The sequence below is a fragment of the Pseudomonas sp. UBA4194 genome (assembly GCF_002379585.1).
Classification (GTDB): Bacteria; Pseudomonadota; Gammaproteobacteria; order Pseudomonadales; family Pseudomonadaceae; genus Aquipseudomonas.
This window is the reverse complement of record NZ_DFUE01000084.1, coordinates 43,501-85,769: the sequence shown is the minus strand read 5'-3', so window position 1 is coordinate 85,769 and position 42,269 is coordinate 43,501. Positions and strand designations below refer to the sequence as shown.

Sequence of the window (42,269 nt, the reverse complement as noted above, 5' to 3'; positions counted from 1 at the left end):
TACCCGCGATGGGAGCACCGCCGGATCAAGCCTGGGCCGCCAGTACTCGGCGTTCCCAAGGGGTGATCTCGTTGTAGAAGCTGGTCAGTTCAAGGGTCTTGGTGGCAACGTAGCCTTCGATGAATTCATGACCGAACAGTTCCCTGGCCAGCTCACTGCGTTTCAGACGCTCCAAGGCCGCGTGCAAGGTACACGGCAACGACAATTCTTCCGGCACCTGAATCTGACCCTGCATCGGCGCCGAGGGCTCCAGCCCTTGCTCGATCCCATGCAACCCCGCCGCCAGGCTGGCGGCAATCGCCAGATAGGGGTTGGCATCGGCACCCGGCAAACGGTTTTCGACCCGTCGCGCGTCAGGCGTACTGGCCGGAATCCGCAACCCGGCGCTACGATTGTCATAGGACCAGCAAGCATTGTTCGGCGACGCGTAAGGATGGCAAAGGCGCTGGTAAGAATTGACGTTGGGCGCGAACAACGCGGTGAAGGGCGCCATGGCGGCCTGCTGCCCGCCAATGAAGTGACGGAACAGATCTGTGGCTTCGCCCCGTTCGTCGCTGAACACGTTACGACCTGTGCCCTGCTCGACCACGCTCTGATGAATATGCATCGAGCTGCCTGCGGCTCTGGCCAGTGGCTTGGCCATGCACACCACGCTCAAGCCATGTTTGAGCGCTACCTCCTTGAGCAAGTGCTTGAACAGCAGCGTCTGGTCGGCCAGCAACAGCGGATCGCCGTGCAGCAGATTGATCTCGAACTGGCTCACGCCCATCTCGTGCATGAAGGTGTCCCGGGGCAGCCCCAGCGCCGCCATGCACCGATACACCTCGGCAAAGAACGGCCGCAGGCCGTTGTTGGAACTGACACTGAAGGCACTGCTGCCATCTTCGCGGCGGCCATCGATCCCCTTCGGCGCCTGGAACGGCTGGCTGGGGTCGGCGTTCGCGGCAAACACATAGAACTCGAGTTCCGTGGCCACCACCGGCGTCCAGCCACGTTCGGCATAGCGAGCCAGCACCGATTTGAGCAGGGCTCGGGTCGACAACGACGAGGGTTCGCCTGTCAGCTCCTGAGCATCGCAGATCGCCAGGGCAGTAGGCTGATCGCTCCAGGGCAGAGGAAAGATCCGCGCGGGATCGGCGATCAGCGCCACGTCACCGTCATCGCTGCCGTAATACTCGCTGGGCGGATAGCCGCCCATGATGCACTGCAGCAACACGCCACGGGCCAGTTGCAGGCGCCGCCCTTCGAGGAATCCTTCGGCCGTCATTACCTTGCCCCGCGGCACGCCGTTGAGGTCCGGGGTGATGCACTCGATCTCGTTGATGCCCGCCAGTCTCTCGGCGACTGGACGCCGGCCTTCGGTCTTCATGACACTGTCCTTGTTGGAGGTTGCCGCACGCGGCTACCTGTACAAAATACTCAACCGTCGTTCGCGATTTCAAGCGCATGATGTGGGACTTCGCCAAACTCCTGCACCCCAGGTGACACTGCCAGGGTGCAGACCCGACGCCTCTGCGTCTGGATCCAACCTGTGCTAGGGTTGGGCAGCGAACCAAAGGATTGTGCACATGGATGTTCCACCCGCACTTCTGCTTGCCCTCGAACCACGCCTGCTGATGCTGTCCAGCGATCCGGATGGCGCGCGCCTCCTGGAACAGTGGCTACAACCCTTGGCACTGCCGGTAGACGCTGGGGCCTTGGCGGACCTGGCCGGACAGCTCGTACCAAGCCATCACAAGGTGATCCTGCTCCAGGCGCCGCGTGCGGCGCGCGAGCAGGTGAGCGACTGGGTACGGCATATTCGCCTCGCCAACAGCTGGTCGAGCGTCATGGTGATGCTGATCGGCAGCATCGACGCCTCCACCCGCCAGCACATCGTGCATGCCGGGGCTGACCACGTGCTGCGTGTGCCCAGCGCCACCGCGGAGCGGGCAACGTTCTATCTGCAGCTGTTCCAGAACCCGGACTACTGGAATCTCGACCCCCCCGTACTGGACCCTGCGCGACTGTGCCTGCAAAACGCCGATCAACGCCTGGATCTGACCTTCGTGCAGGTGCAAACGCTGCTGGCATTGCTGTACGCCCCCGGTCACCTGATGAGCTTCGACGACCTGGCCGTTCCTCTGGGGCTCAACGCGCGCAGCTACGACATGCGGGTCATGGAGAAATTTTTCAGTCGTCTGCGCAACGCGATCCGCAAAGCGTTTGCCATCAATGTGATTCAAAATGTACGCGGCGCAGGCTACCGCCTGACCCGCGGCAGCATCGCGACGGCGCCCATTGCGTTGCGTAGCTGAAAATCCGTTTTCACCAGACGGGCGGACGTTGGCATTTTTACATTCCATTACTAATCTTCAATTCAGCAGGCGATTGGATCCACCCAAGTTGAATTGAAGGAACGCTTCTATGCCCACGGACCTCGGCAGTCGTTATTCGTTTGTGCTTACTCAAGACTTCGTCAACCAGCACACCCCACCCGACACCCACCACGCCCGCGGCGTCTGGTGGTTCAACGACATCGATCGCACCTTGACCCAGAACGGCATTCACGTAGCGCTGACGCGTATGGAATGCACGGTGATCGGGCTTCTGGCGTTCAGCCACGATCGGGTGATGAGCAAGGAAGCCTTGATCGTCGGGCTCGGCAAAGACCCTCAGGGTTATAACGGACTGGAAATGTCCCTCAGCCGTTTGCAGAGCAAGTTTGCCGCCTGCAGTTCGGGGGAAAGGTTGATTCGTTCGGTGAGGAATCGAGGGTATTGCCTGACTCAGGTGGTGCGCTCGGCGTATTGCTGAACGGCTTCAGATGAACGTTTGGGTCATGAGGTCAAGGGCCCCTCACCCCAGCCCTCTCCCCCAAGGGAGAGGGCGCTAAAGGAACACCGCTTACCGCCCCTCTCCTACCTCTCCCGCAATGCCTCCTTGGCCCTGTTCAACGGTTTGATCAGATAATCCAGCACCGTCTTGTGCCCCGTCGTGATATCCACCGTCGCGATCATCCCCGGCACGATGGCGAATTTCTTGCCCGCCTTGTTTTCCAGCGAGTCGGAATCGGTACGGATGAACACCCGGTAGTAAAACACCTCAGGCTTGACCTCATCCTGGATGGTGTCCGGCGAAATCGTCACCACCTTGCCATCCAGCCCACCGTAGATCGAATAGTCGTAGGCAGTGATCTTGACCTTGGCGGCCTGGTCCGGGTGAATGAACGCGATGTCCCGCGGCGAAATCCGCGCCTCGATCAACAACCGATCATCCAGCGGCACGATCTGCATCAACTGGCCGTTGGGCGGCACCACGCCGCCGATGGTGGTCACCTCGATGTCCTTGACGATGCCTCGCACCGGGGAGCGCAAGGTCAGCCGCGACACCGAATCGGACCTTCCCTTGAGCACCGCCACGAGGGTTTCGACATCGGCGTTGGCTTTGGCCAACTCTTCCCGGGCGCGCACCATGTAGTCCGAGCGCGCCCCGGTGAGTTTTAGTTCCAGCTCCGAACGCTGGCGGTTCAGGCGCAGTACCTCGACTCGGCTGGCGGCACCGGTCTTGGCCAGGTTCTCGGTGATCTGCAGCTCGCTGCGCACCAGGCGCAAGGACTCGTTGATGCCTGACAGGGAGTCATCCAGCCCGCGACGCCGTACGTTGTACAGCTCGGTCTCGGCCCTGATCAGCTCCGGGTAGGCCTTGAGTTCGGCCGGGAACGCCAGGGGCTTGAGCCCGACCTCCGACTGCAGGCGCGCGACACTGGCCAGGGTCGCCCGGTACTTGGCCGCGCTCTCGCCGAAATTGGACTCGGTCTTGGTCGGGTCCAGTTGCGCCAGCACCTGATCGCGCTCGACGATCGCCCCTTCGGTCACGTTCATCTGTGCCACGATGCCGCCTTCAAGGGATTGGATCACCTGCTCGCGGGAGCTGGGTACGACTTTGCCGGTGCCCGTCGACACCTCGACCACTTCGAAGAAGAACGCCCACACGAAGAACGCCAACAGCATGATCACCGCCGCCCACACCACGCGGGTGGCACGCACCACCGTGGAGTCGTCGACGCCGTCCTGGTAATGGGACTGCCCCGGCGCGCCGTCTTCGAGCAGCGGAATGCGCTTGAATTCGCTGGCACCCAGCACCTTGATACCTTTGCCTGCGTCCATATCCCTGCCCTCCTTTATTGTGCCTGGCCTTTTGGCCGTGACAGCTTGGCAATGGCGTTATCCTTGGTGTCGTCGATCACCACCTGGCCGTTGTCCACCACGATGATGCGATCCACCATGCTCAGCACGCTGGTGCGGTGGGTAGCGATAATCAGCGTGCGGCCCTGCCCCCAGGCCGCCAGATTCTGGATCAGCTTGCGCTCGGTCACTTCATCCAGCGAGGCGGTCGGCTCGTCCAGCAACAGGATGTGCGGCTGACGAATCAGCAGGCGCGACAGCAGCAGCGACTGGCGCTGACCGCCGGACAGGCCCAGGCCACCCTCCAGAATCAGGTGATCCATGCCCGTAGGGCAGGACCGCACGAAGTCCAGCGCGCCGGTGATACCCAGTGCCTCGATGATTTCCTGGTCCGACGCCTGCCCGGCGCCCATGATCAGGTTCTCCCGCAGGCTGCCATGGAACAGCCGGGAATTCTGGGTCAACAGGCCGACGTCGCGGCGCACGTCCGCCGGGTCGATATGCCCCAGCGCCACGCCATCCAGGCTGATGCTGCCGCTGCTCAGGTCCAGCGAGCCCGCCAGCGCCTGAAGAAAGGTCGACTTGCCCGCGCCGTTACGCCCCAGCACGGCAATGCGCTCGCCCGGCTCGATGGTCAGGTCGTTGACGGTAAGGGCCGGTGTGCGCGCCTCTTCGCTGTACTTGAAGCCGGCACGCTTGAGTTCATAGCGGCCAGTGATGACAGGGAGATGCACGCGCTGGGCGCCTTCGGGGTGGTCAACCGGCATCTTCATCAGCCGGTTGAGACCTTCGAGCGCCACCTTGGCCTGCTGCCAGCGAGTCAGCACGTGGGTGAGTTGCGAGACCGGCGCCATCATCCGCGAAGCCAGGATGGAAGCTGCCACCAGGCTACCGGTGGTCAGGTCACCGGCAATCACCATGGGAGCGCCGAACACGATGACGATGGCGAACACCGCGCTCTGTACATTCTGGGTCCAGGCCACCAGGCCATTGGTCAGCGTGCGCAGGCGCAGGCTGCTGTCGGCCGCCACCGCGTTGTAGTGATTCCACTGTTGCTGAAAGCGCTGTTCGGCCTGCAGGCTCTTGATGTCGTCCATGCCCTGCACGGTTTCAACCAGCATGGCATTGCGCAGTGCCGATTCGCGCATCGATTTATTGGCCAGGCGCGCCAGCTTGCGTTGCGCCATCAGCCCGGGCACCACCATGGCCACCAGCGCGAACAGCGGAATCAGCACCAGAGGGCCACCGATCAGGTAGAACACCACCAGGAAGATCAGGAAGAACGGCAGGTCGGCCAGCGCCGTAGCCGTGCTGGAGGTGATCAGGTCACGCAGCGATTCCAGCTCGCGCAACTGTGAGATGAACGAACCGGTGGACTTGGGCCGTGCCGAGTTACGCAGGCGCAGGGCATGGCCGAAGACCAGGTCGCTGACCCTGAGATCGGCGCGCTTGCCCAGCAGGTCGGTGATCTTCATGCGCATCAGGCGCATGATGAAATCGAAGAAAATCGCCAGCAACACCCCGCCGAACAACACGTACAGGGTGGGCAGCGATTCCGCCGGAATCACCCGGTCGTACACCTGCATGGAGAACAGCACCCCACCCAGCCCCAGGATGTTGGCCACCAGCGAGGCCAGCATCACATGGCCATAAGGCCGCAAGTCGCGCAGCACGATCTTGCGAAACCAGTGCTCGTCGTAGGGCTTGATGTAGTCGTTGGTGCGCACGTCACTGATGGGCCGCGCCGGTCGCAGAATCACCGTGCGCAGAGCGTTTTCCAGCAATTGCTGACGGCTGATGCTGCTCTGCAGGCCCTGATCGCCGCTGTAGGCGATGCCCACCTCGTCCTCTTCGCCCAGGGTCTGGATGACCCCAACCTGACCGTCCTGCATCTGCACCACCAGCGGGGTGCGCCATTGGGTCAGGGTCGTCGGATCGTAGGTGGCGAACTTGATGGTCAGGCCGGCCTGGCGGGCCATCTGCCGCAGCACGTCCTCGACGCTGGAGTCGTTGGCCCGCAACGACGCAATACGTACGTTCTCGGCCGAGCAGTCGAGCCGGTAGTGTCGCGCCACCGACAGGATCGCATCGAGCCAGACGCGGTAGTCCTGACGGGAAAAGGTTTCCTTGGGCTGGACCGATTCAGGGTCCAGCGAGACATTCACGGCATCGGTCATGGCAGTATTTCAACCCCCTGGATCGTGCTGTGGTCGATCTGATAAGCGCTGCGCAAGGTACCGGTGCTGTACAGGCAATCGACTTGCAGGCGGCGCAGGTCGGCCTGGGTATTGGCCAGGTCGAAGCGTGACTGGTGGATTTCCTGCTCGGCGTTGAGCAAGTCGAGCAACGGTCGCGTGCCCAGTTCCAGGTATTGCTGACCGTACAGCTCACGCGCTTCGGTAATGCTGGTCTGGCGAAACTCCAGCGAGCTCAGGCGCCGGTTCAGACTGGCGGTCTGCGCCTGGGCCTCGAACAAGCCTTGGCGAGCCTGCAGGCGCGCGTTGTCTTCCGCCGAATCGGCGGCGGTCAGCGCATAGGTGGCGGCGGCCGTGCGTGCGGTGGTGGCGCCACCCTGGTAGATCGGCACGCTGAGGTTGAGAAAGATCCCGGCCTGGGTGCGGTCGATATTGGGGTTGTTGCTGTTGTAGTTGCTGTCCAGGTACTGGTTCAGCGACGGGTCCAGGGACAGGGTCGGCAGGCCCTCGGCGCGCGCCTGACGAATCGTCGCCTGGGCTTCGACGCGTTGCGCATCCGCCACCAGAATCCCCGGCAAGGCGTTCATGTCCGGTTCGGCCGCTTCGCAGGAGGTCTGCAAGGTCTGCGGAAACTCGTCGTTCACATCGAACGGGGTGGCGCGTCCCACTAGGTTGATCAGGTTGGCCCGCCAGCGGTTGTACAGCGCCTGGTATTGCAGGAGCGTGGCGCGGGCACCGTCTTCCCGGGACTTGGCCTGGACCACGTCGGAACGGGTAGCGGCCCCCATGTCGCTGCGTTGGCGCGCCAGGTCGGAAATACCGGCAATGCCCTTGATCTGCTCGCGAGCCACCGCCAACAGACGCTCGTAACGTTGCACTTCGATATAGGCATAGGAGGTGTCGCGCGCGACCTGATCGATGTTGAGCAGCACCTGGGCCTGGCTGCGCGCGACACGGGCCTTGGCCACGTCCACCGCACTGTCGACCTTGCCGAAATCGTAGAGCATCTGCTTGAGAGAAATGTTCAGGGCCTGACTGCTGCCATTGCCGTCGTAGGCGCTGTCGAAGCCACCTCTGATGCCACCAGTGATCTGCGGATAGTAGCCAGCCCGAGCCACATTGATGCCCTCGCCCTGTTGGTACAGGGTGCCGATGGCTTCGCCGATGCTGGGGTGCCATTCCACGGCCAGGCGCACGGCTTGCATGAGACCCAACTGGCTTTCCGATCGGGGCGGCGGCTCGTCCGGGTTGCCGGTGTCGCGGGCATGGCCCGCGCCGATTGGGTTTGTCGATGAGACGTGGGCCGGGGCCTTGCCCGTCGACCCGCGTGGTGGTTTGTCGGGCCGGGTTTCCAGGCGCGTAGGGCTGATGCTCTTGAGTGCTGGTTCCGGGTTGTCTGCTGCCTGTGCGGGCAGGGTGTACAGCGGGGCAATGGCCAGGGCCAGAGCGGCCGCGGAAAAACGTGTTGCCAACGAGGTGTACTTCAAACCTATCCCCCACTTCCTGTTCTTGACGGCGCGCCCGCGTATCCCTGGCGCGCAACTTCCTGCATCGACGCCGGGCCTGGTGGCCCGGCGCTGGCAAGGGGTATCAAACGACACTGATACCACTCTGGACCCAGAGGTGATGCGATGGGTCCTCTTGGGCAGTGTAGACGTTGTACTGCACGCCGTTGTCTACCTGCACCGGCCCCGCGGCTGCCCAGGTCGCCCCGGTCATGTGCACCGTGTCGTGAGTGTCGCCCTGGATCAGCAGCTTGTCGGTGCTGGCGTCGGTCACCGACAGCAGATCGCTCAAGCTCAAGGTCAGGTTGACCTTGCTGGTGTGGTTCAGGTCGATGATCTCGATGTTGTTGATGCGACTGGCCAGATTGCTCAGGTCGATGTCCGCATCACCACCGGCCCACTTCAGGGTATCGGTGCCCGTGCCACCGTCGACGGAGGCAAACGACTGGTCGTAGATCACGATGGTGTCGTTGCCCTCATGGCCCTGGAAGGTCAGGCCACCGCCTTGTGCGCCGTCCAGGGTGTCGTTGCCGGCCGTGCCATCGAGGGTGTGGTGCTCGGTCCCCGAGGCGGCAGTGTGCACGGCGCTGTCGTCGGTGCTGTCCAGCGACGCGAGGCGGGCGAAGCTGGTGACGCTGGCGCCGTTGTTGAGGTTGATGGTCAGGGTGGCCGTGTCGGTGGCCCCGGTGGGATGGGTGAGTTGATAGGTGAAGACGTCGGTTTGCGGCGTCACCGCAATGGCCTGCCCCACCGCCGGCGTATAGACGTAACTGCCGTCGGCATTGACCAGCAACGAACCGTGCAGCCCGGCGATGGTGACGCCGTTATAGCCAGGCAGCACGAACGCACCGGCACTGAGCACGCTCAGCGAGGTATAGGTGGAGCCCAGTACATCCACCCCGCCGCCGGCGGTATCGGTGAACAGGTTGCCGGTCGCCTGGGTACCGCTGCCGATGACGAAGTTCACGGTGGACGTCGACACCTGTGTCACCGATGGCGTGATCGTGGACAGCACTCCGCCGGAAGTGACACGCATGATGTAATTGCCCGGTCCCTGACCTTGCACCACCGTGCTGATGGTATTGCCCACACCCAGCAGCGTTCCGGCCGGGAAGTTGGCGACCACGGTTTCCACACCACCGACCACTTTGACCAGCGCCAAGCCGACGCCGGAGATCAGGCTCAGGTTGTTCCTCGCAGTGAGGGTGACATCCGTCACCGTGTCGGCGGCGATGCTGAAGGCGAAGTCCTTGGTCGTCGTCACCAGCAACGTGCCGAAAGGCGTAAAGCTGGTGGTGGCCGGCGCCGACTGCGCACCGACCAGGGTAATGGCGCTGGACGCCACGTCGTTGGTGGCGTCCACCAGCGTCGCGTTGGCCGCCAGGTTATTCCCGTTCCACACTTCATCGACATTGGTGCTGTCGATGCGCACGTAGAGGTGGGCAATCGAAGACAAGCCGTTAGGGTGCACCAGTTGGTAGCTGAAGTCCTCCACCTTGCCGACGCTGTTCACCGACCCATTGGGGGTGTAGGTGTACTTGCCCGTGGAGTCGATCACCAACTGGCCGTACAACCCCTGGACCGTGGTCCCGGCTCCCGCCGTGACGTAGACACCGCCTTTGAGCACTTGCAGCACAGCGCCGCCATCGGGGCCGACGCGGTCGGGCAAGCCGTTGACACCCGGATCGGTGATGACGTTGCCCGTGACCGCCACCGGGGTACCGGTGAACTGGGTCAGGCTGGTGGTGGTGAAGTCCAGCTGGGTAGTCAAGGTGTTGAGGATCGCGACCAGCCCCGAGTTCACCACCAGACGGTAGTCCCCGGCCTGCAATACTGGCAGGTCAGCCCTGACGCTGGTCGGACCCAGCGCGAGCAGATCCAGCACGCTGCCATTGCTCCCGCTGGTGTAGTTCACCCACACCCCGGCCGCATTCTTCACCTGAAGGGTGAACGACGCGTTGTTGAGCAAGCCCAGCAAGCTGGTGGTGGTCACGGTCAACACCGGATCGCTGACCGTATTGGCTGCGACGGTGAAGCCGTAGGCCTTGGCCTGACCCAACAGCAAGGTGGTGCCGGAGTCGACATAGCTGCTGTTGACCGATACCGGCGTGATGTTGACCGAGGCCTGCGCCAGGTTGCTGCTGGCAGTCACCGGCTCGTTGACGTCCACGTCCAGCGCTGTGACCGAGGCCGGTGCCGATACATTACCGCGGCCATCGGTCAGCGTGACGCTGAGCACCTCGCCGTTGATCTGCGCACTGTTCAAGGTGACCGTGAAAGTGCCGTTGGCCAGTACCGTGCCGGTGCCCAAGGTCAGACCATTGGCCGCCTTGACCGTGACCAGCGCCCCGGCTTCGCCGCTACCGCTCAGGCTCAGGCCGTTGACCGCCACCGCCAGCCCCGAGGCCAGCGGCGGAGGTGTAAGGTCCGGCGCCGTGGTGGCCACGGCTGGCGAAACATTGTTCGCCGCGTCAGCCTGGGTCACCGTCAGGATCTGATTGTTGATCTGCGCGGCGTTGAGGGAAACGCTGTAGCTGCCATCGGCGGCCACCAGCGCCGTGCCGAGCACGGTGGTACCGCTGCGCACGGTCACCGTTGCACCCGCTTCACCCGTACCCGACACCGCCGTGCCGCTGGCACTGACGGTCGCCGTGGGCGCCGCCGGCGGTGTGGTATCGGCAACGCCGAGTTGGGCCGCTGCCGAAACGTTGTTGGCCGCATCGGTGAGCGTGACCTTCAAGGCACCCCCATTGAGCTGCGGCGACGGTAGCACGACGTTGAACACGCCCAGCGCATTGACCTGCCCGGTAACCAACAGGGCGTTGTTGGCCCCGTACACCTTGACGGTGGTATTGGCCTCACCCAGCCCGGTAAGTGCCAGGCCGCCAGTCAATACCAGCGCGGTAGGCGCGTTGGGCGCAGTCACGTCACGGGCGGTCAAGGCGGTGATCGGCGAGGACAGGTTGGCGGCATCGGTCTGCACCACGCTCAGTTGCTGACCATTGAGCTGCGCAGCACTGAGGTTGACGCTGAAGTTGCCCGCAGCATCGACCGTGCCAGTGCCCAGGGTCACGCCGTTGCCGAGCACTGTCACTCGGGCGCCAGCCTCGCCCTGGCCGGTCACCACGGCACCGCTGGTAGCCAGCGCCACATTGGTGAGTGCTGCCGGTGGCGTGGTATCCAGGGCCACATAAGGCGTGGCAACCGAAACATTGCCGGCCGCATCGGCTAGTTTGATGCTCAGCACCTGACCGTTGACCTGCGCACTGTTCAGGGCCACGGAGAAGGTCCCGTTGGGCAGTACCGTTGCCGTCCCAATGGCCGTACCGACGGCGTTGTACACGGTGGCGACACTGCCCGCCTCGCCGGTACCGCTAAGGGTCAGGCCGTTGCCACTCAGGCTGATGCCCACCGCTGCTGCCGGCGGGGTGATATCCGGCGCAGGAACGGTGGCCGTGCCTGAAGTATTCAGGCTGGCATCGGTCTGCACGGCGGTGATCAGCCCACCATTGGCCTGGGGTACCAGCAGCACCACGGCAAAACTGCCGTTGGCGCCCACTACACCGGTACCGATCGTGACATTGGCCGCGTTGGTGATGGTGACCGTGGCGCCGACTTCACCCTTGCCGGTGACCACTGTCCCGATACCATTGATGGCCAGTTCGGTGATAGGCACTGGCGCAGTGCTGTCCACCGACGTGTAGAAGGTGGCAGCGGACGTCAGGGTGCCATTGCTGGCATGCAGTTCCAGCACCTGACCATTGGTCTGTGGCGGATTGAGCGTGACCGTGAAGGTCGTCCCGGTGGTGACACCGGTGCCCAGCAGCACGCCGCCGACACCGCGCACCGTAACCACGGTGCCAGCCTCTGTGGTACCGGTCAGCGTCACACCATCGCTGGTGAGGGTGCCGACCACCGGGGCTGCGGGCGGCAGCTCGACGGGGATGTTGAGCGTCGCGCCGAGCGATGGGTTACCGGCGGCGTCGGTCTGGATCACGGTCAACAATTGACCGCCCAGCGCTGCGGGCACCAGCGGCACCTGGAAGTTGCCATTGGCATCCACTACGGCGGTGCCCAGCACCACAGGGGTCTGCCCGACCAGTACGGTGACGGCGACCGTTGCACCTGCCTCGCCATGGCCAGTGAGGGCAGTGCCGTTGGCATTGACCGCCAACTGAGTGACCAAGGTAGGCGCCGTGACATCCGGCACCGTCAGGGTTGCCAAGGGCGAGCGGTTACCGGCGGCGTCCTGGGCATACACTTCCAGGCTGCCGCCATTGAGTTGCGCCAGGCTCAGCGGAACGCTGAACTGGCCGTCGCTGCCGACGATGACATTGCCCAGCGCCACCCCTTGGGCAGTGGTCACGAACACCCGCGCGCCCGCTTCGGCCGTACCGGTGAAGACCAGGCCATTGGCGCTCAGACCCAGCCCGGTCGGCAGCGCCGGTGGCGTCAGGTCAGGGGCATTGACGGTGACACCCACCGAGGGGTTGCCGGCGGGGTCACGCTGGGTCAGAACCAAGGCCTCGAAGTTGGTCTGCGGCGTGGTCAGGGTCACGCTGAAGGTGCCATCGGCGGCCACCACGGCGGAGCCCAACGCGGCATTCAGAGGGCCGGTGACGGTGACCGTGGCGCCCACTTCGCCGCGGCCGGTGACCACCTTGCCGTCGCCGCTCACTGCGATGAGGGTCAGCGCCAGAGGCGCCGTTACATCCGGTACCGGGAATGACGTGGGCAATGAAACGTTACCCGCCACATCGGCCTGGGTCACGTTCAATACCTGACCATTGAGCTGCGCCGTGGCCAGGTTGACGGTGAAGACGCCATCGGCACCGGCGGTCGCCGTACCGATCTCCACGCCCAGGCCATTCTTGACCACGATCCGCGCATTCGCCTCGCCAATACCGCCGAGCACAAGGCCATTGGCCGTCAACGTCAGGCCCGACAGCGCGGTAGGCGCCAGGATGTCCCGCGCCAGGACAGTGACTGCAGCCGACGCGTTGCCTGCGGCGTCGAGTTGGACCACGCTGACCACTTCACCATTGATCTGGGGAACCGTCAGCGTGACGCTGTAGGTGCCGTCGGCATTGACCGTACCGGTACCGATGGCTTGCCCCAGATTGTTGGTGATCGCCAGGCGCGCGCCCGCTTCGCCGGTACCGGTGAGGATCACACCGTTGACGTCCAGCGCCAGAATGGTCGCCGGTGCAGGTGGTGTGGTGTCCACCGCCGTCAGGCTGCCTGGGCCTGATACATTGCCTGCCAGGTCAGTGAGGGTGACCACCAGCGACTGGCCATTGAGCTGGGCAGGCACGGTGACCTGAAAGGTGCCGTTGGCATTCACGGTGCCCGTACCCAACTCCACGCCTGCTGCGTTTTTCACCGAGACGCTGGTGTTGGCTTCGCCCACACCGCTGAGCAACGTGCCTGCTGCGTTCAAGCTCAATTGGGTCGGCACGGCTGGAGGGGTAAGGTCCGGCGCGGTGACCGGGGTACTCACACTGACGTTGCCGGCAGCGTCTGCCTGGGCCACGGTCAGGCCTTGCTGGTTGATCTGCGGCGGCGTCAGCGTCACCACGAAGGTGTTGTCCGGCGCGACCACGGCCGTTCCCAGCACGGTCCCGGCGGCGTTCCTGACAGTGACGGTCGCACCCGGCTCGCCCTGACCGGTCAGGGTCGCACCGGTAGTGGCGTTGATCGCCACCCCGGTCAATGCCGCCGGCGGTGTGGTATCTGGCGAATTGATGCTGGCCGTCAGCGAGGTATTACCCGCCGCATCACGCTGGACCAGCGTCAATGGCTCGCCCGTCGCGACCGCTGGCGTCAGGGTCACGCTGAAATTGCCACCGGCGGTTACGGTAGCAGTCCCAAGCACCGTCCCTGCCCCATTGGTGACAGTCACCAGCGCACCCGCTTCACCCTTGCCGGTGACCAGGCTGCTGGTGATGGCGGCGTTGCTGATGGCCAGATCGGTCAAGGCTGCGGGCGCCGTGGTATCCACCGCCGTCACATTGCCCGGTACCGATACATTGCCGGCCGCGTCGGTAAGGGTCACGCCCAGCGCCTGGCCATTGAGTTGCGCAGCGCCGAGGTTGATCTGGAAGGTGCCATCGATCAGCACGGTGCCCGTACCTAACACCACACCTTGAGCGTTGCTCACGGTTACCCGAGCGTTCGCTTCGCCGACTCCGGAGAGCACCGCGCCGTCGGCACTGAGGGTCAGTGCGACAGGTGCATCGGGCGCCGTGCGATCGCCTGCCAGCACGGTGCCAGGGTTGGAGATGTTGCCGGCCACATCGGCCTGCACCACTGTCAGCACCTGACTGTTGATTTGCGCGCTGGACAAGATCACGGTGAAAGCACCGGTAACGCCGACCACGGCAGTCCCCAGTACCACGTTGCCCTGCCCTGTCACGGTTACCGTGGCGCCGGCTTCACCCCGGCCGCTGAGCAGCAGCCCATCGGCACTGACCGCCAGGTTGGCAAGGTCAGCCGGGGGTGTGATGTCGGCGGCAAGATACTGCGCCGGCAACGACACCAGTGTGCCGTCGCTGGCACTGACCTCCAGTGTCTGGCCATTGGTCTGCGGTGCGTTCAGGGTGATCTGGAAGTTATTGCTGCCATCCACCACCCCGCTGCCCAGCACGTTGCCTTGCAGGTCGCGCACGGTGATGGTGTTGCCGGCGTTACCCACACCACTCAGGATCAAACCATCGGCAGTGAGGGTCAGCGCCGTCGGCTGGTCGGGACCATCGATATCGGAGGCGATGACCGTCGCCGCCGCCGAGGTATTGCCGGCCACGTCGGTGAGCGTCACCGACAGCACTTCGTTGTCGCCTACGGTCCGTGTCAGCGTCACCGTGAAGCTGCCGTTGGCAGCGACCGTGCCGGTGCCCACCGATAACCCGGCGGCGTCGCGGACGGTGAAGGTGGCGCCCGCTTCGCCTTTGCCCGCCAGCACGGTGCCACCCAGCCCTACCACGAGGTCGATCGGCGGCGCCGGCGGTGTGATGTCCGCGGCCACGATGATGGTGGTGGTGGATACGTTGCCCGCGGCATCGGTGGACGTCACCAGCAGGGTCTGGCCGTTGATCTGTGGCGAACTCAGGTCAACCTGGAAGGTACCGTTGGCGGCCACGGTCGACGTGCCCAGGACATTGCCCTGAGCATCGCTGACCACCACGCTGACCACGGTCCCAGGTTCGGCCTTGCCGATCACCGCCGAGCCCTGCGGCGTGAGCACCACATCGGTGGGCGCGACCGGCGCGAGCAGGTCTGGCGCGATCAGATTGACGCTGGCCGACAGGTTGCCGGCCACATCGCTCTGCGTCACGGTCAGGGTTTGCAGATTCACTTGTGCAGTGGAGAGCGTGACGCTGAACAAGCCATTGGCATCGACCAGCGCCGTACCCAGCTGCACGTTGGTTGCGCTGAACACCCGCACGGTAGCCCCCGCCTCGCCGCGGCCGGTGACGATAGCACCGTCGGCACTGATCGCGACGCCGGTCATGGCGACAGGTGGGGTAATGTCCGGCGCGGTGACCAGCACCGGCACCGACACGTTGCCCGCCACATCGGTCTGCGCTACATCCAGTGGCTGACCATTGGCCTGCGCCGGAGTCAGCGTCACGCTGAAGGTGCCGTTGGCCGCTACCAGGGCAGTACCCAGCACGGTACCGGCAGCATTGGTCACGGTGACCGTCGCACCCGCTTCACCCGTACCGGTGATCAACGTGCCGTTGGCATTGATGAGCGGATTGAGCACGGCCACAGGTGCTGTGGTGTCCGGCACCGCCAACGCACCGGGCAGCGAGACATTGCCGGCCGCGTCGGTCAGGCTGACTTGCAGCGCACCGCCGTTGGTTTGCGGGGTGGTCAGGGTGACCTGGAAGCTGCCGTTGGCCGCCACCGTACCGGTGCCGACCACCGCGCCCAGTGCATCGCGCACCGTGATGCTGGCACCGGCTTCGCCCTGGCCGGAGAGTACCGTACCCACAGCGTTGAGGGCCAAGGCAACCGGCGCCAGAGGCGCCACCAGATCCGGCGCGGTGATGTTGACCCCCAGCGACACGTTGCCGGCGGCATCCACCTGAGTCGCCGTCAGCACCTGCAAGTTGGTCTGAGGGGTCGTGAGCGTGAGGGTGAACGCGCCGTCGCTGCCTACCAGCGCGGAGCCCAGGGATTGGCCCTGCACATTGCGCACGACCACGGTTGCGCCGGCCTCGCCGGTTCCGGTCACCACCGCGCCATTGGCGCTGAGCACCACATTGGCCAGAAGCGCTGGAGCCGTATCGTCACCGGCTGTGAGTTGCACCGGAATCGACAAGCGACCGTTGCCATCGCTGGCTTGAACGGTGAGCAGTTCACCGTTGTGTTGCGGCGTCTGCAGGATAATGCTGAACACGCCCAGCTGATTGACCGTTCCGCTGCCCAACAGCGTGCCTTGCCCGTTGGTCACTTGAATGGTGCTGCCCACGGTACCGGTACCGGTGAGCACCGCGCCTTCCACACTGAGTACCAGATTGGCCGGCGTGGCCGGACCGGTACCGTCCGGCCCGTTGACCTGGGCCGGCAAGGAGGGGTTGCCGGCCGCATCGGTTTCGATCACCGTCAGCACATCGCTCGGCACGGCCGGACGGGTCAGGGTGATGATGAAAGTACCACCGGCGCCCACCGTGCCTGTACCGATCAGGTCGCCGTTGGCGGCGGTGACACGCAGGCTTGCGCCGGCTTCGCCATTACCGCTCAGGGTCGCGCCGTTGGGGCTGATGACCAGATTGCTGACCGCTACCGGTGGCGTGGTGTCCGCTGCCAGCACACTGGCTGGGGCAGAGACGTTGTTGGCCGCATCGGTAGCGGTTACCCGCAGGGTCTGACCGTTGGCCTGAGGGGCCGACAACTGAATGCTGAACAAGCCATCCGAGCCCACCGTACCAGTGCCCAGCACCGTACCTTGGGCGCCGACGATACGGATGGCTGCGCCGATTTCGCCACTGCCGGTCAGCACCGTACCCGCCAGATTGAGACTGAGGCTGCCGGGCGCGTCAGGCGCAGTGATGTCGGCAGCCGTGACATTGACCACCGGCGACACGTTGTTCGAGGCATCGGCCTGGGTCACGCTCAAACGCTCGCCGTTGAGTTGCGCTGCGCTCAAGGTGGCACTGAAACTGCCATCGGTGCCCACCACTGCGGTGCCCAGGGCAACCCCAGCAGCGCTGCGCACGGTAACTGTGGCGCCCACTTCACCGCGACCGCTGACGGTCAGTCCGTCGTTGCTCAAGCCGACGTTGGTCAAGGCCAGCGGTGCAGTGGTGTCCGGAGCCGTGATCGGTGTCGAAGGTGATGTATTGCCAGCCGCGTCGCTCTGGTTGACCGTCAACGGCTGCCCGGCTGTCTGCGCCGGCAAGGTGACCTCGAAGCGACCATTGGCGCCGACGGTAGCCGTGCCGATTTCCACCCCATTGGCGTTGAGGACATGCACGATGGCCCCGGCCTCGCCCTGGCCGGTCAGCAGCGTGCCGCCGGGATTCAGAACCAAGGCGGTTGGCGCGGCGGGAACTTCGGTGTCCGGCGCCAGCGCACTGACACTCGGCGATTTGTTACCGGCCACATCGCTCTGGCTCAAGGTCAGGGTTTGACCGTTGGTTTGCGCGCTGCTCAAGGTCACGCTGAACGCACCGTTGCTGCCGACCACTGCCGTGCCGAGCGGCTGGCCATCGCTGCCCAGTACGGTCACGGTCGCGCCGGCCTCACCGTTACCGGTCAGGGTCAGGCCGTTGTTGCTGACCAACTGATTGGTGATCGACGCCGGCGCAGTGAGATCCGGCGCGGTGACGGCGGCGGGCGTGGAACTGTTGCCCGCCGGATCGCTCTGGGTCACCTGGAGCAACTGCGCGTTGAGTTGCGGCGTGGTCAGCACCACGGTGAACGCACCGGTGATACCGACCACAACGGTACCGATCGGATTGCCCGCCGCGTCGAGTACGGTCACCCGCGCGCCGGCTTCGCCGGTACCGGTGACCACGGTGCCATCGCTGCTGATGGCAACGTTGGTCAGCGCCGGAGCGGTCGAGTCGATGGCGGTGACGGTACCTGGTATTGAGTTGATGACACCATTGCTGGCCACCACCTCAAGCACCTGACCATTGGTTTGCGCGGCGCTGAGGGTGATCTGGAACGTGCCGTCCGGGCCTACCGTGGCTGTGCCGAGCACAAGCCCCTGGCCACTGCGCACCGTTACCGTATTGCCGATATCGGCGATGCCGGTCAGGGTCAGGCCATCGACACTCAATTGCAGTGCGGTGGGCTGATCCGGCCCGTTGGCATCGGGTGCCACCACGCTGGCGCCTGGCGAAACGTTGCCGGCCGCATCGGTCAGGGTCACGCTCAGCGTGGCGCCCTGAGTCGCGGGTGGGGTCAGGGTCACAATGAAACTGCCATTGGCGCCTACCACAGCGCTGCCGATCGGCGTACCGAGCGGGCCCAGCACAGTCACGGTGGCACCCACCTCACCCTTGCCCGACAGCAAGACACCATCAGGGCTGACGGCCAATTGAACGGCAGGATTGGGTGGTGTGGTGTCGGCGGCGATAACGGTGGTCGTGGTGGACACGTTGCCGGCCGCATCGGTGGAGGTCACCAGCAAGGTCTGACCGTTGGTTTGCGGCGTGCTCAGATTGACCTGGAAGGTACCATTGGCAGCCACGGTCGCGGTGCCCAGCACATTGCCCTGGGCATCGCTGACGATGACAGTGACCGTCGTGCCAGCCTCGGCCTTGCCGATGACCGCCGAGCCTTGCGGGGTCAGCGCCACATCGGTCGGCGCAGCCGGGGCTTGCAGGTCGGGCGCCACCAGGGTCACGTTGGCCGAGGCGTTGCCCGCCGCATCTGTCTGGGTCACGGTCAGCAACTGCAGGTTGATCTGCGGCGAGCTCAAGGGCACCGAGAACTGCCCGTTGGCATCGACCACAGCAGTGCCCAGCACCGCACCGCCGCTGCCCAACACACGCACGGTCGCCCCGGCCTCACCCGAGCCGGTCACCACGCTGCCGTTGGCGCTGATGGCCACACCGGCCAACGCAGTCGGCGCGGTGATGTCGCTGGCGGTGACCGCCACTGGGCTGGAGACATTGCCGGCGACGTCGGCTTGCAGTACATCGAGCAACTGGCCGTTGGCCTGAGCCGGGCTGAGGGTCACGGTAAAGCTGCCATTGGCGCCGACCACCGCCGTGCCCAGTACCGTACCACTGGCATTGACCACGCTCACGGTTGCGCCCACTTCGCCTTTACCGGTCAATGTCGTACCGGCGACGTTGAGCACCAGTGCGGTGACTGGGTCCGGGGCCGTCACATCGAGCACCGGCAATGACCCCGGAACCGACGTATTGCCCGCCGCATCGGTCAATGTCACGAGCAGGGTGGTGCCGGTCAGTTGCCCAGGGCTCAGGGTGACCTGGAAGGTGCCGTCGGCACCCACGGTTCCAGTGCCCACGATTGCCCCTTGGGCATTGCGCACGCTGATGCTGGCTCCTGCTTCGCCCTGGCCGCCCAATAGCGTACCAAGCGCGTTCAGGGTCAGCCCAGAGGGCGCATCGGGAGCGATCAGGTCGGGCGCATTGACGGTGACGCCAGCGGAAATGTTACCGGCCGCATCGGTTTGCGTCGCAGTGAGCACCTGGGCATTGTTCAGCGCCGGGGTGAAGGTGATGCTGAAGGTACCATCGGCGCCGACGGTGCCGGTGCCGACCACCTGGCCGAGCACACGCACATTGACGGTCGCCCCCACTTCCCCGGTGCCGATCAACGTGCTGCCATTGGCGCTGAGCGCCAGGTTGTCCAGGATTGCCGGCGGGGTGTCGTCGCTGGCGGTCAACAGGCTGGGCACCGATACACGGGTGCCATCGCTGGCCTGTACGGTCAGCAGCTCGCCGTTGTGCTGAGCGCTGTTCAAATTGACGGTGAAGGTGCCGGACGCACCCACGACAGCGGTGCCCAGCACGGTGCCCTGAGCGTTGGTCACGGTGACGGTATTGCCGACCACGGCGCTGCCGGTCAGGGTCAGGCCATCGAGGGTGATAGCCAGATTGCTCGGCGAACTGGGCTCGGTGCCATCGGGGCCGTTGACCGCAGTGGGTGTCGACGGATTGCCGGCGGCGTCGGTTTCGATAACGCTGAGCACATCGCTCTGCACGGCCGGACGGGTCAGGGTGATCACGAACGTGCCATTGGCAGTGACGCTGCCGGTACCGATGAGATCGCCGTTGGCGGCGGTCACCCGCACGCTGGCGCCCGCCTCGCCGTTGCCGGACAAGGTCAGGCCGTCCGGACTGATCAGCAGATTGCTGACGGGCCCGGGAGCGGTGGTGTCGTTCGCCACCAAAGTGGTTGCCAGCGAACTGTTGTTGGCTGCGTCCGTAGCGATGGCCTTGAGGGTCTCGCCATTGGTCTGCGCTGCCGACAGGGTGATGCTGAAGGTGCCATTGGCGCCGACCACTGCGCTGCCCAGCGGCGCCCCTTGCGCGTTGGTGATGCGTACCGTGGCACCGGCTTCGCCGGTACCGGTGAGCACCAGCCCGCTCGCATCCAGTACCAGGCCTCCAGGCGCAGCAGGCGCGGTGATGTCGACCGCCGTGATCGCCACCGTGGGGGAAGCATTGTTGGCCGCATCGGCCTGACCCACGGTCAGCCGCTCGCCATTGAGTTGCGCACTGTTCAGGGCCACGCTGAAGCTGCCATCGCTGGCCACTACGGCGGTGCCGAGTGGAAGCCCGTTGGCACTGCGCACAGTGACTGTGGCGCCGGCCTCACCTGACCCGGTAACGGTCAAGCCATCGCGGCTCAGCACGACGCCGGTCGGTGCGGCCGGGGCTGTGGTATCGCCGGCGGTGATGGGGGTAGGCACGGACACATGACCGACGGCATCGGTCTGGGTGACTTCCAGCAGTTGGCCGTTGGTCTGTGCTGGGTTCAGGGTGACCTGGAAGGTGCCGTTGGCTGCTACGGTCGCGGTGCCCAGTGTCGAGCCATCGGCCGCCAGTACCCGCACGGTGGCGCCCGCCTCGCCGATGCCGTTCAACACGGTGCCGGTGGCATTGAGCAACAGGCCCGAAGGCGCGGCCGGAATGTCCGTGTCAGGCGCCGGTGTGGTGACCACCGGGGATCGATTGCCTGCGGCATCAGCCTGCACCAGGCCGAGATTCTGGCCATTGGTCTGCGCGGCAGCCAGGCCGACGCTGAACAGGCCATCGGCGCCAACGGTCGCGGTACCGAGTACCGCACCATTGGGGCCGGTCACGGTGACCGTGGCACCGGCTTCACCCTGGCCTGTCACCGTCAAGCCATCGTTGCTGACACTCACCTGCGTGACAGCTGCAGGTGGGGTCAGGTCGGGCGCAGTGACAGCCGCTGGTGTGGAGATGTTACCGGCCGCATCGGTTTGCGTGACCTGCAACAGCTGCGCATTGGTCTGTGCACTGGTCAAGGTGATGCTGAAGCTGCCATCGGCCGATACCGTGCCGGTGCCGATCACAGTACCGCCCGGTCCGCGCACGGTTACGCTGTCGCCTGCTTCACCATTACCGGTGACCACCGTACCGTTGTTGCTGATGGCGAGGTTGGTCAGCGCATCGGGCGCCGTCGAGTCGGGCGCGGTGATTTCCACCGGCACCGAATTCTCCCCAGCACCATCCGTGGCGATCACGTCCAGCACTTGACCGTCGTTCTGCGCCGGGCTCAACGCAACGGTGAAGCTGCCATTGGCCGCGATGGTGCCGGTACCCAGCAGCGTACCCTGCGCATCATAGACATTGACGGTGTTGCCGGCGGTGCCGGTACCGGTCAGCTGCAAGCCATCGTTACTGACCGCCAGATTGCCCGGAGTGCCTGGGCCATCGGCGTCGGGCGCAGTGATCGTGGCAGGCAGCGATGGGTTGCCGGCCGCGTCGGTCTGTACTGCGCTGAGAACGTCCCCTTCGACCGCGGCGGGGCTCAACGTCACGCTGAAGCTGCCGTTGGCGCCCACGGTCGCGGTGCCGATGACAGCGCCCACCGCATTGGTGATCGCCACCGTGGCGCCCGGCTCGCCTTGCCCGGTAAGGGTCACGCCGTCAGCACTGACCTGAAGATTGCTCACCGCCAGCGGCGCTGTGGTGTCGGCTGCCTGCAAGTTGGCCGAAGCCGAGATATTGCCAGCGGCGTCGGCCGCGCTCACCGTCAGTACCTGACCATTGGCCTGTGCCGAACTCAGACTCACCTGGAAGGTGCCATCGGCCGCTACCACCGCCGTGCCCAGCACGGTACCAGCAGCATCCTTGACGGTTACCGTGGTGCCCGCCTCGCCCACGCCGGAGAGAACGATGCCGCCGCCATCGAGCGTCAGGCCGGAAGGGGTCGCAGGCGCATCAAGGTCGGGCGCGGTGAGGTTGGCAACAGGGGAGGCATTGCCGGCTGCGTCCTGCTGCGACACCGCCAACTGCTGGCCATTGGTTTGTGCGGGAACAAGGGTCAGGTTGAAGCTGCCGTCGCTGTTCACCACGCCGCTGGCCAGCACGGCCCCGCCTGAGCCCCTCACCGTCACGGTATCGCCCGGCTGGCCACGACCGCTGACCACGGTACCGTCGGCACTGATGAGTACATTGCTCAGGTCGGCACCCGGGGTTACATCGGGCGCCTGCGTGTCCACCGGCGGAGAAACGTTCCCGGAGGCGTCGGTTTGCGTCACGCTCAACAGTTGGCCGTCGGCCTGTGCAGGATTGATGGTCACGGCAAAGTTGCCGGCCTGATTGACGGTGGCCGTGCCGATGATATTGCCCTGGGCATCGCGCACGGTGACGGTCGCACCGGGCTCACCCGTGCCTGTCACCGCTGTGCCATTGGCATTCACCGCCACGTTGGCCACCGCGGCAGGAGCGGTACTGTCGGGTGCGGTAAAGGTGATGGGTACTGAAGCTTCGTTGTCGAAGTCCGTGGCAATGACCGTCAGGATTTCGCCATTGGTCTGCGCGGTGTCCAGCACCACGGAGAACGTTCCGTCAGGGTTGACGGTGGCAGTGCCCAACAGGGTGCCCTGGGCGTTGTAGACGCGCACTGTGTCAGCGGCGGTGCCGGTACCTGTCAGGGTGAAGCCGTCGCTGCTCAGCACCAGGTTGTCCGGCGTGCCCGGCCCGACGTCGTCCGGTACCACTGCGGTCACTGTCGCCGACAGGTTGCCGGCGGCGTCGGTCTGGATAGCGATGAGCTCCTCACCGGGCGTCAGGCGCACGGCAAAGCGGATCACGAAGCGGCCGAATGCGTTGACCCGTGCACTGCCCAGCACATCGCCTGCCGCATTGGTGATGGTGACGGTGTTGCCAGGCTCGCCATTGCCGCCGGCAAAGAATCCATCGGCACTGATGATCAGGTCGGTGATCGGTGCCGGCGGGGTCACGTCAGGCACGACCAGTTCAGCGGGCAACGAGGCGTTGCCCACGGCGTCGGTGGCCACCACGTTCAAGGTTTCGCCATTGACCTGGGGGCTGTTCAAGGTGATCTGGAAGCTGCCATCGGCATTGGCGGTGCCGCTGCCGATAATCACCCCGGCAGCGTCACGCACCACCACAGTGGCACCCGCCTCGGTGATGCCGCTCAGCACCAGGCCGGCGGTATCCACCGACAGACTGCTCGGTACAGGTGGCGCTTCGATGTCGGGCGCCGGCACCGTTGCCGGCAGCGAGACGTTTCCTGACGCATCCTCGAGCGTGACGCTGAGGATCTGACCGTTGGCCTGGGCAGGGCTCAGGTCGAGGCGGAAATTGCCGTCGGCATCGACGGTGCCGGTCGCGACCACGACGCCCGCGGCGTTGGTCACGCTGACGATCGCGCCGACCTCACCTTTACCGGTCAGGATCGCGCCGTTGGCGCTGACCAGCAGCGCCGACGGTGCATCTGGTGCAGTGTTGTCAGGGGTCAGATCAGGGGCGGTAACGGTGGCGGCGGGTGAAAGATTGCCAGCCGGGTCAGTCTGGGTGGCGACCAAGTTCTCGCCGTTGATTTGTGCAGGATTCAAGGTGAGGCTGAAGGTGCCGTCCGCGCCGACGACCGCGCTGCCCAGCACGGCCCCTGCGGCATTGGCGATGACCACCGTGGCGCCTGGCTCGCCAGTGCCGGTAAGCGTCGTGCCATCGGCACTGATGCCCAGATTCGCAGGGGCGCCTGGGGCGGTGATATCCGGAGCGGTGATGGCTACCGACGTTGACTCGTTTCCGGCGGCGTCTGTCTGGGTCACGCTCAAGCCTTCACCATTGGCCTGAGGCGGGGCCAGGGTCACGGTGAAGGTACCGTCGGGTGCGACCACGGCCGAGCCGACAGTTGTCCCGGCAGCGTTCTTGATCACCACGGTGGCTCCCGGCTCACCGCTCCCGGTGAGTGTGCTGCCATCCGCGCTCACGACCAGCCCGCCGGGCGCCACAGGTGCGGTGACGTCCGGTGCGGTAACGGTGATAGGCGCTGAAACGTTGCCCGCAGGATCGGTGACCGTTACCTGCAACGTTTCGCCGTTGGCCTGAGGCGCAGGGAAAATGATCTGGAAGTTGCCGTTCGCATCCACGATGCCGGTACCGACGACATTGCCTTGAGCATCGCGCACGGTGACCGTACCGTTGCTTTCGGCACGGCCGGAAACGCTGCTGCCATCGGCGGCGAACTGCAGCCCGGTGGGCGCATCAGGCGCCGTCGTGTCCACTGGAGGCACCGGCGCCGGCGCACCACCGCCACCACCGCCCCCACCGCCACCGCCTGCTGCCGCCGCGCCGGCGCCAATGCCCACCAGGCCCAGCGCTGCCAGCATCCATCCCGGCATTGCGGTCCCCGCTACAGCGCCGGCCAGCAGCAACTCATCGGCCGCCGACAACTCGGTGAAGGTGAAGCCGGTAAAGGGCTCGCCGTAATTGGCCTGCCACAGCATTCCGTTGTCGCCTTCCAGAACCAGTTCGCTCTGGGCTCCGGTGGCGTCGACTACGAAGAAATCACCAATCGTTATCTGCTCGCCAGACTTGAGTGTGACGATCAGGTTATTTCCGGAACGACTGACCGTGGCCACGTCCTCCGGCCGAACCGGCAGCTTGACCAGGCTGGTATCCATCAGCTTGATATTGCCCCAGGCGATTTCTGTAGTGCTTTCCGCCGACTTCGCAGCAACAACGATACTGTCCATACCCACTCCTAGCAGATTTAACGGCACGCGCAACGCACCGTATCAACAACTTTTGCCGGGCACTGATGGCCCAACGCCACACTCTCGAATCTTTGTTATTTAGTGTCCTGTAGTGTCCTGACGTATTGCCTGGGCGAACTAAATCGCTTCACCTGGCGACACTACCCGCCGCGCTTGAATTCTGACGTTTTTAGCTATTCCACACTTGCTCAACTTATAAGTGACCGTTTTCAAAGGCATTTCTTAAAAGCCAAGAGTGACTAACGAAACTATGGCTCTACGCCATAAGTGTCAGGCTAGTACGGGTCATATGCTCAATGGCTGACGATTTATAACAATTGGCGGAAAACCATCGAATGGCAGCAAGTTTGCTCTGCAGCCGGCCCAAGCCGGCGTGTCGGCGTAGCGAAATCCAGATGAACCACCCAGAAAACCCTGGGTCTAGTGCAGGTAACCCCACTGGCAATAACGCAACGGAGGCTCTTGATGAATATTTTCGAAGCACTGCGCGAAAGCCATGAAAGACAACGTACTTACGCCATGGCATTGATCCAGACTCATGGTCAAAGCGAAGCTCGCGCCGAGGCTTATCAACAGCTCAAGGCAGAGCTGCATGCCCACGAGACAGCTGAGGAACGGTTTTTCTACGTACCGTTGATGGAGCACGACAACGGTGTGGATGCGAGCCGTCACGCGATCTCCGAGCACCACGAGATGGACGAGTTGATGGAGACCCTCGATCAGACCGACATGTCCAGCCCGGCGTGGTTGGCCACCGCTCGCAAGCTGTCCGAGAAGGTTCACCATCACCTGAAGGAAGAGGAACACAAGTTCTTCCAGGTGGCCGGCAAGCTGCTCAGTGAGAAGCAGAAGACCAGCCTGGCTGGCGGCTACCAGAAAGAGTATGAGGTACAGCTGGCCGAGGAGTGACCGCCTCGCCCTCGCCCACTGCGCACAGGCCTGCTGCGCGATGCCGGGTGCATCCCGTCAGGCCTGCTGTGCGCAAGCGGTTCGGTGTAAAGTGAATCCCACAAGAAACAGATACAGGACTCCTACCGTGCCTCGCTCCGCTCCCCTGATCACTGCCGATTTCGACAGCGGCAACATCGAAGTCATCGACGCCAGCGACGCCTCCCATGTGCGTCTGGCAATCCGACCCGACACCCAAAGCGCGCATTTCCAGTGGTTCCACTTCCAGGCCCAGAACCTGGAGCCGGGACAGTCCTATGGGTTTCATCTGGGTAACGCCTCACAGTCTTCCTACCCGCGCGCGTGGGACGGTTATCACGCGGTGGCCTCCTACGATCGGCAACACTGGTTCCGAGTGCCGTCACGCTTCGACGGACAGGGGCTGACGTTCAGCCTCACCGTCGAGCAACCCCAGGCCTGGTTCGCCTATTTCGAACCCTACAGTCGTGAGCGCCACGAGGCCCTGGTGATCCGCGGGCTGAACGACGCCGGGTTGCAGTTGGTGGCGGTGGGCAAGAGCTGCGATGGTCGTGAAATCCCACTGTTGCGCAAAGGCGACGGCGCACCGGGCAAGCGCAAGTTGTGGATGATCGCCCAGCAACATCCGGGCGAACACATGGCTGAATGGTTCATGGAGGGCGTGATCGAGCGCTTGCAGGGCAACGATGAGCAAATGCAAGCGTTGCTTGAGCAGGCCGACCTGTATCTGGTACCCAACATGAACCCCGATGGCGCCTTTCGCGGTCATCTGCGCACCAACGCCAAAGGCAAGGATCTCAACCGGGCCTGGCAGGATTCCAGTGCGGAGTACACACCCGAAGTGTTCTTCGTGCAGCAGCAGATGGATAAGTACGGTGTGGATCTGTTCATCGACGTGCACGGTGACGAAGAGATCCCTCACGTGTTTACGGCGGCCTGCGAGGGTAATCCGGGTTATACGCCGCGGATCGCAGACCTGGAGCAGCAGTTCCGCCAGGCGTTGTGCGCGCAGACGCCTGACTTCCAGGCGGTGCATGGCTACCTGCGTGACGAGCCCGGCCAGGCAAACATGACTTTGGCGTGCAACTCGGTGGGCGAGAAATTCGATTGTTTGGCGCTGACGCTGGAGATGCCGTTCAAGGACCACGACGACGCACCTGATCCGCACACGGGTTGGAACGGCAAGCGCTCGGCGCGGCTGGGCAAGGATGTGTTGAGTGTGTTGGCGGGGATGGTTGGCGTATTGCGGTGAAGGGTTTGTGGTGAATGGGTTGGGGATTTGGGGTGAATGGTCCCCTCACCCCAGCCCTCTCCCTGGGGGAGAGGGAGCTAGAGGTGGTGCGCGGTGTTATTGCGATCTACTGCCCCGCAACATGCTTTGCAACACCCCATCCCGACGAATCAGCCCGTGAAACAGTGCCGCCGCCAGATGCACCAACACTGTCAAAAACAACAGATATGCCAGATACCCATGGGCCTTGCGTAAAAACGCGAACGCCTGGGCATTGGCCGGCACGATGGACGGCAGCTGCAGGGAATCGCTGAGCATCACCGGGTCCCCGGCGGCGGAAATCATCGCCCAGCCCAGCAACGGCATGGCCAGCATCAACGCATAGAGCAACCAGTGTGACAGCTTGGCAGCCAGTGCCTGCACGGCGGGCAGGTCTGCCGGCAAGGGTGGCTGTTGCGTGGAGAAGCGTACCACCAGGCGAATCACCACCAGCGCCAGCAAGGCGATACCCAGGGGTTTGTGCAGATCCAGCAACCACTCGTGGCGCTCGGAAACCGACGCCACCATGCCCGCACCGATGAACAGCATGGCGATCAGCAGCACCGCCATCGACCAGTGCAACAAGCGAGCGAGTGGCGCGAAATGAGTCTTCATGGGCGTTTCTCCTGAGCGGTGTCGAGCTGATTCACTTCACTGGTGCGGCGCAGGTACGAGCTGGCGTAGGCGGCCGAGCGCGCGGCCAACAGTGGATCGTCGGACCCTTCAATGCCGGCGGGCAGTATGAGTGGGTCGTAGTTGATGTCGCGGCACTCGCCATCGCTCTGCGGCTGCGTCTTCTCCAATACCAGAGTGCCGGCGTCCAGGGTCTTGCGGCCTTCTGGCCAGGCCTTGCTGGCGTCGTTGGTGGGGTCGCCCGCTTCGGCCAGGGTGATCATCAGCTTCCAGCGCGCCGGCGCGTTGGCCAGTTGCTCGGCGAGGTCTTTTTCGAGGAAATCCTTGGCGTCCGGCGCCGGTTGCGCAGCGTCGTTCTGGTCCACCGGCACCATGCTCCAGCGCACGGGATGGCGCTGCCCCGCCTTGTCCACCAGGTTGAAGGCGTTGACGCTGTTGTAGCTTTGGGTGACGTAGCTGGCCGACGGTTTGGCGGTCTTCACCCAGGCCAGGAACGGCGCGCTTTCAGGATGCCCGGCGAAGAACTGTTGCACCGCACCCGGCACCGGCTTGCCCGTGGCCGGGTCAGGGGTATTGGCCTGTTGCAGCTGAGCGAACGCTTCCACTGTGCCTACGGGGAACAGCGGCATGCTGTTCATGCCGGTGCGCCACTGTTGGCCATCGGCCTGCTTAAAGCGCAGACCCATGCTGCGGATCGGCGCGGCGGTATCCGGCGCGTAGGGGTTGCCTGGGGGAATGGCCAGGCGCCCGACCACTGGCGTGCGCGCCGCGCTGAACACCGTCGCCTTGGAGAACGGCCGGGCCTGGTCGGTGGGTTCGAAATAGCCGACCACACACACGCCCTTGGCATGATTGCGGCGGTAGCCGGGATGCACGCCGTTGTTCTTTTCCAGCCCGTCGACCAACCGATCGGGTGTGATACGGCCAGGGTCCAGCGTACCGTTGACGTAGGCGAAGGCGCCGGCCGCGGCGGCCACCACCAGCGCGATGGCGCCCAGGCGCAGGACTTTCTGGGCGGGGCTCAGTGAAGGGGGTGTCTCAGGCATCAGGTTGCTCCAGGGCACAGGGCCGTTGGCGGTAGGTGCTATGGGACGAACGTAGTGGCGGTTTATTCCCGAACTATTTTTTCCGGCCGTGGAATAATCTCGCCCAGCAAGCGTCTTGCTCATCCAGCCCCCTCATCCACAGGCCGCCATGACCGAACTCGACGATGCACTGCGCGAGCTGCTGCCCAGGCTGCGGCGCTTTGCTGTTTCCCTGACTCGGGAGCCCAGCAGCGCCGACGACCTGGTGCAGAACGCTCTGGAAAAGGCCTTGGCGGGCTGGGGCCAGAAGCGCGAACACGGCGACCTCCGCGCCTGGCTGTTCGCCATCCTCTACCGGCAGTTCGTCGATGGCCACCGGCGGTCACGGCGCTACGCGCGCATGCTCGAGTTCTTCACCGGCCGCGACGACGCCCAGCCCTCCACCGAGCGTAGCGTGCTGGCGCAGTCAGCCCTGCAGGCCTTCGACAAGCTCACCGCCGAGCAGCGTGCGTTGCTGTTCTGGGTGTCCATCGAAGGCCTGAGCTACAAGGAGGTAGCGGCCATCCTGGAGGTGCCGGTGGGTACGGTGATGTCGCGACTCTCGCGAGCCCGCCAAGCCCTGCGTCAGTTCAGCGACGGTGAAATCGTTGCCAGCCCTATCTTGCGGATATTGAAATGATCAGCCTGCCCCCCTCCGAACATGACCTGCACGCCTATGTCGATCATCGGCTGGACGCCCAGGACCGCCTGCGCCTGGAAACCTGGCTGGCCAGCCACCCGGCCGAGTCCGCGCAAGTCAGGGCTTGGCAGCAGGATGCCCAGCATCTGCGCGCGGCTCTGGGCGATGGCCTGCAACGCCGAGCCAACCCGGCGCTGGACCCGACCAGCATTCGTCGCGGCCTGCGTCAGCGCCGCTACAAAGGCTACGCCAGCGCGGCGATGCTGGTGCTCGCGCTGGGCATCGGCGGCATGGGTGGCTGGCAGGTGCGGGAAATGACCCTCGCCCATACCGCCCCCATGACGGACGCCTTGCAGGCCTATCGCATGTTTGCCAGTCAGGATTTCCTGCCCGCCGATTACCGACCGGGGTCCAGCCGTGACCTGCAAGGCTGGCTGGACCGGCGCTTCAGCCGCGCCGAACGCCTGCCCGACCTCAGCAGCGCAGGGTTCACTCCGACCAGCGCGCGGCTGATGAGCACTGAGCAAGGCCCCGCCGCGATGGTGCTCTATCAGGCCGCCGATGGCCGGCGGATGACGTTCTACATTCGCCCGCCGGGAGAAGGCAATCGCCTGCTACCCCGCGGCCAGCGCCGCGATGGTGAGTTGCAAGCGGCGTACTGGTCGGGCCCGGGGTACAACTATGCCGTGGTCAGCGTCGCGGGTGATCCCGCTGCGGGCCTGGTGCAGCAGGCCATTGGTATCTGACGACACTGGCTGGCAGGAGACTTGACCGATCAGTTACATTGGCGCCCGTGAATTCGCCAGCGCAGAGTCTCTGGTCATGAGGAGCTTCAGTTGACTGCCACGCCACCCGGAAAAGCCTGGTTCAAACGCTTGGCCAAACGTGTTCGGCCCGCCCCTGAAAACGGCAGTGCCCGTGCTGTGCAGCAGTGGTTCGACACCCGGGCAGCGCAACTGGGGTACACCCTCAGCGAGGGTCAGCAGCGGGTCATCGCAAGCATGGTCGAGCGCGTCGAACCCTTGCTCGACACGGCCCAGACACCGCGCAGCCTGTACCTGTACGGCGCGGTCGGAAGGGGCAAGAGCTGGCTGCTCGATGGCTTCTTCCAGGCCACGCCGCTGACTGAAAAGCGCCGGCTGCATTTCCACGATTTCTTCGCCCAGCTGCATCAGGGCATGTTTCGCCATCGAGCCGAGCACGACCCGCTGGAGACCACCCTGGACGAGTTGCTCGAAGGCTGTCGCCTACTGTGCTTCGACGAGTTTCATGTGCACGATATTGGCGACGCGATGCTGATCACCCGCCTGTTCAAGGCGTTGTTCGCCAGGGGCATCCTGCTGGTGGTGACCTCCAACTACCCGCCCGAAGGCCTGTTGCCCAACCCGCTGTACCATGAGCGCTTCCTGCCGGTGATCAAGCTGATCACCTCCAGCATGCAGGTGCTGGAGGTGGGCGGCGCCACCGACTATCGCAGCCAGCCGCAAGCCGTCTCGCAACAACGCTTTACCCGCGGCCATTACGTGTGGCCCGGCAGCGCCGAGCAACGCGCGGCCCTGGCACTGCCACCCGCAGGCGGACCGCCATTCGCACTGACCGTAGGCAACCGCCAACTGCGTGCGCGCATGAGCACGGGCGAACGTGTGCATTTTCAGTTCGACGATATCTGCGAGCAGCCCACGGCGGTGATCGACTACCTGGCGCTGTGCCGACGCTTCGATGTATGGATCATCGACCAACTCCCCCTGCTCGACGATTGCTCGACCGCCGTGCAACAGCGGTTCATCAACCTGATCGACGTGCTGTACGACCAGGACAAACAGCTGATCCTGGTGGGCGAGCGCCCATTGAGCGAGAGCCTGGCGGGCGAGGCGATCGATTTGATGCGCACGCGGAGTCGGTTGGGGCAGTTGGGGGAGATGGGGGGGATAGTGCTGTATTTGCGGTGAATGGTCCCCTCACCCCAGCCCTCTCCCTGAGGGAGAGGGAGCCGTACGGAGGTGTTGCGGCGGCACGCGATCCGCTTTTAGCTCCCTCTCCCCAGGGAGAGGGAGCCGTACGGAGGTGTTGCGGCTGAACGCGATCCGCTTTTAGCTCCCTCTCCCCCAGGGAGAGGGAGCCGTACGGAGGCGTTGCGGCTGAACGCGATCCGCTTTTAGCTCCCTCTCCCCCAGGGAGAGGGCTGGGGTGAGGGGACCATTCACCACAAATCCCCCCCCGCCCAAGCCTCCCCAAACAACCCACCCAGCACCTCTACAATCGCGCACGCAACTCCACCAACCGCAACCGCGCCTGCTCCAGGTACCCCGACCTTAGAATATCCAGCAGATGGCCCTGACAGGCTTGATCCAAACAGATATGCGCCGCCATCAGCGCCCGCCAGCGACCCAGGCTGGCTCTTTCAAGCTTCGCCGGGTCCATGAGCGCCGCACCATGGGTAAATCCCTTTCGCCAGTTGAATGCTCGCAATAAGTCCGTGGTTTGCACCGCCTCGTGGAACACTTCCAAGGCCCTATACACCGCCGGGCTATCGTAAGGCTCATGTGCCAGCGAGGTGCAGTCGGGCCACGCGCGCAGAAGAACGTCGAGTGTTTCGGTTGACGGCGCAGCCAAGGTAAAGAAGGTCGAGGTCATTGTGGGTGATCGCAGGCTTGGGAGTCGCTTGGAACTTGCGCAGTAACGGTGCACTGGCAAGTACTTGCTGAAGACCCAGACAAGTGTGCTGAGGTTAATGGGGATGGTCAATTAATCAAGTAAACGGACAGTAATATTCATAGTTGCTGGGGGGTGTAAGTATTTATTCACGGGTGGGTAGTTGATTAGAGGGATTTTGGATGGGTGGTGGATGGTCCCCTCACCCCAGCCCTCTCCCTGAGGGAGAGGGAGCACATCGCATCTAGCCTCAACACCTTGTCATGGCGATCTGGGAGCGTTGGGCGAGGGCGTCATCCATCGCCCCTCTACCCCACCTTGAGCACCTGCGCTATCTCCTCCAATATCAGCGGATCATCGATCGTCGACGGCGCTGCAAACGCCTCACCCGTGGCAATCTTGCGCAACACCCCGCGCAAAATCTTCCCGGACCGGGTCTTGGGCAAACGCTTGACCACCCTCACCCGCTGGAAGCACGCCAGGGCGCCAATCTGTTCACGCACCCGCGCCACCAACTCGGCCTGCAACTGCGCCGCGTCGACGCCGGCGCCGTCCTTGAGCACCACCAATGCCATGGGCACCTGCCCTTTGATCTCATCGTTGACGCCGATTACCGCGCACTCGGCCACCGCTGGGTGCTGCGCCACCAGGTCTTCCATTTCCCCCGTCGACAACCGGTGGCCCGAGACATTGATCACGTCGTCGGTGCGGCCCATGATGTAAACGAAGCCTTGTTCATCCAGGTAGCCCCCGTCGCCGGTGTGGTAATAGCCCGGAAAGGTCGTCAGATAAGCGTGCAGATAGCGCGGGTGATCGCCCCACAAGGTCTGGCTGCAACCGGGCGGCAGGGGCAGGGCAATGACGATGGAGCCCTGCTCCCCCGCCCCGAGCAGACGTCCTGCCTCATCCACGACCTGCACGTTGTAACCGGGCACCGCATGATTGCTGGAGCCGCGCCGCGAGACCGAACCAGGCAAACCTTCACAAGGCGCAGTCACGGGCCAGCCGGTTTCGGTCTGCCACCAATGGTCGTGCACCGGTTTGCCCGTCGTTTCCTCAAGCCATTGGTGTGTGCTGGAGTCGAGTTTCTCGCCGGCCAGAAACAATTGGCGCAGGCTGCTCAAATCGTATTGGCGCAGCAATTCCCCATGGGGATCTTCCTTGCGGATCGCACGCATGGCCGTGGGCGCGCAGAATAAGGCGTTGACCTGGTACTGCTCGACAATGCGCCAATAGCTGCCGGCGTCCGGTGTGCGGATCGGTTTACCTTCGTAGAGCACGCTGGTGCAGCCGCACATCAGTGGCCCATAGACGATCAGCGAATGCCCCACGACCCAGCCGACATCGGAAATTCCCCACCACACATCACCCGCCGCCATGCCGTAGATCTTCTCCAGGGTAAACATCAGCGCAACGGCGTTGCCGCCGTTTTCCCGCACGATGCCCTTGGGTTTGCCCGTGGTGCCGGAGGTGTACATGATGTACAGCGGGTCGCCACTGGCCAGCTCCACCGGTCCCACCTGCTCGGCGCCGTCCAGCTGCTGGTGCCAGTCCAGATCGCGCCCGGGCTGCAGCGAGGCCTGCGCTTGGGGACGCTGCAGCACCAGCACCTGCTCGGGCGGGTAGTGCGCCAGGGCCAAGGCCTTGTCCACCAACGGTTTGTATTCGATGACACGGTCGAACTCCAGCCCGCAGGAGGCGGTAAGCAGCAACACCGGCCGGCAGTCGTCGATGCGCAGCGCCAGCTCGTTGGGCGCGAAGCCACCGAACACCACCGAATGCACGGCACCGATTCGGGCGCAGGCAAGCATGGCCACGGCCGCCTCCGGCACCATGGGCATATAGATGATCACCGCGTCGCCTTTGCTCACACCCAGGCGCTGGAACACCTGCGCCAACTTCGCGACTTCATCGCGCAGCTGGGTGTAGGTGAAGCGTTGCTGTACTCCGGTAACCGGCGAATCGTAGATCAGGGCCGTCTGCTCGCCCAGGCCACGCTCGATCTGCAGGTCCAGGCACAGGTAGCTGGTGTTGAGGCGGCCGTCGGCAAACCACTCGTGGGTGCCATCGGCCTTTTCCTGGAGGATGCTGGTAGGGCTGTGGTACCAGGCCACGGCTTTGGCCTGCTCGGCCCAGAACGCCGCGGGATCGGCTATTGAATGCTCGTACGCTTGCTGGTAGTTCATCGGCATCGGACCCTGGTTTGTTGTTATTGAAGGGCGAGCGTTGAGTATGGTCGGGGTTGGCGACGCCGCCACGCGACCAAGGTCGAAAGTTGCGCGTGGCCACGGGGCTGCGAGCCGTTATCATGGCCGTCGCGATTTCACTGATATGGCTGCTGCTATGGATACCCTCGCCTTGCTCAAAGCTGGCCAACTGGCCGGCGCCACCCGTCTGGACCTGGCCTGCGGCCTGACCGAATTTCCGTCGGAAATCTTCAGCCTGGCGGACACGCTGGAGGTGCTCAATCTGAGCGGCAACGCCCTGACCACCCTGCCCGATGACCTGCACCGTCTGCACAAGCTCAAGGTGCTGTTCTGCTCCGACAATCCGTTCACCGAGTTGCCGGCGTGCATCGGCCAGTGCCAGGCGCTGACCATGGTGGGATTCAAGGCCAACCGTATCGAGCACGTTCCGGCAGCCGCCCTGCCGCCCCATCTGCGCTGGCTGATCCTCACCGACAATCGCATCGAGCAGTTGCCCGATGCGCTGGGCGATTGCCGGGCGATGCAGAAGCTGATGCTGTCGGGCAACCGCTTGCGCGCGCTGCCGGACAGCCTGGCGCGCCTGGAAAACCTGGAGCTGCTGCGGCTGTCCGCCAATCGTCTGGAGCGCCTGCCGGAGGGGTTGCTGCAACTGCCGCGCCTGGCCTGGCTGGCGTATGCCGGCAATCCCATGAGCGAGGCCTTCAGCACCCCTCATACCGACGGCGTGCGCGGTGAAATTGCCTGGGATCGACTGCAACTGAGCCAGCGCCTGGGCGAAGGCGCTTCGGGGGTGATCCAGCAGGCGCTGCTGGACGCCGATCAGCCTGTGGCGGTCAAGCTGTACAAAGGGGCGATGACCAGCGATGGCTCGCCGCTCAATGAAATGAGCGCGTGTATCGCCGCCGGCGAACATGCACAGCTGATAAAGGTGCTGGGACGTCTGAGCGGTCATCCCGTCGGTACCGCTGGGTTGGTGATGGCGTTGATCGACCCTTCGTTCAGCAACCTGGCCGGGCCACCGAGCCTGGCTTCCTGCACCCGCGACGTCTACCCGGCGGACACCCGGTTCAGCACCGAATCGGCCTTGCGCCTGGTGCGCGGCCTGGCCTCGGTAGGTGCTCACTTGCACGAGCGCGGTATCAATCACGGTGACTTCTACGCCCACAACGTATTGTGGCGCGAGAGCGGCGAGTGCCTGTTCGGTGATTTCGGCGGGGCGTCGTTCTATCCGGGCGACGAGGGTGAAGTGTCGCGCGCGCTGCAACGGATCGAAGTGCGGGCGTTCGGTCTGTTGCTCGAAGAGGTGTTGCAACGCTGCGATGGGGTGGATGAAGCGCTGTGGGCGCTGCAACGCGAGTGCGTGCAGCCGGAGGTGCTGGCCCGACCCTCGTTTGTGCAGATCAGTCAGAGATTGATGTAGCCAGGGCCGGCCCCATCGCGGGTAGAACCCGCTCCCACAGGGGGGGCTGTGGGATCAGGGACCCCCTCCAGCATCCAGCAGCCACGCGCACTCCTGTGGGAGCGGGTTCTACCCGCGATGGGGCCCGCATTGACAACCGATCAATCAGCCCGCCAAACCCACATACACGTTCTGCACATCATCGTTCTCGTCGATGGCTTCCAGGAATGCCTCGACCTCAGCCAACTGAGTCTCGTCGCTCAAGGTCACCGGATTCTTCGGCACGTAACCGATCTTCGCCGACACCACGGTAAACCCCTGGGCCGGCAACGCCTTGCAAACGGCATCCAGGTCAGTGATTTCGGTCAGGAACAGAAAGGCACCTTCCTCGCCCTCTTCCACTTCCTGGGCACCGGATTCGATGGCCGCTTCGTCGGCATCGACTTCGGCCGAATCGGGTGTCGCCTCGATCATGCCGTAGTGGTTGAAGTCCCATGACACCGAACCCTCGGCGCCCAGGGTGCCCTTGCGGAACAGTACGCGGATCTGCGAGACGGTGCGATTGACGTTGTCGGTCAGGCACTCGACGATTACCGGCACCTGATGCGGCGCGAAGCCTTCGTACTTGACCAGGGTGTAGTTGACGGCATCACCGCCGATCCCCGCGCCCTTCTTGATTGCGCGCTCCAGGGTTTCGCGGGTCATCGAGGCTTTTTTCGCCTGCTCGATCACCAGGCGCAAGCGCGCGTTGGTGTCCGGATCGGTGCCGGATCGCGCGGCGATCGAGATTTCCTTGGACAGCTTGCCGAAGATACGCCCCTTGGCGTTGGCTGCTGCTTCGCGATGTTTAGCTTTCCACTGTGCGCCCATTTACCCGCTCTCTTGTTCGCTTGCCCATGCACGGGCCGATGGCTGCCCGCGCTTTGCCGGCCAGTTTACCCGCGCGCCGCGCATCGATCGACCAAAATGTCAGGCTGGGGCGCTACACATCCTCGGCCAGATCCATGAACGCGGCGATCAGGCGCAGCTCCCGGCGTCGCTCCAGGCAACCCATCATGTGCTGATTGACCAAGCCCGCACCGACGATCGGCACGGCCACCACCCGCGGATCGTGGCTGAGCTCGACCGAGGAAACGATGCCCAGGCCCAGATCGGCGGCCACGGCCTCGGTGACTGCTTCCCGACTGTCCAGCTCGAGCAGTACCCGTGGCTGGACCGCGGCCACCCGACAGGCCTGATCGAAGGTGCGGCGGGTGATCGACGTGGGCTCGCGCAGCACCATGATCTGCTGATCGAGCTGCTTGAGATCGATACGTTTGCCTGCCAAAGGGTGGCCGGCCGGCACCAGGGCGCAGATCTGCGACGGCGTCATGGCCTGCAAGTGCAGCCCCTTGCGCGGTTCCACCTCGGTCATCACCGCCACATCGGCATGCTCCGAAAGCAGTGCGGCCAGGGTCTCCTGGGCATTGCCCAGTCGTAGATTGACGGTAATGCCAGGGTAGCGGCTGCGCAATCTGGCCAGCATCGGCATGACGCGATGGGGCCCATCGGCGGCGACTTCCAGACGCCCGGTGAGCAACTGCCGGTTGGCCTCCAGCAACGCCCGCGCTTCTTCGGCCAGGCCAAACATCGAGCGCGTGATGGCGGCCAGTCGGCTGCCCTGCTCGGTCAGCTCGACCCGCCGAGCGGTGCGCCGCAACAGTGTGATCTGATAGTGCTCCTCCAACGCCTTGACGTGGCCCGTTACCGCCGGCTGGCTGATGAACAGGCGCTCGGCAGCACGGGTAAAGCTGCCCTCGCGAGCGACGGCATCGAACGCTCGCAACTGAAAAAGATTCATGGGTATCGGCCCGACTTATGGCTGGCATCAGAACAAGCAATTTGAATGATGGTTCGCGCAATTGCAACCTAGGCCCCGTACGTTCAACCCGACGCTGCCAAGGAACCCACCATGAGTAACGCCCCGATCCTGTTGACGCCAGGCCCCCTGACCACATCGTCGCGCACCCGTCAGGCAATGAGAGTGGATTGGGGCTCATGGGATACCGACTTCAACCGGCTCACCGCCAGCGTCTGCGAGCAACTGCTGGCCATCGCCAACGCTGCGCACAGTCATCACTGCATCCCGCTGCAGGGCAGCGGCACCTTCGCCGTGGAAGCGGCCATCGGCACCCTGGTGCCCCGGGACGGCAAGGTGCTGGTACTGATCAACGGCGCCTACGGCCAGCGCCTGGCGAAGATCTGCGAGGTGCTGGGGCGGGATTTCCGTACCTTCGAAACCGCCGAGGACCTGCCTGTCACCGCTGCAGACGTCGAGCGCCTGCTCAACGGCGACCCGCACATCACCCACGTCGCCCTGATCCACTGTGAAACCAGCACCGGCATTCTCAACCCGCTGGCGCAGATCGCCGAGCGTGTGGCGCGTCACGGCAAACGACTGATCATCGATGCCATGAGCTCGTTCGGCGCCTTGCCGATCGACGCCAGCCAACTGCCCTTCGATGCTTTGATCGCAGCGTCGGGCAAATGCCTGGAGGGCGTTCCCGGCATGGGCTTCGTGCTTGCCCGCAAAGCCTCGCTGGCAGCCGCTGAAGGCAGCAGCCACTCCCTGGCCCTGGACCTGCACGATCAATACCGCTACATGGCCCGCACCGGCCAGTGGCGCTTTACCCCACCCACCCATGTGGTCGCCGCCCTGCACGAGGCTCTGGCCCAGTACGCCGAGCAAGGCGGCCTGGCTGCGCGCCAGCAGCGCTACGCCGAAAACTGTCAGAGCCTGCTTCAGGGGATGGCCGCGCTGGGGCTGCGCAGCTTTCTTCCCGAGGCTATCCAGGCGCCCATCATCGTGACCTTCCACGCCCCGGACAGCCCCCACTACCAGTTCCGGGACTTCTACGAACGGGTCAAGCTCAAGGGCTACATCCTCTACCCCGGCAAGCTGACCCAAGTGGAAACCTTCCGCGTGGGCTGCATCGGTTGTGTCGACAGCCAGGCCATGCAGGCGGCAGTGCAGGCCATCGGCACCGCGCTGCGTGACATGCAAGCCCTCTGATTTCTCCCCTCTTACAGGTATCGGTGACATGAACTACAGCAACCCGAACAAGACCCAGGCGGTGATTCTCGATTGGGCAGGCACCGTGGTGGATTTCGGCTCCTTCGCGCCCACGCAGATTTTCGTCGAAGCCTTCGCCGAATTCGACGTCCAGGTGTCAATCGAGGAGGCCCGCGGGCCGATGGGGATGGGCAAATGGGACCATATACGTGCCTTGTGCGATGTCCCGGCCATCAGCGCGCGCTATCGCCAGGCCTTTGGGCGGCTGCCGACCGACGAGGATGTCACCGCCATCTACAACCGCTTCATGCCGTTGCAGATCGACAAGATCGCCACCCACTCAGCGCTGATTCCCGGCGCCCTGGACACCATCAAGCGTCTGCGCGAGCAAGGTCTGAAGATCGGTTCGTGCTCCGGCTACCCCAGTGTGGTGATGCAGAAGGTCGTGCAGTTGGCGGCGCAGAATGGTTACGTGGCTGACCACGTCGTGGCGACCGATGAGGTGCCGAACGGCCGACCCTGGCCAGCACAGGCCCTGGCCAACGTGATCGCTCTGGGCATTGAAGACGTTGCCGCCTGCGTCAAGGTCGACGATACCGTGCCGGGCATACTCGAAGGCCGCCGTGCGGGGATGTGGACGGTGGCGCTGGTGTGTTCGGGCAACGCGCTGGGCTTGACCTACGAAGGCTACCGGGCGCTGGACACCGAGACACTGGCCGGCGAGCGCCAACGCATTCACGCCCTGTTCGAAGGTTCTCGACCCCATTACCTGATCGACACCCTCAACGACTTGCCCCAGGTGATCGCCGACATCGACCGACGGCTGGCGGCCGGGGAGATGCCGCAGGGGGTGTGAAGAGGGTGGCGAAGGACCTGAGTCAGGCCAGTTTGGTTACCCAGGCCGCGTAGGCATCGATGAAGCCTTGCAGGAATGGCCGGCTTTTTTCGACCACTTCGCCGTTCTCGTCGAACAACGCACCGGCCTGTCCCAGGTAGGCCTCGGGCTGCTGCATCATCGGTACGTCGAGAAACACCATCGATTGACGCAGATGCTGGTTGGCGCCAAAGCCACCGACCGCCCCCGGCGAAACGCTGATGACCGCGCCCGGCTTCTTGTTGAAATGGCTCTGGCCGTAAGGGCGAGAGCCTACATCGATGGCATTTTTCAGCGCACCGGGCACCGAGCGGTTGTACTCAGGCGTCACGAACAGCACCGCGTCGGCGGCCTGCAGGGCTTGGCGAAACGTGGTGTAGGCCGCCGGAGGGTTTACGTCGATGTCTTCGTTGTAGAGCGGCAGGTCGCCGATCTCGACGATCTGCAGCTGCACATTCGCCGGAGCCATCGCCGCCAGCGCCAGGGCCACCTTGCGGTTGAGCGATTCCTTGCGCAGGCTGCCGACCAATACCGCTACCGAATAGACCTTGCTCATCGTGTGATCCCGTTTTCGCTGAAAGAGGGTTTATTTATAGATGAAAGCGCCCCGCTTGTCCGCTACCCCGCCGCTGCGCATTTTTTTATCGCGCCGGCAAAACTACCTGATTGATCAGGGGTCTACACAGCCATCGCGACACACGTAACTTATTCAGAGGTTGTAAATAAAATGGCTGCAGTCATGGTTGGGCAATTTCATGCACGAGACGCGGAAGGCCGCATCTATCCGGTGCATGAGTTTCAGGAGTCCCAGCCCGAAGTCGCTGGCAACCCGCCGGTCACCACCTACAAGCTGGCCATTGGCGATCGCGTGAACCACTTGGGTGACGATCGCTTCATGCTGGTAGGCAGCGGTGTGGAAATCGTCCGCATTCCTTGACCGTGCATCCGCGCGTTTGCGGTAGCATGCCAGCCGAGCCCTCTAAAGCAGGCACGGAACCGGCATGAGACTGCGCCACATCGAAGCGATCCAGGCGATCCTGCACACGGGCGACCTCAAAGGGGCCGCCCAGCTCCTGGACATCGCGCCCGATACCCTGGAAACCACCTTGCAACATGCCGAAGGTCAATTGGGCTTTCTGCTGTTCGCCCGCGTGCGCGGCAAATTCCAACCCACCCCCGAGACCCTCAGCCTGCAAGGCGAAATCGCTACGTTGCAGGAACAACTCGACCGCCTGCAGCGGTTGGCCGATGGCCTGCGCGAACATCAGGATGCCGCCCTGCGCGTGCTCTGTACCGCTTCGCTCGCCCAGCAATTGCTGCCCCAGAGCGTGGCCGCCCTGCGCCGCCGCTTTCGCGAAACGCCCTGCACGTTGGCCGCGCACACCACCCGCGACATCGTGCGCAGCCTGCTGCTGCATGAAGCTGACCTGGGTATCAGCCTGCACCGCCCTGAACACCCGTCGATCCATGCCCAGCCACTGGCCCAGGGCAAGCTGCAATTGCTGGCGCCACATGGCTGGCTGTCCGCCCGGCACAAGTACATCGCCCTGCACGAACTGGCAGGGCAAGCGATGATCGGGCTGGAAGGGGAAGATCCGCTCAGCCTGGTACTGGATCACAAGCTGCAATCGCTCAACCCCGCACCCCGCGTGCAAACCCGCGTGCAGACCTATCAGATGATGCGCAGCATGGTGGAAGCCGGAGAAGGCCTGGCGATTGTGGACCCGTTCACGGCCTTCGGCGCGCGCGCCGCGGGATTGGATACCTGTCCCATCTCCCCTGCCGTGCCGGTGACCCTGTATGCCTTGACGCTGGAATCGGTACCTCCCTCGCCGGCATTGAAGACGCTCCTGGAAATCATCGGCGAAAAAGCCGAATTGCTACTGCTCGCTCCCCGCGAATAGCAGGTACCAGAAGATAGCGGTCTCCCGGCTGGTAGCGTCGATCGCCCGATAGCGCAGGTTGTCGATACCGCCGAGCTGAAAGCCGTAATCCTCGTAGAGCAGACAGGCCCCACGATTGTTGTTCTGGGTTTCCAGCATGATGCCGGGCAGGTTGCGCTTGAGCGCCCAGAACCGCGCGACGTCCAGCAAGGCTCTGGCCACGCCCCGGCGACGTGCAGAAGCGTCTACGGCCAGTTCGTCGACATGGGCGTAATTGTTCCAGTGCGCACTGACCACCACATGCCCGACCGGCTGCTCATCCAACCAGGCGACAAAGATCGCACCGCTGGCGCCGGGTTGCAGGTAGGCACGGAACTCCCCAGGGTCGATGCCATAGTGTTTCTGATAAGGCGTCACGGAGGTGACCGGCCACTGGCTTACCGGCAGGCCGAAGGTCGGGGAGACGTAGCCTTGGACCTGGACGCTGAAATCGCTGTTCAGCACGTAGGGGGCGAAGCGGGCGTCGGCCAGGAGGATGGTAGGTGGGCGGCTGGTCAAGTGGTCAGGCTCCTGGGTCGGTGGTGAATGGTCCC

General features: G+C 64.1%; 25 protein-coding genes. 12 read left to right on the top strand and 13 right to left on the bottom strand.

The window, feature by feature from the left end:
* Positions 1–25 precede the first annotated feature (25 nt).
* Positions 26–1,267: a glutamine synthetase family protein gene (locus B3397_RS20240; RefSeq protein WP_296253622.1), complete on the bottom strand. Its 1,242-nt coding sequence runs from the start codon at positions 1,265–1,267 to the stop codon at positions 26–28.
* A 301-nt stretch (positions 1,268–1,568) separates the two neighbouring features.
* Here B3397_RS20240 and B3397_RS20235 point away from each other — a divergent pair, with 301 nt between their 5' ends.
* Positions 1,569–2,297: a winged helix-turn-helix domain-containing protein gene (locus B3397_RS20235; RefSeq protein ID WP_296253490.1), complete on the top strand. Its 729-nt coding sequence runs from the start codon at positions 1,569–1,571 to the stop codon at positions 2,295–2,297.
* Positions 2,298–2,406: 109 nt separating this feature from the next.
* The gene (locus B3397_RS20230; RefSeq protein WP_296253488.1) at positions 2,407–2,796 is read left to right on the top strand and encodes a winged helix-turn-helix domain-containing protein; all 390 of its coding nucleotides are present in this window, start codon (positions 2,407–2,409) and stop codon (positions 2,794–2,796) included.
* A 104-nt stretch (positions 2,797–2,900) separates the two neighbouring features.
* Here the strand turns inward: B3397_RS20230 and B3397_RS20225 are convergent, their stop codons facing one another.
* From B3397_RS20225 to B3397_RS20210, 4 genes are all read right to left on the bottom strand, one after another.
* Entirely contained in the window at positions 2,901–4,148 is a 1,248-nt protein-coding gene (locus B3397_RS20225; RefSeq protein ID WP_296253486.1) for an HlyD family type I secretion periplasmic adaptor subunit, read from the bottom strand.
* A gap of 14 nt (positions 4,149–4,162) precedes the next feature.
* Positions 4,163–6,343, bottom strand: a complete 2,181-nt coding sequence (locus B3397_RS20220) for a type I secretion system permease/ATPase (RefSeq protein WP_296253485.1) — start codon at positions 6,341–6,343, stop codon at positions 4,163–4,165.
* Positions 6,340–7,806 (bottom strand): TolC family outer membrane protein, encoded by a 1,467-nt coding sequence (locus B3397_RS20215; protein WP_414704417.1) that lies wholly within the window; start codon positions 7,804–7,806, stop codon positions 6,340–6,342. Before B3397_RS20215 ends, B3397_RS20220 begins: the two co-directional genes overlap by 4 nt.
* Positions 7,807–7,951: 145 nt before the next feature.
* A complete protein-coding gene (locus tag B3397_RS20210) occupies positions 7,952–25,054 on the bottom strand; it encodes a BapA/Bap/LapF family large adhesin (protein WP_296253481.1) in 17,103 nt (5,700 codons plus the stop codon).
* Positions 25,055–25,540: 486 nt separating this feature from the next.
* On the opposite strand from B3397_RS20210, the gene B3397_RS20205 reads away from it, so the two are divergent.
* Together B3397_RS20205 and B3397_RS20200 are read left to right on the top strand one after the other, a co-directional pair.
* A complete protein-coding gene (locus tag B3397_RS20205; RefSeq protein WP_296253479.1) occupies positions 25,541–25,984 on the top strand; it encodes a hemerythrin domain-containing protein in 444 nt (147 codons plus the stop codon).
* Between the two features lie 127 nt (positions 25,985–26,111).
* Positions 26,112–27,254, top strand: a complete 1,143-nt coding sequence (locus B3397_RS20200; protein ID WP_296253477.1) for a M14 family metallopeptidase — start codon at positions 26,112–26,114, stop codon at positions 27,252–27,254.
* Between the two features lie 96 nt (positions 27,255–27,350).
* Here B3397_RS20200 and B3397_RS20195 read toward each other — a convergent pair whose 3' ends face one another.
* Positions 27,351–27,887, bottom strand: coding sequence for a cytochrome b (locus B3397_RS20195; protein WP_296253475.1), 537 nt, complete (start codon positions 27,885–27,887; stop codon positions 27,351–27,353).
* Positions 27,884–28,951 (bottom strand): catalase family peroxidase, encoded by a 1,068-nt coding sequence (locus tag B3397_RS20190; RefSeq protein ID WP_296253473.1) that lies wholly within the window; start codon positions 28,949–28,951, stop codon positions 27,884–27,886. Before B3397_RS20190 ends, B3397_RS20195 begins: the two co-directional genes overlap by 4 nt.
* A gap of 148 nt (positions 28,952–29,099) precedes the next feature.
* Here B3397_RS20190 and B3397_RS20185 point away from each other — a divergent pair, with 148 nt between their 5' ends.
* The 3 genes from B3397_RS20185 (at position 29,100) to zapE (ending at position 31,558) form a co-directional block, all read left to right on the top strand.
* Positions 29,100–29,609, top strand: a complete 510-nt coding sequence (locus B3397_RS20185; protein WP_296253471.1) for a sigma-70 family RNA polymerase sigma factor — start codon at positions 29,100–29,102, stop codon at positions 29,607–29,609.
* A complete protein-coding gene (locus tag B3397_RS20180) occupies positions 29,606–30,355 on the top strand; it encodes an anti-sigma factor family protein (RefSeq protein ID WP_296253469.1) in 750 nt (249 codons plus the stop codon). Before B3397_RS20185 ends, B3397_RS20180 begins: the two co-directional genes overlap by 4 nt.
* Positions 30,356–30,445: 90 nt before the next feature.
* Positions 30,446–31,558: a cell division protein ZapE gene (zapE, locus tag B3397_RS20175; protein ID WP_414704415.1), complete on the top strand. Its 1,113-nt coding sequence runs from the start codon at positions 30,446–30,448 to the stop codon at positions 31,556–31,558.
* Positions 31,559–31,862: 304 nt separating this feature from the next.
* On the opposite strand, the gene B3397_RS20170 is transcribed toward zapE, so the two are convergent.
* Both B3397_RS20170 and B3397_RS20165 read right to left on the bottom strand, forming a co-directional pair.
* Positions 31,863–32,243 (bottom strand): DUF6508 domain-containing protein, encoded by a 381-nt coding sequence (locus tag B3397_RS20170; RefSeq protein ID WP_296253467.1) that lies wholly within the window; start codon positions 32,241–32,243, stop codon positions 31,863–31,865.
* A 326-nt stretch (positions 32,244–32,569) separates the two neighbouring features.
* Complete coding sequence (locus B3397_RS20165; protein ID WP_296253464.1) at positions 32,570–34,447, bottom strand: propionyl-CoA synthetase; 1,878 nt, start codon at positions 34,445–34,447, stop codon at positions 32,570–32,572.
* Between the two features lie 157 nt (positions 34,448–34,604).
* On the opposite strand from B3397_RS20165, the gene B3397_RS20160 reads away from it, so the two are divergent.
* Entirely contained in the window at positions 34,605–35,888 is a 1,284-nt protein-coding gene (locus B3397_RS20160) for a leucine-rich repeat-containing protein kinase family protein (protein WP_296253462.1), read from the top strand.
* 144 nt (positions 35,889–36,032) lie between these two features.
* Here B3397_RS20160 and B3397_RS20155 read toward each other — a convergent pair whose 3' ends face one another.
* Positions 36,033–36,737, bottom strand: a complete 705-nt coding sequence (locus tag B3397_RS20155; protein ID WP_296253460.1) for a YebC/PmpR family DNA-binding transcriptional regulator — start codon at positions 36,735–36,737, stop codon at positions 36,033–36,035.
* 112 nt (positions 36,738–36,849) lie between these two features.
* Positions 36,850–37,707, bottom strand: coding sequence for a LysR substrate-binding domain-containing protein (locus tag B3397_RS20150; RefSeq protein ID WP_296253458.1), 858 nt, complete (start codon positions 37,705–37,707; stop codon positions 36,850–36,852).
* Positions 37,708–37,818: 111 nt separating this feature from the next.
* On the opposite strand from B3397_RS20150, the gene B3397_RS20145 reads away from it, so the two are divergent.
* Both B3397_RS20145 and phnX read left to right on the top strand, forming a co-directional pair.
* The gene (locus B3397_RS20145) at positions 37,819–38,919 is read left to right on the top strand and encodes a 2-aminoethylphosphonate--pyruvate transaminase (protein WP_296253456.1); all 1,101 of its coding nucleotides are present in this window, start codon (positions 37,819–37,821) and stop codon (positions 38,917–38,919) included.
* A 28-nt stretch (positions 38,920–38,947) separates the two neighbouring features.
* Positions 38,948–39,775, top strand: a complete 828-nt coding sequence (gene phnX / locus B3397_RS20140; protein WP_296253455.1) for a phosphonoacetaldehyde hydrolase — start codon at positions 38,948–38,950, stop codon at positions 39,773–39,775.
* Between the two features lie 22 nt (positions 39,776–39,797).
* Here phnX and B3397_RS20135 read toward each other — a convergent pair whose 3' ends face one another.
* A complete protein-coding gene (locus B3397_RS20135; RefSeq protein ID WP_296253454.1) occupies positions 39,798–40,349 on the bottom strand; it encodes an NADPH-dependent FMN reductase in 552 nt (183 codons plus the stop codon).
* A 171-nt stretch (positions 40,350–40,520) separates the two neighbouring features.
* Between B3397_RS20135 and B3397_RS20130 the strand changes: the two genes are divergently transcribed.
* Together B3397_RS20130 and B3397_RS20125 are read left to right on the top strand one after the other, a co-directional pair.
* On the top strand, positions 40,521–40,730 hold the full coding sequence (locus tag B3397_RS20130) for a hypothetical protein (protein ID WP_296253452.1): 210 nt from the start codon (positions 40,521–40,523) through the stop codon (positions 40,728–40,730).
* A gap of 64 nt (positions 40,731–40,794) precedes the next feature.
* Positions 40,795–41,697 carry a LysR substrate-binding domain-containing protein gene (locus tag B3397_RS20125; protein WP_296253450.1) on the top strand — a complete coding sequence of 301 codons (903 nt, stop codon included), beginning with the start codon at positions 40,795–40,797 and terminating at the stop codon, positions 41,695–41,697.
* On the opposite strand, the gene B3397_RS20120 is transcribed toward B3397_RS20125, so the two are convergent.
* Positions 41,674–42,234: a GNAT family N-acetyltransferase gene (locus B3397_RS20120; protein WP_296253620.1), complete on the bottom strand. Its 561-nt coding sequence runs from the start codon at positions 42,232–42,234 to the stop codon at positions 41,674–41,676. The two genes, B3397_RS20125 and B3397_RS20120, sit on opposite strands and share 24 nt — an antisense overlap.
* Between the last annotated feature and the right edge of the window lie 35 nt (positions 42,235–42,269).

Excerpts from the sequence above, each read along its gene's own strand:
- B3397_RS20210 (WP_296253481.1), bottom strand. The coding sequence starts at position 25,054 with ATGGACAGTATCGTTGTTGCTGCGAAGTCGGCGGAAAGCACTACAGAA.
- B3397_RS20130 (WP_296253452.1), top strand. The coding sequence starts at position 40,521 with ATGGCTGCAGTCATGGTTGGGCAATTTCATGCACGAGACGCGGAAGGC.
- B3397_RS20235 (WP_296253490.1), top strand. The coding sequence starts at position 1,569 with ATGGATGTTCCACCCGCACTTCTGCTTGCCCTCGAACCACGCCTGCTG.
- B3397_RS20160 (WP_296253462.1), top strand. The coding sequence starts at position 34,605 with ATGGATACCCTCGCCTTGCTCAAAGCTGGCCAACTGGCCGGCGCCACC.
- B3397_RS20170 (WP_296253467.1), bottom strand. The coding sequence starts at position 32,243 with ATGACCTCGACCTTCTTTACCTTGGCTGCGCCGTCAACCGAAACACTC.
- B3397_RS20155 (WP_296253460.1), bottom strand. The coding sequence starts at position 36,737 with ATGGGCGCACAGTGGAAAGCTAAACATCGCGAAGCAGCAGCCAACGCC.
- B3397_RS20150 (WP_296253458.1), bottom strand. The coding sequence starts at position 37,707 with ATGAATCTTTTTCAGTTGCGAGCGTTCGATGCCGTCGCTCGCGAGGGC.
- B3397_RS20230 (WP_296253488.1), top strand. The coding sequence starts at position 2,407 with ATGCCCACGGACCTCGGCAGTCGTTATTCGTTTGTGCTTACTCAAGAC.
- B3397_RS20180 (WP_296253469.1), top strand. The coding sequence starts at position 29,606 with ATGATCAGCCTGCCCCCCTCCGAACATGACCTGCACGCCTATGTCGAT.
- B3397_RS20205 (WP_296253479.1), top strand. The coding sequence starts at position 25,541 with ATGAATATTTTCGAAGCACTGCGCGAAAGCCATGAAAGACAACGTACT.
- B3397_RS20190 (WP_296253473.1), bottom strand. The coding sequence starts at position 28,951 with ATGCCTGAGACACCCCCTTCACTGAGCCCCGCCCAGAAAGTCCTGCGC.
- B3397_RS20125 (WP_296253450.1), top strand. The coding sequence starts at position 40,795 with ATGAGACTGCGCCACATCGAAGCGATCCAGGCGATCCTGCACACGGGC.
- B3397_RS20165 (WP_296253464.1), bottom strand. The coding sequence starts at position 34,447 with ATGAACTACCAGCAAGCGTACGAGCATTCAATAGCCGATCCCGCGGCG.
- B3397_RS20145 (WP_296253456.1), top strand. The coding sequence starts at position 37,819 with ATGAGTAACGCCCCGATCCTGTTGACGCCAGGCCCCCTGACCACATCG.
- B3397_RS20195 (WP_296253475.1), bottom strand. The coding sequence starts at position 27,887 with ATGAAGACTCATTTCGCGCCACTCGCTCGCTTGTTGCACTGGTCGATG.
- B3397_RS20225 (WP_296253486.1), bottom strand. The coding sequence starts at position 4,148 with ATGGACGCAGGCAAAGGTATCAAGGTGCTGGGTGCCAGCGAATTCAAG.
- phnX (WP_296253455.1), top strand. The coding sequence starts at position 38,948 with ATGAACTACAGCAACCCGAACAAGACCCAGGCGGTGATTCTCGATTGG.
- B3397_RS20220 (WP_296253485.1), bottom strand. The coding sequence starts at position 6,343 with ATGACCGATGCCGTGAATGTCTCGCTGGACCCTGAATCGGTCCAGCCC.
- B3397_RS20240 (WP_296253622.1), bottom strand. The coding sequence starts at position 1,267 with ATGACGGCCGAAGGATTCCTCGAAGGGCGGCGCCTGCAACTGGCCCGT.
- B3397_RS20135 (WP_296253454.1), bottom strand. The coding sequence starts at position 40,349 with ATGAGCAAGGTCTATTCGGTAGCGGTATTGGTCGGCAGCCTGCGCAAG.
- B3397_RS20185 (WP_296253471.1), top strand. The coding sequence starts at position 29,100 with ATGACCGAACTCGACGATGCACTGCGCGAGCTGCTGCCCAGGCTGCGG.